General features: G+C 48.5%; 58 protein-coding genes (1 of these 58 cut by a window edge). 35 read left to right on the top strand and 23 right to left on the bottom strand.

Translation table 11 applies throughout. The features are described 5' to 3' along the window. Nucleotides 1-177: 177 nt before the first annotated feature. Nucleotides 178-567, top strand: coding sequence for a hypothetical protein (locus ACOJUO_RS09580; protein ID WP_422139648.1), 390 nt, complete (start codon nt 178-180; stop codon nt 565-567). Nucleotides 568-1,752: 1,185 nt separating this feature from the next. Continuing rightward, entirely contained in the window at nt 1,753-2,055 is a 303-nt protein-coding gene (locus tag ACOJUO_RS09575) for a hypothetical protein (RefSeq protein ID WP_422139647.1), read from the top strand. Here ACOJUO_RS09575 and ACOJUO_RS09570 read toward each other — a convergent pair. Both ACOJUO_RS09570 and ACOJUO_RS09565 read right to left on the bottom strand, forming a co-directional pair. Continuing rightward, nucleotides 2,052-2,306, bottom strand: coding sequence for a Txe/YoeB family addiction module toxin (locus tag ACOJUO_RS09570; protein ID WP_422139646.1), 255 nt, complete (start codon nt 2,304-2,306; stop codon nt 2,052-2,054). The genes ACOJUO_RS09575 and ACOJUO_RS09570 overlap by 4 nt on opposite strands. Next, a complete protein-coding gene (locus ACOJUO_RS09565; protein WP_422136501.1) occupies nt 2,303-2,557 on the bottom strand; it encodes a type II toxin-antitoxin system Phd/YefM family antitoxin in 255 nt (84 codons plus the stop codon). The genes ACOJUO_RS09570 and ACOJUO_RS09565 overlap by 4 nt, the downstream gene beginning before the upstream one ends. A 93-nt stretch (nt 2,558-2,650) precedes the next feature. On the opposite strand from ACOJUO_RS09565, the gene ACOJUO_RS09560 reads away from it, so the two are divergent. The 3 genes from ACOJUO_RS09560 (at nt 2,651) to ACOJUO_RS09550 (ending at nt 4,514) form a co-directional block, all read left to right on the top strand. Next, the gene (locus ACOJUO_RS09560) at nt 2,651-2,941 is read left to right on the top strand and encodes a hypothetical protein (RefSeq protein ID WP_422136500.1); all 291 of its coding nucleotides are present in this window, start codon (nt 2,651-2,653) and stop codon (nt 2,939-2,941) included. Nucleotides 2,942-3,212: 271 nt separating this feature from the next. Continuing rightward, entirely contained in the window at nt 3,213-3,755 is a 543-nt protein-coding gene (locus ACOJUO_RS09555; protein ID WP_422136499.1) for a hypothetical protein, read from the top strand. A gap of 141 nt (nt 3,756-3,896) precedes the next feature. Continuing rightward, nucleotides 3,897-4,514, top strand: a complete 618-nt coding sequence (locus ACOJUO_RS09550; protein WP_422139645.1) for a hypothetical protein — start codon at nt 3,897-3,899, stop codon at nt 4,512-4,514. Nucleotides 4,515-4,711: 197 nt separating this feature from the next. Here ACOJUO_RS09550 and ACOJUO_RS09545 read toward each other — a convergent pair whose 3' ends face one another. From ACOJUO_RS09545 to sfsA, 4 genes are all read right to left on the bottom strand, one after another. Continuing rightward, nucleotides 4,712-5,899 carry an FAD-dependent oxidoreductase gene (locus ACOJUO_RS09545; RefSeq protein ID WP_422136497.1) on the bottom strand — a complete coding sequence of 396 codons (1,188 nt, stop codon included), beginning with the start codon at nt 5,897-5,899 and terminating at the stop codon, nt 4,712-4,714. Nucleotides 5,900-5,925: 26 nt separating this feature from the next. After that, entirely contained in the window at nt 5,926-7,071 is a 1,146-nt protein-coding gene (locus ACOJUO_RS09540) for a DegT/DnrJ/EryC1/StrS family aminotransferase (protein WP_422136496.1), read from the bottom strand. Beyond that, nucleotides 7,068-8,006, bottom strand: a complete 939-nt coding sequence (locus tag ACOJUO_RS09535) for a Gfo/Idh/MocA family protein (protein WP_422136495.1) — start codon at nt 8,004-8,006, stop codon at nt 7,068-7,070. Before ACOJUO_RS09535 ends, ACOJUO_RS09540 begins: the two co-directional genes overlap by 4 nt. Before the next feature lie 153 nt (nt 8,007-8,159). Further along, a complete protein-coding gene (gene sfsA, locus ACOJUO_RS09530) occupies nt 8,160-8,894 on the bottom strand; it encodes a DNA/RNA nuclease SfsA (RefSeq protein WP_422139644.1) in 735 nt (244 codons plus the stop codon). Nucleotides 8,895-9,240: 346 nt separating this feature from the next. Here sfsA and dksA point away from each other — a divergent pair, with 346 nt between their 5' ends. From dksA to ACOJUO_RS09515, 3 genes are all read left to right on the top strand, one after another. Continuing rightward, the gene (dksA, locus tag ACOJUO_RS09525; protein WP_422136493.1) at nt 9,241-9,684 is read left to right on the top strand and encodes an RNA polymerase-binding protein DksA; all 444 of its coding nucleotides are present in this window, start codon (nt 9,241-9,243) and stop codon (nt 9,682-9,684) included. A 134-nt stretch (nt 9,685-9,818) separates the two neighbouring features. Further along, nucleotides 9,819-10,736, top strand: coding sequence for a tRNA glutamyl-Q(34) synthetase GluQRS (gene gluQRS, locus ACOJUO_RS09520; RefSeq protein ID WP_422139643.1), 918 nt, complete (start codon nt 9,819-9,821; stop codon nt 10,734-10,736). 63 nt (nt 10,737-10,799) lie between these two features. Further along, nucleotides 10,800-11,573 (top strand): hypothetical protein, encoded by a 774-nt coding sequence (locus ACOJUO_RS09515; protein ID WP_422136491.1) that lies wholly within the window; start codon nt 10,800-10,802, stop codon nt 11,571-11,573. A gap of 13 nt (nt 11,574-11,586) precedes the next feature. On the opposite strand, the gene ACOJUO_RS09510 is transcribed toward ACOJUO_RS09515, so the two are convergent. After that, on the bottom strand, nt 11,587-11,907 hold the full coding sequence (locus ACOJUO_RS09510; RefSeq protein WP_422136490.1) for a type II toxin-antitoxin system RelE/ParE family toxin: 321 nt from the start codon (nt 11,905-11,907) through the stop codon (nt 11,587-11,589). Continuing rightward, nucleotides 11,904-12,146 carry a type II toxin-antitoxin system ParD family antitoxin gene (locus ACOJUO_RS09505; RefSeq protein WP_422136489.1) on the bottom strand — a complete coding sequence of 81 codons (243 nt, stop codon included), beginning with the start codon at nt 12,144-12,146 and terminating at the stop codon, nt 11,904-11,906. Before ACOJUO_RS09505 ends, ACOJUO_RS09510 begins: the two co-directional genes overlap by 4 nt. A 139-nt stretch (nt 12,147-12,285) precedes the next feature. Between ACOJUO_RS09505 and ACOJUO_RS09500 the strand changes: the two genes are divergently transcribed. From ACOJUO_RS09500 to ACOJUO_RS09485, 4 genes are all read left to right on the top strand, one after another. Continuing rightward, nucleotides 12,286-12,462: a hypothetical protein gene (locus ACOJUO_RS09500; protein WP_317143910.1), complete on the top strand. Its 177-nt coding sequence runs from the start codon at nt 12,286-12,288 to the stop codon at nt 12,460-12,462. Beyond that, nucleotides 12,452-15,463 carry an ATP-binding protein gene (locus ACOJUO_RS09495; protein WP_422139642.1) on the top strand — a complete coding sequence of 1,004 codons (3,012 nt, stop codon included), beginning with the start codon at nt 12,452-12,454 and terminating at the stop codon, nt 15,461-15,463. The genes ACOJUO_RS09500 and ACOJUO_RS09495 overlap by 11 nt, the downstream gene beginning before the upstream one ends. Then, on the top strand, nt 15,460-16,842 hold the full coding sequence (locus ACOJUO_RS09490) for a sigma-54-dependent transcriptional regulator (protein WP_422136487.1): 1,383 nt from the start codon (nt 15,460-15,462) through the stop codon (nt 16,840-16,842). The genes ACOJUO_RS09495 and ACOJUO_RS09490 overlap by 4 nt, the downstream gene beginning before the upstream one ends. A gap of 249 nt (nt 16,843-17,091) precedes the next feature. Continuing rightward, a complete protein-coding gene (locus ACOJUO_RS09485) occupies nt 17,092-17,667 on the top strand; it encodes a hypothetical protein (protein ID WP_422139641.1) in 576 nt (191 codons plus the stop codon). An 8-nt stretch (nt 17,668-17,675) separates the two neighbouring features. Here ACOJUO_RS09485 and ACOJUO_RS09480 read toward each other — a convergent pair whose 3' ends face one another. From ACOJUO_RS09480 to ACOJUO_RS09465, 4 genes are all read right to left on the bottom strand, one after another. Further along, the gene (locus tag ACOJUO_RS09480; protein WP_422139640.1) at nt 17,676-18,026 is read right to left on the bottom strand and encodes a hypothetical protein; all 351 of its coding nucleotides are present in this window, start codon (nt 18,024-18,026) and stop codon (nt 17,676-17,678) included. An 8-nt stretch (nt 18,027-18,034) separates the two neighbouring features. Next, complete coding sequence (locus tag ACOJUO_RS09475) at nt 18,035-19,621, bottom strand: hypothetical protein (protein ID WP_422139639.1); 1,587 nt, start codon at nt 19,619-19,621, stop codon at nt 18,035-18,037. A 238-nt stretch (nt 19,622-19,859) separates the two neighbouring features. Continuing rightward, nucleotides 19,860-21,338, bottom strand: a complete 1,479-nt coding sequence (locus tag ACOJUO_RS09470; protein ID WP_422136483.1) for a dihydrolipoyl dehydrogenase family protein — start codon at nt 21,336-21,338, stop codon at nt 19,860-19,862. Nucleotides 21,339-21,340: 2 nt separating this feature from the next. Beyond that, the gene (locus ACOJUO_RS09465; protein ID WP_422139638.1) at nt 21,341-22,027 is read right to left on the bottom strand and encodes a TVP38/TMEM64 family protein; all 687 of its coding nucleotides are present in this window, start codon (nt 22,025-22,027) and stop codon (nt 21,341-21,343) included. Nucleotides 22,028-22,235: 208 nt separating this feature from the next. On the opposite strand from ACOJUO_RS09465, the gene hemB reads away from it, so the two are divergent. After that, a complete protein-coding gene (gene hemB / locus ACOJUO_RS09460) occupies nt 22,236-23,234 on the top strand; it encodes a porphobilinogen synthase (protein WP_422136481.1) in 999 nt (332 codons plus the stop codon). A gap of 121 nt (nt 23,235-23,355) precedes the next feature. Next, nucleotides 23,356-25,530 (top strand): polyphosphate kinase 1, encoded by a 2,175-nt coding sequence (gene ppk1, locus ACOJUO_RS09455; protein WP_422139637.1) that lies wholly within the window; start codon nt 23,356-23,358, stop codon nt 25,528-25,530. A 76-nt stretch (nt 25,531-25,606) separates the two neighbouring features. Here ppk1 and ACOJUO_RS09450 read toward each other — a convergent pair whose 3' ends face one another. Continuing rightward, entirely contained in the window at nt 25,607-26,407 is an 801-nt protein-coding gene (locus ACOJUO_RS09450; protein ID WP_422139636.1) for a carbon-nitrogen hydrolase family protein, read from the bottom strand. A 365-nt stretch (nt 26,408-26,772) separates the two neighbouring features. On the opposite strand from ACOJUO_RS09450, the gene ACOJUO_RS09445 reads away from it, so the two are divergent. Together ACOJUO_RS09445 and ACOJUO_RS09440 are read left to right on the top strand one after the other, a co-directional pair. Then, nucleotides 26,773-27,546 carry an NRDE family protein gene (locus ACOJUO_RS09445; RefSeq protein WP_422139635.1) on the top strand — a complete coding sequence of 258 codons (774 nt, stop codon included), beginning with the start codon at nt 26,773-26,775 and terminating at the stop codon, nt 27,544-27,546. 205 nt (nt 27,547-27,751) lie between these two features. Continuing rightward, nucleotides 27,752-28,183, top strand: a complete 432-nt coding sequence (locus ACOJUO_RS09440; RefSeq protein ID WP_422136477.1) for a hypothetical protein — start codon at nt 27,752-27,754, stop codon at nt 28,181-28,183. Nucleotides 28,184-28,268: 85 nt separating this feature from the next. On the opposite strand, the gene ptsP is transcribed toward ACOJUO_RS09440, so the two are convergent. Both ptsP and rppH read right to left on the bottom strand, forming a co-directional pair. After that, nucleotides 28,269-30,542, bottom strand: coding sequence for a phosphoenolpyruvate--protein phosphotransferase (ptsP, locus tag ACOJUO_RS09435; RefSeq protein WP_422139634.1), 2,274 nt, complete (start codon nt 30,540-30,542; stop codon nt 28,269-28,271). Nucleotides 30,543-30,762: 220 nt separating this feature from the next. Further along, the gene (gene rppH / locus ACOJUO_RS09430) at nt 30,763-31,263 is read right to left on the bottom strand and encodes an RNA pyrophosphohydrolase (RefSeq protein ID WP_422136475.1); all 501 of its coding nucleotides are present in this window, start codon (nt 31,261-31,263) and stop codon (nt 30,763-30,765) included. Nucleotides 31,264-31,523: 260 nt separating this feature from the next. Here rppH and ACOJUO_RS09425 point away from each other — a divergent pair, with 260 nt between their 5' ends. The 3 genes from ACOJUO_RS09425 (at nt 31,524) to ACOJUO_RS09415 (ending at nt 34,196) form a co-directional block, all read left to right on the top strand. Beyond that, a complete protein-coding gene (locus ACOJUO_RS09425; RefSeq protein ID WP_422139633.1) occupies nt 31,524-32,180 on the top strand; it encodes an HAD family hydrolase in 657 nt (218 codons plus the stop codon). 146 nt (nt 32,181-32,326) lie between these two features. Next, complete coding sequence (locus tag ACOJUO_RS09420; protein ID WP_422139632.1) at nt 32,327-33,085, top strand: tryptophan 2,3-dioxygenase family protein; 759 nt, start codon at nt 32,327-32,329, stop codon at nt 33,083-33,085. Then, nucleotides 33,075-34,196 (top strand): aminotransferase class V-fold PLP-dependent enzyme, encoded by a 1,122-nt coding sequence (locus tag ACOJUO_RS09415; protein WP_422139631.1) that lies wholly within the window; start codon nt 33,075-33,077, stop codon nt 34,194-34,196. The genes ACOJUO_RS09420 and ACOJUO_RS09415 overlap by 11 nt, the downstream gene beginning before the upstream one ends. Here ACOJUO_RS09415 and ACOJUO_RS09410 read toward each other — a convergent pair whose 3' ends face one another. After that, nucleotides 34,197-35,390, bottom strand: coding sequence for a class I SAM-dependent rRNA methyltransferase (locus tag ACOJUO_RS09410; protein ID WP_422139630.1), 1,194 nt, complete (start codon nt 35,388-35,390; stop codon nt 34,197-34,199). It lies immediately after the preceding gene. 333 nt (nt 35,391-35,723) lie between these two features. Here ACOJUO_RS09410 and ACOJUO_RS09405 point away from each other — a divergent pair, with 333 nt between their 5' ends. The 7 genes from ACOJUO_RS09405 to ACOJUO_RS09375 all read left to right on the top strand — a co-directional run bounded on the left by ACOJUO_RS09405 (nt 35,724) and on the right by ACOJUO_RS09375 (nt 40,463). Then, the gene (locus ACOJUO_RS09405) at nt 35,724-36,044 is read left to right on the top strand and encodes a hypothetical protein (protein WP_422136470.1); all 321 of its coding nucleotides are present in this window, start codon (nt 35,724-35,726) and stop codon (nt 36,042-36,044) included. A 100-nt stretch (nt 36,045-36,144) separates the two neighbouring features. Next, entirely contained in the window at nt 36,145-36,957 is an 813-nt protein-coding gene (locus tag ACOJUO_RS09400) for a phytanoyl-CoA dioxygenase family protein (protein ID WP_422139629.1), read from the top strand. Nucleotides 36,958-37,043: 86 nt separating this feature from the next. Then, the gene (locus tag ACOJUO_RS09395) at nt 37,044-38,624 is read left to right on the top strand and encodes a hypothetical protein (protein WP_422139628.1); all 1,581 of its coding nucleotides are present in this window, start codon (nt 37,044-37,046) and stop codon (nt 38,622-38,624) included. A 243-nt stretch (nt 38,625-38,867) separates the two neighbouring features. Beyond that, nucleotides 38,868-39,218: a hypothetical protein gene (locus ACOJUO_RS09390; protein WP_422136467.1), complete on the top strand. Its 351-nt coding sequence runs from the start codon at nt 38,868-38,870 to the stop codon at nt 39,216-39,218. A 27-nt stretch (nt 39,219-39,245) separates the two neighbouring features. Then, nucleotides 39,246-39,458, top strand: coding sequence for a hypothetical protein (locus tag ACOJUO_RS09385; RefSeq protein WP_422139627.1), 213 nt, complete (start codon nt 39,246-39,248; stop codon nt 39,456-39,458). A gap of 106 nt (nt 39,459-39,564) precedes the next feature. Beyond that, nucleotides 39,565-39,747: a HipA family kinase gene (locus ACOJUO_RS09380; RefSeq protein ID WP_422136466.1), complete on the top strand. Its 183-nt coding sequence runs from the start codon at nt 39,565-39,567 to the stop codon at nt 39,745-39,747. Nucleotides 39,748-39,872: 125 nt separating this feature from the next. Beyond that, nucleotides 39,873-40,463 (top strand): DUF3037 domain-containing protein, encoded by a 591-nt coding sequence (locus ACOJUO_RS09375; protein WP_422139626.1) that lies wholly within the window; start codon nt 39,873-39,875, stop codon nt 40,461-40,463. A 125-nt stretch (nt 40,464-40,588) separates the two neighbouring features. Here the strand turns inward: ACOJUO_RS09375 and ACOJUO_RS09370 are convergent, their stop codons facing one another. Beyond that, complete coding sequence (locus ACOJUO_RS09370) at nt 40,589-42,106, bottom strand: IS1182 family transposase (protein ID WP_422137198.1); 1,518 nt, start codon at nt 42,104-42,106, stop codon at nt 40,589-40,591. Between ACOJUO_RS09370 and ACOJUO_RS09365 the strand changes: the two genes are divergently transcribed. After that, complete coding sequence (locus tag ACOJUO_RS09365) at nt 42,091-42,567, top strand: hypothetical protein (protein ID WP_422139625.1); 477 nt, start codon at nt 42,091-42,093, stop codon at nt 42,565-42,567. The two genes, ACOJUO_RS09370 and ACOJUO_RS09365, sit on opposite strands and share 16 nt — an antisense overlap. Then, entirely contained in the window at nt 42,560-42,802 is a 243-nt protein-coding gene (locus ACOJUO_RS09360) for a DUF6364 family protein (protein WP_422139624.1), read from the top strand. Before ACOJUO_RS09365 ends, ACOJUO_RS09360 begins: the two co-directional genes overlap by 8 nt. Before the next feature lie 157 nt (nt 42,803-42,959). Here the strand turns inward: ACOJUO_RS09360 and ACOJUO_RS09355 are convergent, their stop codons facing one another. Both ACOJUO_RS09355 and ACOJUO_RS09350 read right to left on the bottom strand, forming a co-directional pair. Next, nucleotides 42,960-43,628 (bottom strand): N-acetylmuramoyl-L-alanine amidase, encoded by a 669-nt coding sequence (locus ACOJUO_RS09355; protein ID WP_422136463.1) that lies wholly within the window; start codon nt 43,626-43,628, stop codon nt 42,960-42,962. 138 nt (nt 43,629-43,766) lie between these two features. Continuing rightward, nucleotides 43,767-44,078 (bottom strand): hypothetical protein, encoded by a 312-nt coding sequence (locus tag ACOJUO_RS09350; protein WP_422136462.1) that lies wholly within the window; start codon nt 44,076-44,078, stop codon nt 43,767-43,769. A gap of 175 nt (nt 44,079-44,253) precedes the next feature. Here ACOJUO_RS09350 and ACOJUO_RS09345 point away from each other — a divergent pair, with 175 nt between their 5' ends. After that, entirely contained in the window at nt 44,254-44,415 is a 162-nt protein-coding gene (locus ACOJUO_RS09345) for a hypothetical protein (protein ID WP_422136461.1), read from the top strand. Continuing rightward, a complete protein-coding gene (gene fliO, locus ACOJUO_RS09340) occupies nt 44,412-44,876 on the top strand; it encodes a flagellar biosynthetic protein FliO (protein WP_422136460.1) in 465 nt (154 codons plus the stop codon). The genes ACOJUO_RS09345 and fliO overlap by 4 nt, the downstream gene beginning before the upstream one ends. Before the next feature lie 24 nt (nt 44,877-44,900). Here fliO and ACOJUO_RS09335 read toward each other — a convergent pair whose 3' ends face one another. From ACOJUO_RS09335 to ACOJUO_RS09320, 4 genes are all read right to left on the bottom strand, one after another. Then, a complete protein-coding gene (locus ACOJUO_RS09335; protein WP_422139623.1) occupies nt 44,901-46,997 on the bottom strand; it encodes a neutral/alkaline non-lysosomal ceramidase N-terminal domain-containing protein in 2,097 nt (698 codons plus the stop codon). Nucleotides 46,998-47,318: 321 nt separating this feature from the next. Continuing rightward, the gene (locus ACOJUO_RS09330) at nt 47,319-47,663 is read right to left on the bottom strand and encodes a hypothetical protein (protein ID WP_422136458.1); all 345 of its coding nucleotides are present in this window, start codon (nt 47,661-47,663) and stop codon (nt 47,319-47,321) included. A gap of 486 nt (nt 47,664-48,149) precedes the next feature. Beyond that, the gene (locus ACOJUO_RS09325; RefSeq protein ID WP_422139622.1) at nt 48,150-50,636 is read right to left on the bottom strand and encodes an ABC transporter permease; all 2,487 of its coding nucleotides are present in this window, start codon (nt 50,634-50,636) and stop codon (nt 48,150-48,152) included. Next, the gene (locus ACOJUO_RS09320; protein WP_422136456.1) at nt 50,633-51,376 is read right to left on the bottom strand and encodes an ABC transporter ATP-binding protein; all 744 of its coding nucleotides are present in this window, start codon (nt 51,374-51,376) and stop codon (nt 50,633-50,635) included. The genes ACOJUO_RS09325 and ACOJUO_RS09320 overlap by 4 nt, the downstream gene beginning before the upstream one ends. A gap of 139 nt (nt 51,377-51,515) precedes the next feature. Here ACOJUO_RS09320 and ACOJUO_RS09315 point away from each other — a divergent pair, with 139 nt between their 5' ends. The 5 genes from ACOJUO_RS09315 to ACOJUO_RS09295 form a co-directional block, all read left to right on the top strand. Then, on the top strand, nt 51,516-52,112 hold the full coding sequence (locus ACOJUO_RS09315; RefSeq protein WP_422136455.1) for an arylesterase: 597 nt from the start codon (nt 51,516-51,518) through the stop codon (nt 52,110-52,112). 232 nt (nt 52,113-52,344) lie between these two features. Next, complete coding sequence (locus tag ACOJUO_RS09310) at nt 52,345-53,514, top strand: hypothetical protein (protein WP_422136454.1); 1,170 nt, start codon at nt 52,345-52,347, stop codon at nt 53,512-53,514. A gap of 248 nt (nt 53,515-53,762) precedes the next feature. Continuing rightward, nucleotides 53,763-54,851, top strand: coding sequence for a hypothetical protein (locus tag ACOJUO_RS09305; protein WP_422139621.1), 1,089 nt, complete (start codon nt 53,763-53,765; stop codon nt 54,849-54,851). A gap of 329 nt (nt 54,852-55,180) precedes the next feature. Beyond that, entirely contained in the window at nt 55,181-56,314 is a 1,134-nt protein-coding gene (locus tag ACOJUO_RS09300) for a hypothetical protein (protein WP_422139620.1), read from the top strand. Nucleotides 56,315-56,674: 360 nt separating this feature from the next. Continuing rightward, nucleotides 56,675-56,955, top strand: the beginning of a protein-coding gene (locus ACOJUO_RS09295; protein ID WP_422139619.1) for a hypothetical protein. Its footprint extends 880 nt past the window's final position; the window shows 281 of its 1,161 coding nt (coding positions 1-281); it begins with the start codon at nt 56,675-56,677; its stop codon lies beyond the right edge, outside the window.

Genomic DNA, 56,955 nt, shown 5'->3' with positions numbered 1-56,955 from the left:
GACATAAAAGTTCTCGCCCTCCTACGTATTTGGACAGGCAACGGACATAAAAGTTCATATTTCACGTTGTCGATGAGACTGGAGAATCCCGAGGCCCGTCAAGAACCAATTTCAAAGCAGTGTCAGAGGAAACCCGGAGGCAGGCTACCTGGTAAAAGCGCAGGTGAGTGCACTGAGATGTCTGATGCAATCCAATATCTCTGGCTTTATCAATCCGGGGTTGGCTTTGCCAGTCTCGAATATGGCCTCCTTAAAGAACTTGTGGTTCAGGGGAGGCCATTTTTTACCCTGCACGATGGTTTCGCCAGAGTTCTTTCGAGTCACACCGCAGAGGCGGGTTTACCAGGGTTTGGTTCTTTGAGTAACCTTAGTGGCGAGCCCAACCATTCTTATATAGCTCCTTATCTTTGTCTGCCTGGTGGTAAGCTTGGGCTACAGCCCGATCGGCCTATTGCTTTGCGTAGAGCGCGAATGAGCTTTAGTCACGACATCATTTTCCACACGACTACCTGCATCAATAAGACTTTGCACCAGAGTCGCATCATCCTGACTGACTTCTATTGTTAAGCATGTCTCCTGCAGCATAGTGTTAGCCTCGAAGAGAGATGCTGCCCGGTCTGCTTTGAGGCTTTTGCCCGTTTCCGAATGATCTGCAGGTGGAATAGACGTTACAACAGTAACCGTTTTGGTCCTGGACTCTGGTGCGCTATTCTGCGACGGTTGAAATACCGTACTAGCTGCAGGACTGGTTGTTGTGGTTACTCCGTAAGTCATAATGAATCCTCCATGAATAGTTAAGAATGGGCAATGGACATTAAAATCCTTGTCCACCTAAATACTTAGACAGGCAGAGGGGTATAAAAGTTCATATTTCACGTTGTCGATGAGACCGGGGAATTTCGGTGCGAGTTTTTTAAGAACCAATCTTAAAGCAGTGTCAGGCGAAACCAGGAGGCAGGTTGCCTGGTGAGAGCGCAGGTGAGTGCATTGAGATGTCAGTCAGAATATTACTCGCTGAATCAATCCGGATTTGCTTTGCCAGTCTCGATAACGGCCTCCTTAAAGAACTTGTGGTTCAGAGGAGGCCATATTTGCACCCTGTACGATGGTTTCGTCAGAGCTCTTTTTGAGTCGCACCGTCAGAGACGGTGGATTAGGTGGCTTACGCTAGAGAAGATCTATAAAAGTTTTCCAGAGCCTTAGCCAATTGCTCAGCCTCTCTTTGACGCTGCATCTTTGCCTCTACGAGACCTTTCGCAAGAGCCCAATCTGCGTCAGTGATTTCGGAATCACTGACACTATCGGCTTTTGTTTTATTGCTATGCAGAGCCAGCAAAAGACTTTCAGCCTTCCGGTCTGACAGGCTTGTGACTGTTTTCTAATGTTCTGCACGTGGAATAAACGATACAGTGTCAACATCATGCACGAATCCAGCATTGCTAAAGACTGCATGAGGAACAGACTGTACAGTGCCCGTTTTGGCCTTGGACTATGGTGCGCTATTCTGCGGCGGTTGAAATACTGCACCAGTTGCGGTGCTGGTTGTTGTGGTTACTCCGTAAGTCATAATATATCCTCTATGGGAATTAAAAGTTAAGAAAAGGCAACGGACATTATGGCAACTACTTTGGTTTTTATGGCAGCGAAGCCGACGGCGGTGGCTTTATCTTTGATCCAGAGTCTGGCGACTTTAACGAACAGGGTCAGTATGCCAGTGCCTGCTTTCGTGATCTGGAAGATGACAACCTGTATATGGGCACCGGTGCCAGCATCAAAGCCTGGGATAAAGGCACAGCACTGCTACCCTATCAATGGCGCAGCAAGGTCTATCAGGGCAGCCCGGTCAAGTCTAACGCCGCCAGGGTCCAAGCCAGCAGTTACAACAGTCTGACGTTTAAACTCTATCGTGATAATGAACTGGTGATGACACAGGCCGTGACTTCAGATCGGGGCTTTCGTCTGCCTGCCGGTCGGAGTTTACGGTGGCATTTTGAGTTAGAGGGAACCGATACCGTGACCGCTGTGATTATGGCCAGCAGTATGAGGTCACTTTAATAATGAAAACGACACTGAGCTATAAATAAACCGGCATCAGTCACTCTATAAACAAGGCGGTGCTCCCGATCAATACGCCTCGACCAGTAACCCGACTTATCATGTTTAAGTGGTTCTGGGCTACCCAGACCTTCGAACGGCTGCCGCTTAGTGTCTTTTATTAAGGTATTAATACGTTTTAGCATTCTGTTGTCATGAGACTGCCAAAACAGGTAATCTTCCCATGCGGTTTCAGCCCAAGAAAGTATCATTCTTCTATTAATCCATGCTGGACTGCATTACCGGCCTCAATTTCAGCGATGGCTTCATTTAAACGACGAGCATTTTCAGGGCTGGACATTAGATAAGCCGTTTCCTGATAAGCATTGAAATCTTCGACAGACATAAGTACAGCGGGCTTACCATTTTGCCGTGTGACCATTACAGGCTTGTGGTTATCATTCACCCTATCCATGGTACTGGCCAGTTGTGCTCGAAAATCTGAATAACTCATAACATCCATGATGTAAACTCCAGTACTTATTTTAGTGGCTTCATTGTACGTATATACGTACTTATAGGCCAATAATGATTAGAAATAAAGGACTAACGAATTATGAGCTTCCCTGCACTACCCAGCAGTGTTGACCGCTACGTTCGGGAAATCCTGAACCGGCTATTGGGTCGCACCGGGGCCGCCGGTGATGCCGTTGTCTTGCGCCGTGATCTGGTGCAGTTGGGTCTGGCGGGCAGTCAGGGGCAGAACCTGGAGCTGCCAGCATCGTCGGACTATATCACTCAGGTACTGCAACCGGTGGAAGGGTTGAGCATTCCCGACAAGCCCACCACGCCGGAAGGTCTTAAAGTTCACATTAACCTTAATACTTGCACAGGCAACGGACATTAAAGCTCAAGTTTGCCCTTTAAGACCTCGAAGTTTTTCCAGCCCAGCAAATTCATTACTTCGCCATTAGTGGGCTTTACCCTTCTTGCGAAGGCTTCTTAGTAACATCCCCGTTAGCCCTTACAAGAGCCTTTAGCCTGAATTGTGGCAATTCTGGAGGAACTTTTGCGGCATGATTCGATCTAAATATTTAATGCCAGCGATTACAGCCAGCATTAGTGCAATGGAAAATCCTGAGGTGTAAATAACTTAATTTTCTAAGGAGAGAAGAAATATGAATACATTAGATTTCCCACCGGTGATAACACAGCCGCAACTGACGGTTCAGATAGCACCGGATAATAACTGTAAGTGTCCGGATGGCGCTGTTTCAAAGGTTGGCGGCGGTTCCGTGATCGGTGGTGTTGTCGGTATCCTGTGTGGTGCTGCTACAGCCTGCTTGAACCCCGTAAATGCCTACACCAGCTCAAGTAGTGCTGCTGTAGGTGCCTCTGCTGCCTGCTGTCTTGTTATTGGCACTGTTGCTGGAGCCGCTGTTGGCACTTATGTTGCCTGCAAATCCCCCAGCTGCACCGGGCTTCAGGAACGAGCAATTACAGGATTTACGATGACGAACATCCTCACCGGTGAGCAGCAACAGTGTCAGGAGCTAACATCGGCATTGACTTCATTGGCCGCAGGCAATAGTTCTGGCAGTACCGGTCCTGTTCGGTCCCAGCCAACTGCTGCTGGCTGTCCCCGGATAGGAGCTGCTGTTCGTTATCAGCCAAATGCGGGTGATCCTTCCTTATCTCTTAACTTAAAGATCTATCCGTAGAAGCGCTACTCCCGGCGCAACTCCGGAGGAACTTTTGCAGCATGATTCGGTCTTAGAATTTAATCCACCGGGTACAGCCAGCATTAAAACAACGGAAAATCCTGGGGTGTAAATAATTTATTTTCTGAGGAGAAATGAAATATGAATGGAGCAAATTCTGCGTTACCACCGGTGACAAGACAGCCACAACCGTCGGCTGACAGAGCATCGGATTCTACTTTTAAGTGTCCGGATGGCGTTGTTTCAAAATGGGTTTTACCGGTTGGCGGCGCTACCGTGATGAGTGGTGCTGTCTCAGCTCTGGGTTGTTATTGTGTAGCCGGTTTCAAGCCCGTAGGTGCCTACCTCGGCGGTCCTGTTGGCGCTATTGTTGGCGCTGGTATTAGCTGCCTTTGTGTTTCTGGCAATGACTTCAAGGGCACTGATATTCGGGAGCGAGGGATCGCCAACTGTATCAGGATGGACACCTTTTCCCGTGGGCTGCAACCGTCTCAGGAGCGACTATTGACAGTGTCTTCATCAGACACAGGAAATAGTTATGGCTCTTGCAATCCTGTTCAGTCTCAGCCAAGGAGGACCGCTGTTCAGTCCGATTCTGATGATAGCTCTTCGTCCAGTTCATCAGACGACGACCTGTTTGACAGCGCCATTCCTTCTGTTTTCAGAGCCAGGGATGGGGCCGACGTTGCCTCCGGATTACTCACGAATATGGCCCTCAGTGCCGGCAGGCTGGCTGCTGTGCGTTCATCTCTCCGGTAATTGTTCAGGTGACAAAGTTGAGAGTTGGGTTTACCGTTTGGAGGAATTTCCGGGCTCGGAGCGGTTGTCAATTCTTTGGCTGGTTTAGCTGTAGCCATCGGCAGCCCCATAGTTGGTCATTATGCTTCTTTGGCGCTGCTGCTTTTTTTGACTGCGGCTGGGTTCATCTGTCCGTTCTTTGATACCTGCTCAGCGTCTCAATGAGGATTAATTGGATAGCCAAAAAACTGCTTGTTTTCCCTTAGTATTTTTGTAAATAAGGCTTCATTCAGAGCCTTATCCGAGCCGTCATTGTGGTCGACAAAAGTGGCTCCCAGTAACCCTCCCCCTCTGGGCATAAAATAGATGTCCGCTTTATCCGCAGGGCTGGTTCGTTTCGGTGCTCCCGGCGGCTGGTAGCGAGTGTAAATAATGTAGTCGAGCTTTTTCAGGGGTTGATGAGCCAGATCCAGCAACAATCCCATGTTTGGGTAGACCCTGTCATCGTGATTCAGTTTGCCGGCCCCGAGCCCGGAACAGTTAAAAACAACATCGGTTTTAATATCATCCAGACTGTCCACTGTCTTATGGATCACGGGAATCTTTCTGGTTCTGAGTTCACGATCAAAGGCTGCCATAATGACAGCAGTATCCATAAAGTAAGTCCGGAATTTTTGCATCGGGTAACTCACACCGGTCGAAAACTCAACCACGCCTTTCTCTGGTTTGGGTAACAATCCTGCCTCGGCAAAGGGCTCAATACCGGTATAAGTTTCCAGGGGACCTTCCTCGTCTTCTTTGCCCAGACCACTGTAAACATCAATAAGATGAACCCCTTCATTGATGATGGGATGGGTTCCGCTGTCTACCCTTTGGTAACCCTTGAGCGTCTCAATGGCCAGCTGTTCAGCCTCTTTTTTCTCTGTTTCATTTTCTGTTGCCAGAGACACCATGGCCAGATAGCCGGTTGAGTTCAGAGAAGCAATACGGTTGTCTTGCTCGGCGACAATACGAATGCTCCGGTAGCCTGCATGATGGAGTGATAAAGCCAAGGCTTTTCCCATACAGCCCGCGCCAATGACCGTAATGGGGACCTGGTCGTTGAATTTATGCTCTCTGGCCTTCTTCTCAAACAGGGCCATAGCCTTGTCGACACTCCCCCAGAGAAGCGTCCAGCCACTGCCTCCATGACCGTATAAATGGACTCTTAACTGTTCACCCAGACTCTCGGCACTAATCTCTGGCAACCCTTTTCGCATAGGGCGAAGACAGACAACCTTGCGATCAATATTGCCGATCATCACCACTCGCCCCTGAGCATCAAAGTGGGCATCGTCCAGCTGAACCGCCTCAAGCTGATCATAAAACGGGGCTGAATGGACCACTTGAGAGGAAAAAAGGGCCATTACCAATACCGCACAGTGCCAGTTATTCAGGGTGCGACTCCGGCGAACCAGTACGCAAATTCTGCACTGTCATCCGAGAAGAAACGGGAAACCGACTCAGCGACCCGATTCACTTGTGTCTCCGTCATCCCCGGAAAAACAGGCAGGGAAAGACAATGCCGGGACACCTGCTCGGCAACAAAAAGATCCTGTGTCATTGGCAAACCCTCAAACACCGGCTGCTGATGCAGTGGCATCGGATAATACAGGGCTGATGCAACGCCCTGGCTGGCCAGATGCTCCCTCAGTTGATCTCGCTGATCGGTCAATACCGTAAACTGGTGGTAAACATGCTCCTGTCCTGTCGGCAACAGAACATCCATCCCCTGCAGACAGGAGCGGTAGTCTTCTGCTATTTTTTTTCGCTCTTCGTTATAACGTGCAATATGCTTTAGCTTGACCCTGAGCAGCGCCGCCTGCATTTCATCCAGTCGACTGTTGAAACCCATGCGTTCATGTCGGTATTGGGCGCTACTGCCGTGGTTTCTCAATAGCTTAAGCTGCTCCGCCACAGACTCCGTCTTTGCGGTGATTAGACCGCCATCACCAAAACCACCGAGGTTCTTGCTGGGGAAAAAACTGAAACAACCAAGGTCACCCCAGGTTCCCATCATTCTGCCGTTGACTGAAGCACCAAAAGACTGGGCGCAATCCTCAATCAGCAGCAGAGATCGCTCCTCACAGAGCCTCTGAATTTCCTGAATACGGGCAGGCAAACCAAACAGATGAACCACCAGCACTGCACGAGTGTGTTCAGTAATCGCTTCCTTTACCCGAAGTGGATCAATATTAAACGTCTCTGGTTCTATATCCGCAAACACTGGTGTTGCTCCCACCCGAACGATGGCCTCAGCGGTGGCAAAAAAAGTAAAGGGCGTCGTGATGACTTCGTCACCAGGCCCCAGACCCGCTGCTGAGAGTGCAAGCACCAGGGCATCGGTGCCATTAGCGCAGCTGACTGTATGATTAGCCTGGAGAAAGGTTCCGACTTCCTGCTCAAAAGCCATCACCTCCTCTCCCATCAGAAAACGACCTGAGTCGAGTACCCGTGTGGCCGCCGACCTGAGTTCCTGCTGAACAGGCTTGTGCCAGGCGAGTGTATCCACCATCGGGATCAGTGGTTCCGAGCTCACTGGATGCCTCCTTCAATGATGTCGGAAATCCGGGTAGCTAACTCCAGGGCACGCTGGCCATCTTCACCGCTGACCCTGGGTGCTTTTGAGTGACGAACACAGTTTAGGAAATCTTCTATTTCCCTGCGCAGGGAGTCGCTGTCTTTATAATTCAGTGCATCACACTCAATATTTGGAATGCCGGGAAACATCTCACCTTTGCCTTTGTAAAAGTGCGACAGATTCAGAGACTGAAAGTCGATACAAATGCACGACTTCTCCTGAAAGATGTGCATTTTTCGCTTGGCTTTCTGACTGATCCGGCTTGCGGTCACATTGGCTACGCAGCCACCGCTGAATGTCAGCCGTGCCTGGGCAATATCCACCGAGTCAGACAGAACAGCGGTACCGTTGGCAGCGACATCCACCAGTGGTTGGTTGACCATGCTGAGAATAATATCCAGGTCATGGATCATAAGATCCATAACCACATTGATATCCATGGAACGTGGCTTGAATCCGGCCAGCCGGTGGGACTCAATAAAGCGGGGTCTGTTCAACAGCGGGCCTACCCCGGAAAGTGCTTCGTTAAAGCGCTCCAGGCAACCTACCTGCAGAACCAGCTTCTGGTGTCTGGCTATCTGAACCAGCTCATGGGCCTCATTCAGGCTGGAGGTTATGGGCTTTTCGACCAGTACATGCACACCAGCCCTGAGAAAATCCCTGGAAATCTTATGATGAAGCAACGTAGGTACCGCAATACTGACAGCATCCACCTTATCTAACAGTTGTTGGTAATCAGCGAAGAACTCTGTAGCACAGTCTCTGGCAACAAGACGACCACTGTCTTCATCAATGTCTGCCACCCCGACCAGCTGAGATCCAGGTAACATGGCGTACTTATGGGCGTGAAACTTTCCCAGATATCCCGTCCCGACTACTGCGGTTCTGAGCATTAAAAGGTTCCATAACGTAATGATGTCACGCCCTTAAAAATAGACGTAATTTCGCAGGCTACACGAACCATCATGCAAAAAGAGGAATGAAATATAGCCACTGGATCTGCAAATCAGGGCAGGCGACTTATCAATGGTTGTTGAATCAGCCGATTATTGAATATCAAAAACGGGCAATGTCCGGGTCAGAGTAATTTCCTGCGTCGATATATCAGCGCCCAGAGCCATAATTTCAACCCCTGCTGCTGCAGCTTCTTTAATGGCCCGACCGTATTCCGGGTCAATATCATGAGCCGGAGCGACACGTTCAATTCCCGTGTGTTGAACACAAAACAGCAGCACCGCCCTATAGCCTGACTCAACCACGGCCATCAACTCCCTGAGATGCTTTGTCCCTCGTGTGGTGACAGCATCAGGAAACAAGCCCAGACCATCACCCACTGCCAGAGTGACACTTTTCACTTCAACATAACAATCTGGCAAACCTTCTTGCTGCAGCAAAAAGTCGATACGGCTTTTTTCTTCACCGTAAGGTACCTCTCTGCGAACCTTATCGTATTCTGTCAGCCCGGAAATCTGTTTCAGGTTCAGCGCTTCTGCCACCAGTTTGTTGGCTCTGCCGGTATTCAATCCGGCCAGGGTGTTTTTCTCCTCTGATCCGAACATAACGGGGATCTCGGCCAACTCCCAGGTGCAGGGATATTTCCGTTTGGGATTGCCGGAATCGAGATACCAGACCTGTTTACCCGGATAGAGACAATTTTTCATGGAACCGGTATTCGGACAGTGAAGGGTAATGCTACTGCCATCCTCCAGCTCAACATCTGCCATGAACCGTTTATAGCGACGAAGCAGGCGGGCTGACTGAAGATTTTTTTCAAATTTCATATCAATATTTTATTAAATCGGACGTTAATATTCTAAATCTGAATTCTATGATACTCAGTTGACGGTTTCCTCCGACAGTATTTTGTGATTACTATGTAATATGTGGATGATCACTTGTCGACAGCGGCAGAAGCATTTTTTTATGGCGCATTGCCATAGGTTTTGGTAGTTTCATCGCTTCTGTGAGGAAGGCAAGAGGCATAGGGGCCAGATTTAGCAGCTGATTCTGGCAACCCGTAGTGTTGACCTCAGCTTTCAAGGAAGCCGGTCTTATCCGGCGTTCGGATGGAAAGCTTGGCAAGAAGTATGTCGAGCTACTTAATGAGAAGGTGATGAGGCTGTAATCATGTCAGCACAGAAAAAAGCCGATCAAGGTAATTTGCTTCGCTCTTTCACTCCGTATGTGGAGAAAGAAGGCGAAGAATACATGAATGAAAAGCAGGTCGAACATTTCACCAACATCCTAAGGCAATGGAAGCAGGAGTTGATGGAAGAAGTGGATCGCACCGTAAACCATATGCAGGATGAAGCAGCTAACTTCCCTGACCCGGCTGACCGTGCCAGTCAGGAAGAAGAGTTCAGCCTGGAGCTACGCACCCGGGATCGCGAGCGCAAACTGATCAGAAAAATCGATAAAACTCTGACTCGTATTGAGGAAGAAGATTACGGTTTCTGCGACTCTTGCGGTGTCGAGATTGGTGTGCGCCGTCTGGAAGCTCGACCTACAGCCACTCTTTGCATCGATTGCAAAACCCTGGCTGAAATCAAGGAGAAGCAGCTGGGTCAATAATACCCGGTCATTGCTGACTTCACACAAAGCCGCGAATCATATCGCGGCTTTGCTGTTTTTGCGTTTATCAAACTGTATTGCCGAAGCATCGACAATACTCCCTTTCATCTGCTTATGGTCTGATGAGCCTGAACATGCCGACAGCAAAAAAACCTGCTCTCAGTCAAGAAAAGTCAAACTACATTGGCCGCTTCGCACCTTCTCCTTCCGGTCCACTACACTTTGGCTCACTGGTCGCCGCGCTGGCCAGTTTTCTTGATGCCCGCTCGCAAAACGGAATCTGGCGGGTCCGCATGGAAGATATTGATCCTCCCAGAGAACAACCTGGCGCAGCCCATCAGATTCTGAAGTCGCTGGAAGTCTATGGCTTGCTCTGGGATGACCAGGTGCTCTACCAAAGCGAGCGTTACGAGGCGTACCAGGACATCATCAGTGACCTGAAGGTCAGAGGTTTCGTATACCCCTGCACCTGTACACGCAAAGATCTTCATGGAACAGGAGGCGTCTATCCGGGTATCTGTCGAGACAAAACAGTCAACACAAAATCCCCACACTCCCTGAGGGTCAGATGCCCTGACACAATCATTGCGTTTCAGGATCAGATTCAGGGAACGATCGAATATGCGCTGCCAGATCTGGGTGACTTTATCATTCAACGCAAGGATGGTCTCTTTGCCTATCAACTGGCCGTCTGTGCAGACGACGCTTACCAGGGAATCACACACATCGTCAGGGGTCATGATCTTCTCAATGCCACGCCCTGGCAGATCCATCTGTTGTCTCTGCTTAACACTGCTGCGCCTGTTTATGCTCACGTTCCTGTTATCACCCTTGCAAACGGCGACAAGCTCAGCAAGCAGAACCATGCTCCCGGGATTCCTCTTGATCGACCTGAACAACAGTTAATTAAAGCGCTGAGGGCATTGGGACAAAATCCGGATGCCGAACTGGATGGCAGCAGTGTTTCCGAGATTCTGCAGTGGGGTATAGCGCACTGGCAGATAGAAAAGGTCGCAAAACAGCCTATTGTGCCACTGGCGACTTTATCCTGAAGATCGGGAGTGGTATACATAGACTATTAACCTTGTCGAGAAAGATGTGTCTAAGGAGTGGATATGTCCGTCATCAACACCGTTATTAAAAAAATTGTACGTCGTTGGCTGCCTGCTGCCACATTGCTTGTTATCCCCCATTCTCTGGCGTTTACCTCTCAGGAAATCGAGCCCGTCCCGGGAGCTACATTCGATGTTACCGACTCTGAGTTCTGTCAAAAAGCTCGTTTTGAACGCGAAAAGGCTGTTGGCAAAGAGCCGGATCTTTCGAAAATTGAGGTGGTCACCGCACAGGATGCTGCACTCTGCTTTACCCCGGATGAAAACCTGTTTTTCGTTGCTAACCAGGAAGCACAGAACATCCTTGGTCCTCACGCTCCCTGGTATTTGCAGATCAGCCGTGAGTTTCGTGAACGGGTGAAAGAAGCCTGCAAGATTATGGGCTACCAGAACGACGATGTCAGCCGGGCTTACGATCACTGCCTGGAGGACCGCTATGAAGAGCTGATGGGCCCTTACGAAGATAAGTATCGCAGAGAAGCAGGAAACTACCTCAGCAAAAGAAGACAGGTGGCAGAGAGTCTGGTGGTTCGTTGCGATGCCGCGTTGAGTATCAAACGCTCTCGCCTGCCAAGAGACCTCAAATTCCCTCTGGCTTATTACGATAAGCACATCAACGCCCTGCCCAGCTGGTTTCTGGAAGAAAAACTGGACGACACTGACTGGATCAGGAAAATGGCTGACCTGAAAGCCAACGAACTAATGAGCGACGTACTGGGCGACGACTGCCCGGGCAATATGGTTTACTGGGTGACCTACGATCCACCGGGTGTTTGATGTGGACATTTCCTCAGGGTAGAAACTTTTCTTTCGGGCTTCCAACTCTACTTGAAATGTCTGCTTTTTGATGTATGACACTTACAATGTCTGGCTGATGACGGGTCAATTTATAAAAAATAAGATGAGATCCCGCTAGAGCGCTTAGATATCCTGATTTGATCTCATGCCTTGGTTGACCCGCCTTGGGATTTTCAGCCAACCATTCAAATTTATCCGTTATCAAGCGTACGTAGTCGTCGGCTTGTTCCACACCCCAATGATTGAATGTATAAAGCCAGATTTTCTCAAGATCCATCAGAGCTTTTTTACGAATTTTATATTTACTACTCACAAATGTTTCCTGTGCAGTTCAGCCAATAAACCATCCGTACTGAAGTCTTCTGCAACCTGGCTATTTTCTCCCTCTTCCAACTCTTTTCTGAGAGCCTCAAGTTTTACTTCATCCTCTTCTAACTTCCGCAATCCTGCCCTGACCACTTCACTGACCGACTGATAACGGCCTTCCTTGATTTTTGCAGCCACAAACTGCTCAAAGTGATGCCCAAGTGTCACAGATGTATTTCTGCCCATTAACAAGCTCCTGTATTAGTTTGTCGTTACATATTAATACAAACTTCAGCACCTCCCGAGATAAATTCACCCTCTTTTGCGGTTTATCTCAACACTGGTTAACATGGACAGTCCGATTTAAAGCTCGTACTGAAGTTTCATGTACATCTATCGTCTGGTTCTGCTTCTGGTTATCAGTATCTACCTTTTCTCTCCCGCCATCATGGGATGGTGGATTACGACTGGCGATAGCTGGTACCAACCCTGGATTCTCTGGTTTTTCGTGATTCTGGCAGGCTTCCTGCTCCAGCCGAGAGGGAAGTCCGATGAGTTTTGAGCTCGAAGAACTCCTGCTGGTCAGTGTCGCCTATTTGCTGGCCTTGTTCTTTTGTGCCTGGGCGACCGAGAAAGGTCTGATTCCCAGGAAAATCACCCGCCACCCTGCTGTCTATGTGCTGTCTCTGGGTGTCTACGCCTCCAGCTGGGCCTACTTCGGCAGTCTGGGTTTCGCGAATGAGCATGGTTATGTTTTTCTTGCTTTCTATCTGGGTGTGAGTGGTGCTTTCCTGCTGTCTCCGGTTTTGCTCCATCCGATTCTTAAGATTACCCGAACTTACCAGCTCAGCTCACTGGCAGACCTTTTTGCGTTCCGGTTCCGTAGCCCTGTCGCCGGAACCCTGGCCACTGTATTGATGCTGACCGCAACCATGCCTCTGCTATCACTGCAAATTCAGGCGGTATCCGACAGTATTCACCTGATCAGCAAGGAGTACTCTCCGGAACGACTGGCCATCGTTTTCTGTGTCATGGTAGCCCTGTTTGCGGCTCTGTTCGGGACTCGTAATCCCTCAACCCGTGACAGACATCAGGGTCTGGTCATGGCAATAGCGGTTGAGTCAGTGGTCAAACTGGTGGTTATGGCAACCCTGGGCCTGGTAATTTTGTTTGAAGTTTTTCATGGTCTTGATGGCGTGGAAGTCTGGCTTGCTGTCCATCAGGATTCACTGATAGAAATGCAAACACCGCTTGAGGACGGTCCCTGGCGCAGCATGCTGCTGATGTTTTTTGCTTCAGCGATTGTCATGCCACATATGTTCCATATGACTTTTGCCGAGAATCGTAGCCAGCGTTCTCTTCATATTGCCAGTTGGGCACTTCCCCTTTTTCTGCTGATACTGAGTCTGCCCACACTGCTGATTCTCTGGGCCGGTATCAAGCTGGACAGCCCGGTAGCGGCTGACTACTTCACGCTGTTCATTGGTCAGGCTCTGGATATGCCATGGCTAACCATTGTCGCCTACATAGGAGGGCTGGCGGCTGCCAGTGGCTTGACGATTGTCACAATACTGGCCCTGTCTTCAATGATCATGAACCATATAGTGTTACCCTATCACCCGCCTCGCCTTCAGATTGAGGTGAACATCTATCGCTGGCTGATCTGGTTCAAGCGATGCATTATTGTGGCACTGATTGTCAGTTCCTACGGCTTCTATCGCATGCTCGAAGCCGAGCGCGCACTCTATAATCTGGGGGTTATTGCCTACGTAGGCGCCCTGCAACTTCTGCCGGGAGCGCTCTGCGTACTCTATTGGCCCAAAGCCAATCATAAAGGATTTATTGTCGGCCTGATCGGCGGTACCACCTTCTGGTTCTTCACTATGATGTTGCCCCAGATGGTCGATTTCAGCCTCTTCAGTTCGACCATGAATGAAGTTTCGACCTATCTTTACCAACAGTGGCATCTGTTGGGTATGACTGCCTTGTCGGTCAATGCAGTACTTATCTATCTGGTCTCGAAGTTTACCCGTATGTCCCCCGAAGAGCGTTCAGCCGCCAGTGCCTGTCTGGTGGAAAGCGATAGCCGAAACGAGCAGAAAGTACCTGAAGCCAAGTCCGCCCATGATTTCCATGAAATGCTGAGCAAACCTCTGGGGGAACTGGTAGCCCAAAAGGAAGTATCCAGAGCACTCAGCGATCTCAACATGAGCGAAGAGGAAAATCGCCCCCATGCGCTTCGTCGGCTAAGGGAGCGGATCGAGAAAAACCTTTCGGGCCTGATGGGACCGACTGTGGCCCACGATATCGTTGACACTTTCTTGCCCTGGGATGAAAACAAGGGTTACGTTACCCGGGACATTCATTTCATGGAATCCCGACTGGAGGCCTATCACAGCCGATTGAGCGGACTGGCCGGAGAGCTTGACGATCTGAGGCGATATCATCGGGACACTCTGAATAATCTTCCCATGGCTCTTTGCTCCGTGGATGCGGCAGGAGAGATTATGCTCTGGAACCAGGCTATGAGTCATATGACCGATATTCCCGCCTCGGATGTCCTGGGCAGCCCTATGAACCAGATTCCAGAGCCCTGGAATAAGATTCTCGGCAACTTTGCCCGGATAGACAGTCACCACCTTCCTAAACATGGTGTAGAAATTAATGGGCAGTTGCGTTATTTCAATCTTCATAAGGCTAACCTTGAAGCACCATTATCCGGTGTCAGTGGCAACAAAGTGATGCTGCTGGAAGATCATACTGAAAACCAGATGCTGGAAGATCAACTGTTTCATAGTGAACGACTGGCTTCCATTGGACAGCTGGCGGCCGGTGTTGCCCACGAGATTGGCAACCCGGTCACGGCTATTGATTGTCTGGCCCAAGAGCTGAAAGCCCTTTCAGAAGAAGACGATACCCGGCAAGTGGCGGGTCAGGTACTGGAACAAACCAAAAGAGTTTCCAGAATTGTGCAAATGCTCATGAGCTACTCCCATAACGGTAAGAATCGATCAGAAACGAGCACTCATGAACCCGTCGATCTTTTTACCAGCGTTCAGGAGTCTATCAGCCTGTTGCAACTTGGACGAAAGAGCAGCAATATCAGCTTTCTTAACTTATGTGATCCAGATCACAGGGTGGCGGGTGACCCACAAAAACTGCAACAGGTTTTCATCAACCTGCTGAATAATGCTGTGGATGCTTCCGATGAGAACAGCACAATCACTATAAGAACATCGGCCTCTGACCATACCATCAAAGTCGACGTCGAAGACCAGGGTCATGGCATTCCTGCCAGCATTCAGGAGCGTCTGTTTGAACCCTTCTTCACCACCAAAGAGACGGGTAAAGGTACCGGCCTCGGTCTGGCACTGACCTGGAATATCATTGAAGAGCACTTTGGTACCATCAGAGTCATCAGCCCAACCGATAAAAATCTGGATAAAGGTACACGTTTTGAAATTTCCCTGCCGCGTCATGAGCCGCAGAGCATCAGGCAGCAGCATGGTTATATGACTTATCGGCCCCATGATTCATGGGAGCAGGAGGGGGAAACCGTATGAACCCGGGTAATATTCTCATTGTTGAGGACGAAGAGATTATTCGTGCCTCCCTGAGAAGATTGTTGGAAAGAAACGACTACAGCGTCAGCGAAGCGGGTTCTGTCCACGAAGCTGAGTTGTCCTACAGATTAAAAGACTTTGACCTGATCATCAGTGATTTGCGCCTGCCTGACTCACCCGGTACCGAGATGATCAACCTTGCTGAGGACGTACCGGTCCTGATTATGACCAGTTATGCCAGCTTGAACTCAGCCGTGAACACCATGAAAATGGGCGCTGTTGACTATATTGCCAAACCCTTTGATCACTCTGAAATGCTGGAACGTGTTGCCGCTATTATGGCAAACAAACCGGCTTTACCTGACAGATCAACTGAAGACGTGCTTAGTGACACACATACAGGATACAGCGGTATTCTGGGGCATTGTGACGCCATGAAGCTGCTCTTCAAACGCATCCGAAAAGTTGCCCCGACCGATGCCACTGTTCTGATTCAGGGTGAGTCAGGTACGGGTAAAGAACTGGTCGCCAGAGCCCTCCATGAGAACAGCCGCCGTGCCAATGGCCCAATGATCTCGGTTAATTGTGCGGCCATTCCGGAGACCCTCATTGAATCAGAACTATTTGGTCACGAGAAGGGTTCCTTTACCGGAGCCACTGCTGCCCGGACGGGCCTGATTGAAGCAGCCAATACCGGCACCCTTTTCCTTGATGAAATCGGTGAACTTCCCCTGGAGGCCCAGGCTCGATTGCTTCGGGTTCTGCAAGAAGGAGAAATCAGAAGAGTGGGCTCCGTGCAATCCCAGAAAGTCGATGTACGACTGATTGCTGCTACCCACAGAAATCTGCGCCAGCTCTCTGCAAGTGGTGACTTCCGTGAAGATCTCTATTATCGATTGAAAGTGGTAGAACTGAGAATTCCGGCTCTGCGTGAGCGAGGCAACGATGTCCTGATGCTTGCAGAGAAGCTGCTGGAAAAAGTCTGCAGCAAGATGGAGCTGGAAGTGTATTCTTACTCTCCTGAAGCCATGGCAGCTATCTGTCAACATCAGTGGCCGGGGAATGTGCGAGAGCTGGAACATGCCATTGAGCGGGCTGTCATTCTCTGTGACGATGACATCATTACGCCTGAAACTCTGGATCTGGATGTTCACGTCAAATCGACTTTCTTCAGGACTGACATCGGCAATACTGACAATAACAACGTGGTTGAGACTCAGGATGGTTTGTCACTGGAAGATTACTTCCAACGCTTCGTGCTTGAACACCAGAATCAAATGACCGAAACCGAGCTGGCTCAGAAACTCGGCATTAGTCGTAAAACACTTTGGGAGAGACGACAACGACTGGGGATTCCCAGGAAAAAAACCACAGCCTGAAACTGTCTGAAGATTAATCAATCTGATCAGGTCATCTTTCTGATTGCTCATCAAGACCCCCAGTTCGATGGGGGCTTCTTAAGGAATTAAGGATAAATTATTTTTAAAACTAAATAACGGCTCTTTCATAATGGATCGAGCTATCAAATCAATGGGAAGATACCTGAACACTGCCTATAATTTTCCTGTTGCTTTCGCAACACTTCAGCATCTCTATTTTCATTTTCATTTTCATTGAGAATATCTATTATGAATCTGCTACAACCAGACGGCTTATGTCGCAGGGCTTCCCTTGTTGCTTTGTCAGGCCTGTTCATCGGCTTCACTCCTCTCAGCCATGCGGAGTTTGCAGACAATGCAACGAAACAGGTCGAAGCTGTTTATAATGAGGGCATCGGCTTGAATGGAAACGTTGATCTCGGCAAATGCGTAATGCGAGTTAATCCCGACAGTCAGGCAGAAACCAAAAATCCAGCACAAGCCATTTTTAATCATCCGGGCAGTATCAAGGATGTGGGTATCAGCCTCAATAAATCTCACCTTGTAAAAGTAACATTTGATGACATGCAAGATCCTACCTATCTGGTACGCTCTGAAGACCTCATAATCGCGTCAGACACCGGCAACAAGCCGGGTTGGGTAATCAGAGAGTTCAGGTTTACCAAGGGGAAGGCTATGGAAGCAAGAGTGCAGCTCAATGATAGCATAGCGTGGACCTGGGACTGCAGTGACGCCGCTGTTAACATAACTAATGTACGGTTTCAGGACGACCTTCAACATGCTCACCCCGATCAACCTGACAAAAAGCCACCTGCAGAGCTGTAAGGGTGTCTTCATGAGCCGTACTTGAGCTGGGCAATTTTCAGCTCATTTCTGGCCACCTTGAGATGGCTGATGGCGTCCAGGCCCATTTTCTTTAATCTTGACTCCTGGGCAGTCTGTTCACGATAGGCTGCCTCGGCGTCATCCCGCTGGGATTTGAGCACATCCATTTTCTTCGCCAGTTCTTCATCGGCTTCATGACTGGCCTCCAGCAACGCCATCTGCCCATTAAGCCGGGTCAGTTTTTCGGAGCACTCTCCAACCCGGTGCCGGGTTTCTTCAAGATTTCTCAAAATAGAAGTTTCAAAGGCTTCTGCATCACTTACCCGCTGCTGGAGCTGCTGAAGATGTTCAGATTCCATGAATGCTGTTATTTCCTCGCTGCTTCTTTATCAATTCTTTCCAGGTCTTTTTTCATTGACACAGGATATTGCTGCTGGATTTCATCCATACTATCGCCAAACATAATATGTTCAATAAACTCCCTATTAAAGAGCTTGAATTTTTCGGGATCTTTCATGGCTCCCAACAGGCAAGCGCTGAGATTGGACCTGAGCCTGACTTTTTCACCAAAAACCAGTCCTGAAGCCAAAATATCGGCCAACACCTGTCGATAATCACTGGGGTTGCGCAGGTTATCCATGGACTTCTCCAATGCCTGGATACTCATTGCTTTGTGAGGCGTTATACCTTTGAGAAAAGCTCTCATCTCGGTTCCGGAAGGCTTCAAAGGAGGTTGTTCTGACGACTTGAAACTGACCTTGTCGGACAGTATTCTGGTAACCGTTTGCTTCTGCTCTCCAATTATTGGCTCTGCAACTTTTGATGCTTCATGTTTCTTTAGCGGCTCTTCTCGACTTTGCGTTTTCTCAGGCGGTCCGGTTTTCTTCCGGGAAGCCTGTTTTTCTGCTTTCTTCTGTTGCCTGAGACTTCTATCGATTTCTCTTTGCTCTTGCTTCTTTGCTTTTTCGGATTCTCGCGCTGACTTCACTTTTTCTTTTAACAAGGCCACTTCGAGCTGCAACTGTTTTGCTTCAGCCCTGGCGTCCGAAATGTGTTGCTTGATCAAGGTTTTTACGGCCTCTGCATCAATGCCATGCTTAACCTGCTTTTCATCGGCTTTGGCCAGTAACTTCTCGCCATGGACCGTCAGAGCGTTCGCTTTCTTCTGAGCCCTTTGCAAAGACTTGAGCGCTTCTCCCAATCTTTTGCTGGACTGATCTTTGGCTGCTATCACCTTACTGCGAATTTTAGGTACCGACTTCCCCAGGGATAGTAACTCTTTTTGCAATCTTTCAAGCGCCTGACGCGCTTTCTTACCAGCCTTTGCAGCCTTCTTTTGCTCTGCTTTCAGATCCTTCTGTGCCCGCTCCAGATCCTTCACTTCGTGCTTTCGTGTACTCACCAACTGGTCAGACTCCCGGGCTGCGTAAAATGCCTCACTTTCAGCCCCGGTCATTCTCTTACCGCCCAGTCCTAATTCCAGCAAGTTCTCCTCCAGTACTCCCTGTCTGGCCAGACTGTGAGCCTCGGACTTAAGTTTCCTGGCTTCTTTCAATGATTCATTGGCCTCTTTCAGAGCCGCTGTCAGGGCATCTTTGCTGCTTCTGTCGACTTTGGGTCTTGCTTTCGAGCCTTCCCAAGAAATTTTTTCCCGAACATTACTGACTTTGGATAAAAGTTGCTCTTCGCGGGAAGGTCCTGAAGGCAATTTCTTCTTCACATCATCGGGCGAAGCCGCCTGAATATCGAATTCTGACAGGCTTTTGCCAGACAGTCCGGAAGGCTCAAGGCTGCCATTATTCAGACTGACACTCAGATCAACCCCGATGATAGAGTCACGACTAAGACGAGCAGGATTTTCAGCTTCTTGCCGGATGAGAGGCGCTGAGTCCGTTCCTGAAGTTTTGGGGAGGGTTGGGGATATCCCTGCCTGTGAAATGCTGGATTGAGACATCGGGTTCCTGATCATTTTGTAAACAGGCCTCGGAGAAGAGACCCTTTATTTTTAATCTAGCAGCCTGTCGGAATTGAGCGTCCGTAGCGAGGATTGCGAGAAATTGAGGATAAAAATTTCTGATTCCGAGGAGAATAGCGAGCTATTTGACGAGGGAGCAGGAATTTTTAGACCAATTTATCGCAACCGCAGTAGGACAGTCTTAAATCCGACAGGCTGCTAGCAGCCAGGATCTGAGTCAGCGTCTCATCCAGTCATGATACTTCTTGACCCACTTCAACAAACCTTCCGGCGCATGGGCCCGTTTCCACTCACCTGCAGCAAACTTGTTGGATTCGCTGAGCGTAGGGTAAATGTGAATAGTGCCAAGAATCTTGTTCATTCCCAGACCGTGTTTCATGGCGGTTATGTATTCGGTGATCAGTTCACCGGCATGGTAACCCACGATAGTGCACCCCAGAATCTTGTCACTGCCCGGCCTGGTAAGAACCTTGATAAACCCTCTGGCTTCCTCATCGGCAATAGCCCTGTCCAGATCATCAATACCGTAGCGGGTGATTTCGTAGGGAACTCCCTGTTCTTTGGCTTCCGTTTCATTAAGGCCTACTCTGGCCACTTCCGGATCAGTAAACGTACACCAGGGCATGACCGAGTAATCCACTTTGAACTTCCTGAAGCGTCCGAAGAGTGCGTTCACAGAGGCATACCAGGCCTGGTGCGCTGCTGCATGTGTGAATTGATAAGGTCCCGCCACATCACCGCAGGCGTAGATATTCGGGAATCGTGTCTGCAAATATTCGTTCACAGCAATGGTTCCACGCTCTGTGGTTTCTAGCCCGAGCGCTTCCAGCCCCAGGCTGCCGGTGTTGGCTTTGCGACCTGTGGCAAACAGGACAGCATCGAAATCAATGTCAACGGTTTGGCCTTCATGCTCAGCTACCAGCCATTGTTTATCACCGTCTTTGTGAAAGGATCGGGTTTCGTGCTTCAGCTTAAGATCAACCCCGTCTTTGCGAAACTGGGACATCACCTCCAAAGAAACATCCGGATCTTCCCGGTGCAGCAGGCGGGGACCATGATCGAGCAGAGTCACATTGACACCCAGTCGGGTAAAAGCCTGAGTCAATTCACAACCGATCGGTCCGCCGCCGACGACCAGCAGCTTTTGTGGTTTTTCACGAATATCCCAGAGAGTATCTGATGTGTAATGGGTAATCTGATCAACACCGGGCAAAGGCGGCACAAAGGGTCTGCCGCCACTGGCGATAATAATATTTCGGCTGGAAATCCGCTGACCGTCCACCTCAATTTCCCAGGGACTGACCAGCCTGGCTTCACCCGTAACGCAGTTTACGCCCAGACCGGTATAACGTTCGACCGAATCATGGGGCTCAACCTGCTTAATGACCGATTGCACTCGTTCCATTACAGCGGTGAAATTGACATCAGCCTGCACATTCTCCAGGCCAAATTCGTCGGCTCGCTTCATGTAATGGGCCATCTTGGCAGATCGAATCAAAGCCTTGCTGGGAACACAGCCGGTATTAAGACAATCGCCACCCATTCTATGCTTTTCAATCAAAGTGACTCTGGCTTTCACGGCCGCTGCAATGTAGCTGCTTACCAGTCCGGCAGAACCCGCTCCTATCACAGTCAGGTTATTATCGAACCTGCGGGGTTTTCTGAAGCCCTTGTAAACACCGGAATGACCCAACATGCTTACTCCTCCTTATTTTCTTCACTGATTGAAGGCTTTTTGATCAGGCTGATAGCTTTACGTGCCAGCCATGGGAAAATCCCCAATAATACAAAGGAACCAATAAGCCCCGGTGTTAAAATACCACTGACGGATAATTCCTGAACCTGTCCCAGCTGAGCACCGGCATTCACATACACAGCCGTTCCCGGCAGCATGCCAAGCTGACTGACCCAGTAAAACGTTCTGGCTTTCATGGGCGTCAGCCCCATAACCAGGTTAATCACAAAGAAAGGAACTGCAGGAATCAATCTCAAGGTCAGAAGATAAAACAGACCGTCTTTCTCAATACCCTTGTTAATGGTTGCCAGATATTGGCCAAACTTACCCTGGACCCATTCCCGCAACAGCGTTCTGGAAATGAGGAAAGCCAGAGTGGCCCCTATCGTGCTGGCAAAAGAGATCACTATCAGGCCCGTCGTAAACCCGAAAATAGCACCACCAACCAGAGTAAGAATAACAGCGCCCGGAAGCGAAAGCGCCGTTAGAGCCACATAAATGGCAAAGAATACGGCAATGGTAAGTGCAGGATTATCGCTGTAAAGCGACTGAAAATAATCACGAGTCAGATATTGTTGTGCATCCAGTGCAAAAAATGCAGTAATGGCTGCCATGACAGCCACCAGTAGAATGATTTTACTTTTATTCATACAAGGAATCTTCCTGCGGAACGGTTGCAACATCCTGTCGGGAAAGCGCATAACGCATCTTTTTCGTATAATGCCTGTCAGACTATACGTTAGCTACACCCATAAGGTTTCACACGTCATGAACCGGACATTTCGCTCTATCCCCTCATAACGAACAGGGTTGACGAGCGAAACAAATACTTTTAACCACCCTCTTCAGAGTGTAATTATGATCCAGCGACCCTTCCCGGCAAGCCGTCCCAGACGCATGCGTTTTGACGATTTTTCCCGCCGTCTGATGAGAGAAAACCGCCTCACTGCGGATGATCTGATCTACCCGGTATTCATTCTTGAAGGCTCTCGTCACCGGGAAGCTATTCCTTCAATGCCGGGCATAGAACGAATGACGGTCGATGAGCTGATTCGTGAAGGTGAAGAGCTTCTGGAGCTGGGTATTCCGGCCATTGCCCTGTTTCCAGTCACACCGGCTGAGAAAAAGTCTGATGATGCCGCCGAAGCCTGGAATCCGGAAGGCCTGGTTCAGCGGGCCGTTCGTGAGTTAAAACAAAAACTGCCGGAGCTGGGCATTATTACTGATGTGGCCCTGGACCCATTCACCAGTCATGGACTGGACGGTCTGATTGATGAATCAGGTTATGTCGTAAACGACCCAACCGTTGATGTCCTGGTTAAACAAGCTCTGTCTCATGCCGAAGCAGGAGCTGATATTGTCGCACCCTCCGACATGATGGATGGCCGAATTTCTGCCATTCGCACCCGACTCGAAGAGACCGGTCACCTGAACACCCGGATTCTCGCCTACTCTGCCAAATACGCATCCAGCTACTACGGCCCATTTCGCGATGCTGTCGGCTCTGCGGGCAATCTGGGCAAAAGCAACAAGCATAACTTCCAGATGGATGTAGCCAATATTGATGAAGCTCTGCATGAGATCGCAGCTGACCTCAATGAAGGAGCCGACATGATTATGGTTAAACCCGGTATGCCTTATCTGGATGTTGTCAGAAGAGCCAAGGATGAATTCAAGGCACCCACCTTTGTTTACCAGGTCAGTGGCGAGTACGCCATGCATCAGGCGGCCATTGCCAACGGCTGGCTGGACCGAAATGCCATCATGATGGAGTCTCTGCTCTGTTTCAAACGAGCCGGAGCCGATGCCATTCTGACCTACTATGCCAGAGAAGCGGCTCGCCTGATCAGGCAATAACGCCTTAGCACTCAACTCAGTCATCAAAACGTCGTACAATTACGTTATAACAAGAGCCCATTGTCAGTCCGGCTTATACATGAATTCGTATACTGCCACTACCGATGCTGTAAGAGGTCCCATGGATAATTCAAAAGACCGGGAACTCCCTGAACCCGGAGTCAGCACAAAAGAGAGCCAGGAGCCTGTTGCTCCAACGCCTCGTATTACAGACCTTAGCAACCCGGACTACTACATCAACAGGGAGCTGAGCCATTTACAGTTCAACCGCCGTGTGCTTGAGCAGGCGATGAACGACGACCACCCCCTGATTGAACGTCTGCGGTTTCTGTTGATTTATAGCTCAAACATGGATGAGTTTTTTGAAATCCGAGTTGCCGGCCTGATGCAGCAGGTAGAATTTGCCCGTGAACAAGTGGGTTTGGATGGCCTGGGTCCTCAGGCGGTGCTGAAAGAGATCAGCCATCAGGCCAAGCAAAATGTTCAGCTTCAATACGAAATCCTGAACGACAAACTGCTGCCTCGTCTGGCCAGGCAAGGCATTCGATTTATTCGGCGTCATCAGCTGAACGACAAACAGAAAGCCTGGATCAAGCGCTTCTTCTATAACGAAGTCATGCCCATCATCAGTCCCATTGGACTGGATCCGGCTCACCCCTTCCCGAGACTGGCCAACAAACTGCTCTGTTTTATTGTGGCAATGGAAGGCAAAGACGCATTTGGCCGTGAAACGGGTATGGCTGTTATTCCTGCGCCAAGATCGTTACCTCGGGTCGTTGAACTGCCCGATGACGTCTGTGACAAGGGCGGTAGAAATTATGTCTTTCTGTCATCTATCATCCACTTGCATATGCAGGACCTGTTCCCGGGTATGACCATCAAAGGGTGTTACCAGTTCCGATTGACCCGAAACAGTGATCTGGACCTTGAAGACGAAGTAGAAGATCTGGCCAAGGCCCTGCAGGGTGAGTTGCTCTCCCGCCGCTACGGAGAGGCAGTGCGCCTTGAAGTGGTCGATAACTGCCCAGCGCCACTGGTTGACTTCCTGCTGAAAGAATTTGGCCTGACGGAGGATGAGCTCTACCGGGTCAATGGTCCGGTGAACCTGATCCGAATGATGTCGGTATGCAACGAGGCATCACCCGAGTTTGAGCACATGACCTTCCCCAGCTTTACACCCAGTTACCCCAAGGCGTTGCAAGCCCGAAGCTCACGGTCTGTTAATATGCTGGATGCCATTCGCAAGTCCGATATTCTGCTGCATCATCCCTTCGAGTCCTTCACTCCGGTTGTAGATATGCTGCGCCAGGCGGCTACTGATCCTAATGTTCTGGCAATACGTCAGACGTTATATCGTACCGGAGCTCGCTCCGAGATGGTCGATGCTCTTGTGGAAGCGGCCAGGAAAGGTAAAGAAGTCACGGTTATCGTGGAAATCCGGGCACGTTTTGACGAAGAAGAAAATCTGGCACTGGCAAGAAGACTTCAGGAAGCCGGAGCGGTTGTCGTGTATGGAGTGGTTGCCTACAAAACCCACGCCAAACTGATTCTGATTGTTCGTCGGGAAGGAAAAAAGATTCAGCGTTACGCACACCTGGGTACCGGAAACTATCACGCGGGTAACGCACGACTCTATACCGACTATAGCTTGCTGACCTGCGACAAGGATATCACCAACGATGTGCGCAAAATCTTTCAACAGCTGACGGGGATGGGTAAAGCGGTGCGCGTGCGTAAGCTTTTCCATGCGCCCTTCACACTCAAGAAAAGCCTGATCGAACTGATCAATCAGGAAGCCGTTAATGCCAGAGAAGGTAAACCGGCTCGTGTGATCATCAAGGTAAACTCACTGACTGAAAGCCATTTGATAAAGGCTCTTTTCCGGGCTTCACAGGCCGGTGTCGAGATTCACCTGATCATTCGGGGTATTTGCTGCCTGAGGCCCGGTATTGCCGGATTGTCAGAAAATATTCAGGTGCGCTCTATTGTCGGCCGTTTTCTTGAACACACCCGGGTTTTCTACTTTGAGAACGATGGGAAATTCAGAGTCTACTGCTCCAGTGCTGATGGTATGGTTCGTAATCTGGATATGCGTGTTGAGACCTGCTTTCCCATTGAAGAGCCGAAGCTGGCTGCACGAGTGAAGAAAGAGCTGGAACTGTATCTGTCAGATAATACCCTTAGCTGGCAACTACAAAGTGATGGTCAGTATCTGCAGAACAAGCCATCACGGGGCCATCGTCGCAGGAATGCCCAGAGAAGGTTGCTGGAAACACTTGCAAACTACACTCACTGATTTGCAGAGAGGGATTCAGGACAAAGTTGATTTTTTGCCTGAATCCATCGACCGCACAATTACAGGAACAGTTCTTTCAGAGTACGCGATGTTCAAAGCAAGGCATTTGCTTTCTGATCTCCTGCAGTGCTTTTATGTTCAGCTCGGTGGTCAGTACACAGGGAGTGTTATCGGCCTCTGCAAGCACTTCACCCCAGGGCGAAACAATCATGCTGTGTCCCCAGGTTTCTCTCTTGTTGGGATGAGTCCCGCCCTGGTTAGCCGCCAGAACATAGCAATGGTTCTCGATAGCGCGGGCTCTTAATAACGGCTCCCAGTGGGCCTGACCAGTCACCCTGGTAAATGCGGAAGGTACAGTAATGATTTCTGACTCCCTGACTCTCAGTTCTCGATAGAGCTCCGGAAAACGAACGTCATAGCAGATGGTCAGGCCTGTTCTGGCAAATTCCATATCCACTACATTCAGATCATTCCCCGGCGAATAGTCATCGGATTCCCTGTAACGGCGAGTGCCGTCCGATATATCGGCATTAAAGAGATGGATCTTGTCGTAGCGGGTGACTTCATTACCCTTGGGGTCATAAACAAAGCAGGACGCCCTGCTGTTCTCTCCTTCATTGACGACACAGGGTATAGACCCCCCTACCAGCCAGGCCCCGAATTGTCGGGCAATGCGGGACATCCAGTTTCTGACCACGCTGGTATTGTTGCCCAGAGCGGGAATATCCCCCCCCAACTGAGCAAAACATTCAGGCAGCACAATTATGTCAGCTGAAGACTCCATGCTTGAAAAAAGATCTTCTGCCTGCTTAAGATTGGCTTGAACATCAGGTCCGGAACACATCTGGACCACAGCAGCGGTTACCGCTTTACTCATAGGCTTTCCCCTCTGCCATAGGTTAACCTCTCCAGTTTAATAGATCTGATAATACCAATCGAACTTTCTAACTCGCTATTGCGCTGAAGATTTGAGCCTTAATCCTGCGTTGGCGACCGTCGCCATAGCCAAGGCGCAAATCTCCATGCTCATCACGGGAGTTAGAGAGCACAATTGGTATTAGACCCGTCTCTCAAGAAGCCGATTTACACCAGCATTCAGATCAGATTGAGCAAAGTTTACTTTAGATAATGTTGTTACTTGTTAACCGAATCTCGTTTATTGTTATCGTCAGACAACATCCCGACTCGCAGCGGTTTGTTGAATTTCAGCAATGTTTATAAAAAAAGAGATGATCTCAATCTATGTGTCTGATTACCCTGCACTGGCAACCAGAGGCTCAGTACCCGCTGATTCTGGCTGCCAACCGCGATGAGTTCTATGAGCGGCCAGCAAGAACCATTCACTTCTGGGAAGACAATCCGGAGATTTTTGGTGGCCGGGATTTAGAAGCTGGAGGCAGCTGGCTGGCCCTGAGTCGCAAAGGCAGAATGGCCGCAGTCACCAACTATCGGGAATCGCCTGTTTACCCGGGAACCCTGTCCCGTGGTCACCTGGTAAGTGATTTTTTAAATAGTGATCTGTCACCCAAAGAATTCCTGAACCAGATTCATCTTAAAGCGGATCATTACTCCGGCTTTAACCTGTTGGTCGGTGATTCCAGCGGTCTTTACTACTACTCCAATCGTATGGGTCGTGTTGTTTCACTGAGGCCTGGCTTCCATGCCCTTAGCAATCACCTCTTGAACAGCCCCTGGCCCAAGCTGGAGAAAGTCAGGCAGGGACTGGCGCTGCATGTCAAGCATCATCAGAAACCCGAACCTGAAGGCTTGATTTTTATGATGCACGACAGTTCAAAAGCGCCCGATGACCAACTTCCCGATACCGGTGTAAGCCAGGAGCAGGAAAAGTTTCTATCCAGCTGCTTTATGGCCAGTGAACATTATGGAACCCGAAACACCAGTGTCCTGATTCTCGACAAACAGGGTTCTCTCAGCTGGACCGAGCAAATCTATCTGCCCTACGGAGAAACTGGAAAAAAACTCCGGTTCTCAATGTCATTTCCAGTGTCATGGTAGCCAGCCACCTGATTGGTCGACCTAAAAAAAGACCACAAAGCAGCCAAAAGCAGCTAACTTTCATAGCATGTAGTTTGTCTCTATTCCTATTAGAAGGTCTGAAACATCGCTTTCAGCATCTTCCGAAAAGTGCACGTTTTCGCAGTCAATACGAAGTCACCGAACCCCGCACTAGAAATACGGGGTATCCTGTTGAGGTAAAACGATGAGATCACAAGCTCTGATCCGACTTTATCAGTCCCTGCTGGCCGCGCTGGTGCTGTTGTTCTCCATGACCCTGCAAGCCGCTGGAGGTTGGCAGCAAATTGGCGAAAAGCATATAATCCCTTCTCAAGACACGGCAACCATCAAAATATCTTCTGCAGACGAAGATACTTCCTACAAAACCATCAAATTTCATATCACTCAGGGCAGCTTGAAGATTCGTTCTGCCAAGGTGCATATGAGTGACGGACAAGTGATTGACCTGAGTGTCCAGAAGTTAGTGCTGCCAGGACTGGAAACACGCGGATTCCCGATTCCTGACCATGGCCGCTCTATTAAAAAAATTGTACTTTATATTCAGGCTCCCCTCGATCACTCATCCAATGTGGTGGTCTATGGAATCAAAGCTGACACTTCCGAGAAGAAATCCTAGCTCTGATACAAAGTTTCTGTCGTGTTATCCTTTTCAAAGCTCAGGATCTTCTGTCAGCGACTCAGACCATGGAAGGTCTGCACTACTAGCTGGAGAAGCGCTTGCTTTTGATACCCATGACTTTACCAAGTCCCTCACGACAAAGAGCCAACTCCAGCGAACTCCTGATCAAATGAGAATTGTCCAGCATCATCACGTCATCAAGAATCTCTCTGGCTCTTTCCAGAGTGATTTTCCTAAGCGCCCATTTCACCTTGAGCAAGTTGGTGGCACTCATGGAAAGCATGTCAAACCCCATGGCCATAAGAAGAACAGAAGCGACTGGATCACCGGCCATTTCACCACAAATACCGACGGTTCGGCCTTCTTTATGACAATCTTCGACCACTTTTCGAAGCGCCTGCAAAACAGCCGGATGGAAAGAGTGATATAAGTCAGCCACCCTGGGATTATTTCGATCCACTGCCAGAAGATATTGCGTGAGATCATTGGAACCGATCGACATGAAGTCTACACTCTGCGCCAGTTCACGGACCTGATAGACCGCAGCAGGAACCTCAATCATAACTCCGACGGGAGGCATCACAACCGATAAACCTTCAGCTGACACTTCGCCATGCGCTCTGTGGATAAGATGCAGTGCATCTTCTACTTCATAAACACTGGTCACCATTGGCAACATGATTCGAAGATTATCCAGTCCAACACTGGCTTTAAGCATCGCCCGGATTTGAACCAGAAATATTTCCGGATGATCCAGGGTTACACGGATACCTCGCCACCCCAGGAAGGGGTTGTCTTCCTGAATGGGAAAGTAAGACAGAGCCTTGTCCCCGCCCACATCCAGCGTACGCATGGTGACTGGTCTGGGGGCAAAGGCTTCAAGCTGCTGACGATAAATTTTTTCCTGCTCTGCTTCACTGGGGAATCGTTCCTTGAGCATAAAAGGAACTTCGGTACGATAAAGACCGACACCTTCTGCTCCACGATCCAGTGAACGAACCGTGTCAGTCATAAGACCGGTATTAACCCACAGTGGTAAACGGTGATTGTCCGGGGTAACACAGGGCAGGTCACTGATTGCTTCAAGCCCTTCGCTGAATTCTTTTTCTTCTTCGACAACGGCCTGATAGTGTTCCAGCAGTTCTCTGGAAGGCGAGGCATAAACCAGCCCAAGGTTGCCATCGACAATCAGTTGCTTGCTGGACATCTTGTGATAGGGCAGATCGACTGCCCCCATTACGGTAGGAATGCCCAGAGCCCTGGCCAGAATGGCCGCGTGGGAATTGCTCGAACCCTGAATAGAGACAAGGCCCACCAGCTTCTCCTGGGGAACATCTGCCAGCATACTGGCCGTCAGTTCTTCACTAATCAGTATGGTTTGATCGGGGTAGGTTATGCATTCATGATCGTGTTGCTGGATACTGGCAAGAACCCGACGACCCAAGTCTTTTACATCAACCGCACGCTCACGCATGTAGGGATCGTCCATCATTTCAAAAGTACGTACGTGCTCGTCTATTACCTGCCTGAGCGCTCCCGGTGCCCAGTTACCCTGCTTCACCCGGTTCCTGATTTCCAACCCCAGAGCATTGTCGTCCAGCATCCGAAGATAGACATCAAATAATGCTTGCTCTTCTGCCGGCAGATGGCCAGAAAGTTTTTCGGCTGTGGCCTTCATTTCCGAACGAACCGACTCCAGAGCCAGATCCAGAGAGTCCAGTTCTCTTTTGATGTCGTGACAGGTACGATCAGGAACGGCCCCCAAATCCGCCACCGGAGAAGCGACAACGGCTTCACCAATGGAAACACCGCTCGCGCCAGGCGTCCCCTGAAAGCGAGCTGTCTTGCGGGTATTGACCGTAACATGCAGGGAACCTGTGGCCTCAGCATGGGCAATGACACCTGCAAGCTGGGCAGACATGGTGACCAGAAAAGCCTCTTCATGCTCGTCAAACCGGCGTTGTTCTTTTTGTTGAACCACCAGCACACCCAGAATCATCCGATGATGAATGATGGGAACCCCAAGAAAAGCATGAAACTTTTCTTCACCGGTTTCTTTAATGTAACGATATTTAGGATGAGAGGAAGCTGCTTTCAGATTAATGGGCTCTTCTCTGAGACCGACCTGACCGATAAGACCTTCAGACTGGAATAAACGAGCGACACCGACAGCCTTTTTATTGAGGCCCTCTGTCGCCATAAGCGTATAGGTAGCCTGTTCAGCATCGTAGAGATAGACTGAGCAGACTTCGGTATTCATCGCATCCCGAACCCGCCGCACGATAATATTTAGCGCAGCCTGCAAATCCGAGGCGGCACTGACTTCCTGTACAATCGTACGCAGGGTGTTCAGCATGGTGACTTAGTCCAGTCTGCTTATCTGTCTCCTGTGTCTGCTATCTAAAAATAACAGACGCCCGTCTCTGTTGTTTACCATGAAATGGTTTCTGTGTGATGACTGTCAGAAACAGGCTTTCATCACGCAAGTGCAAGGATAGCACCTCAGTGAATATTATCTGTGCCTTTCAGGCTGATGTCAGCATTGGCAACAGTCTCAGTGTCAAAAGTCATGACAATTACACATTGTTAGCTTGATTAGCTTGCAGGCGTCCTATTCGGGGAACCAGCTCGCGCAAAGCACGGCGATAGACCTCCCTTTTAAATGAAACGACCTGCCCCAGGGGATACCAGTAGCTGACCCATCGCCAGCCATCAAACTCCGGTGATCCCGTATGATCCACACTAACCCGGTCATCACTGCTTAGCAGCTCCAGCAAAAACCATTTCTGTTTCTGCCCAATGCAAAGCGGATGCTGATCCCTTCGAACCAGTCTTCTGGGCAGGCGATAACGCAGCCAGCCACGAGTGCACGCCAGAACGTTTACGTCGTCCGGCTGAAGCCCAATTTCTTCATACAGCTCGCGATACATGGCATCTTCGGGGGTTTCATCATCGTTTATGCCCCCCTGGGGAAACTGCCATGCTTCCTGTCTGATTCGCCTGGCCCACAGGACCTGTCCGTGATGATTAGCGAGGATTATGCCCACATTGGGCCTGAATCCATCTGTGTCAATCACGTAAGCGACTACCTTAAACTATCTATTGCTTTGCATTGTTTCATAAACCGCTGCACAACGGCAATCAAGATCTTTGCAATCAGGATGCCACTTTTGATAATTAATCAATTATTACTCTTCAAAACTGTGACAAGAGTATTAACATGAGAAACAATTTCTCGCCGTTTTCGCTTTCCTAAGAAATCATGAACAGCCTCTCAGAAGATTTTCATAGTACAATCAGCAAACATTTATAGCAGCGCAGTCTGGCAGGAGGATTTGTGGCTCTGGCAATCTTTGATCTTGATAACACCCTGATAGCCGGTGACAGTGACTATCTCTGGGGACAATTCATGTCCCATGAAGGCATGGTGGATGCAGCCAGCTTTCATGATGGCAATGAATATTTCTATCGTCAGTATGAAGCGGGTACGTTGGTACTTAGCGAATACCTCGACTTTTGCCTTGAACCACTGACCCGTTACACTCTGGACGAACTTAAAGTCCGACATGACCAGTTCATGGAACAGACCATTCGCCCCATCATGCTGGAAAAAGCTGCGAACCTCCTGAAAAAACACCGCCAACAGGGTGATCACCTGATGATCATAACCGCCACCAGCCGATTTGTTACCGAGCCCATTGCCAAAGCCTTTGATGTCGATACGCTACTGGCCATTGAGCTTGAGATTAAAGATAACCGCTATACAGGCAAAGTGGTCGGCACACCGACTTTTCAGGAGGGAAAGGTGATCCGCCTTAAGCAATGGTTGCAGGAAAATCCGGCATATTCTCTGGAAGGCAGTTACTTCTACAGTGATTCAAAAAATGACCTGCCCTTGCTGGGTCAGGTAGATCACCCGTTCGCGGTTGATCCTGACCCTGAATTGACCACAGTTGCTCATGAGAAAGGATGGCCCGTCATCAGCCTCAGATAAATCTATTTTACTCTTTAAGAACCGTCCGTTTCTGTGCTTTATTTATGAGGTACCAGCGAATTCTCTATTCATTGCTGGTACCTCCATTGCAGCAGATTGGCCTTACCCGGACCTCTGCTCACAATCATCAAAAAAGCGGAGAAACAATGGACAGATCCCACTTCTACGCATTAATGGAAGGTGAAGGTAAGCTGGACTACGAAGTCTATCTCAATACCTCACAGATTCTGAAAGCCCAGAAGCCCATGGCTGATCTTTGTAATAAAGATGAACTGATGTTTCAGGTCGTTCACCAGATCGAGGAACTCTGGATGAAACTGATCGGTTACACACTTCTGGACATCGATGATTACATTCAAGAAACCAATACTCACCGAATCATCAGCCTGTTCCAGAGAGTACAGCAAACACTTACCCTGATGACCAGCCAGCTGCGTCTGCTGGAAAGCATGTCGCCAAAAGAATATCAGGAAATCCGGTTGCAACTGGGTAATGGCAGCGGGCAGGAATCCCCCGGATTCAGAACCTTGCTGAAAATGCCCCCCTTCCTCTGGGAGAGTTATCAAAAGCATTACCTCGACCAGAAAGGGCTGACGGTAGAAAAGATCTATAACTCACAATACAGTCACTGCGAGGCCTATGTTGTGGCAGAAGCCCTCACCGAATTTGATGAACAGTTTCAGGCTTTCCGTATTCATCATCTCAAGCTGATCTACAGAACCATTGGCATAGGTGCAAAATCCTTAAAAGGCCGCTCTGTTGAACTTCTGCAAAAAGGCATTCAACAGCGTTTTTTTCCCGAACTCTGGGATATCCGTGGCGCAATGACCGATGCCTGGGGCGGAGAATACGGCGTAAAAAGAGACGCCCTGGGCAACACCAAAAATGCCGCTCATGACAACTGATATTCAAGCGCGTTTCCATCGGCCCGAACGAAGCGTCTATCTTCTGAATCACTCGGTTGGCTGTCTGCCCGCTTCCGCCAGTGATGCCTTTCAGAGTCATTTTCTGGAACTCTGGAAACAACAGGGCAGTCACGCATGGGGACAATGGCTCGAAAACCTGACCCGATTCAATGCTGCTCTGGCCAATCTGCTTAACGCTAAAACCCAACAGTTCTGCCCGCAGACCAACCTGTCCAGTGCACTGACCAAAATAGTGGGTTCGCTGCCACCGGCTGCTGCTGGCCAGCATATTTTGATGTCAGAACGAGACTTTCCTTCCATGGGGTTTGTGATCCAGACCCTGTGTAAACGTTTTGGACTGAAGCCCCGCTTCATACCTCACGAAACGAACCTTACAGACCTGAACTGCTGGGATGACATGCTGTCCGACGATGTCTGGCTGGCTTTTATCACTCACGTTCAGTCCAATGACAGTCTGCGCTTGCCCGTAGCTGACATCACAGGACTGACCAAAAAGAAGTCGATAATTTCTATCGTGGATATCGCCCAGTCAGCCGGAGTTGTCCCCATTGACCTTAATACCTGGCAAGCCGATTTCGTCATTGGTTCCAGTGTTAAATGGTTGTGTGGCGGTCCCGGCAGCGGCTATCTCTGGGCCAGTGATGACATCATCGAATGCTGTCAGCCCATGGATGTCGGTTGGTTCTCTCATCAGAACCCCATGGCGTTTGATATTCATCACTTTGACTATGCGGCTGACGCAGGGCGTTTTATGGGAGGAACCCCTTCCATTATGCCTTTTACCGTCTCCGCAGAGAGTATCCGGACTCTGGATCGTATCGGTACGGAAAATATTTTTCAGCATAACCAGAAGCTGATTAATCATATTATCGCTCAAATTAATCAGGGAGAGATTCGTTCTCCAATGCAGGAAAACCGTCGAGGAGGCACTCTGGCCATCTCATTCAAGGATAACCAGAAAGCGATGCAAGCCATGGATCATGCTGGCATATTCTGCGATCAAAGATCCGAAGGTCTGCGTTTTTCACCTCATATTTATAATACGGAAGAAGACGCAGACCAACTGGTTCAGGTTATTAACCGGCTCTGATCAGGCCCGGGTCACTCGAGCAATAATGGCCTTGATGTATTCTGTCTCCGGTATGGCAGGCAGAACGGGATGATCGGGGCCCTGATGACCCTGCTCGATAATTTGCAAATTACGGTCAATATGGCGGCTGCCCGCTCTCAGGGCATCGAACAGTGAATCTTTCTGAAGATGCATGGAGCAGGAACAGGACACCAGAATGCCATCCTTTTCCAGCAACCTCATGGCCAGCTCATTAATCCGGCGATAGGCCTGTTCACCCGCTTTGGTGTCCTTGCGTTTCTTGATAAAGGCCGGTGGATCAACAATCACAACATCGAACTTTTCACCTTCATCCCTGAGAGCTTTCAGGACTGTGAAAGCATCCCCCCGGATAGACTCAACACGATCCCCAAGGCCGTTAAGCCCGGCATTCTCATGGACCAGCTCCACCGCCTGCTCAGAAGCATCAACACAAGTCACCTGACTCGCACCAAAGGCCGCGCATTGAACGCCCCAGCCACCGACATAACTGAAAACATCCAGTACTTTCTTACCGCTGACGTAGTGACGCAAACGCTCGCGGTTCAGGCGATGATCGTAGAACCAGCCTGTTTTCTGGCCTTTAATGACCGGCGCCCTGAAGGTTACACCGTTCTCTTCCAGCTCCACTTTTTCCGGCACTTCGCCATAAGCGACTTCTACATACTCAGGCAGCTTTTCCAGCTGGCGGCCAGTTCCATCATTTTTTAAAAGAATGCCTGAAGGCCTGATCACCTTGACCAGAGCATCAACAATGTCATCCCTGACCGCTTCCATACCGGCAGTGGACATCTGAGCAACAACAATATCGCCAAAACGATCAACCACCAGTCCCGGCAAACCATCGCTGTCGCCAAAGACCAGACGGTAGAAAGGTTTGTCGAATATCCTCTCCCTGAGACTCAGGGCTACCTGAATACGATGCACCAGCAGTGAACGATCCAGGACATATTTGCTGTCCCGACTGACCAGCCGGGCACAGATCAGACTATTCGGGTTGATATAACCTGTCCCCAGAGGTTTACCTTCAGCACTTTCGATATTGATCAATTCCCCTGTTTTGAAATCTCTCAGGGGAGAAGTCCGGGTATCGACTTCGTTGTTGTAGATCCAGAGGTGGCCAGCTTTCAATCGACGATCAGCCCGATTCTTCAGGCGGAGAGTTTTTAACGTCATGGAGTTACTACCAGAGCGGCAAGGAGGAAACAGGAAAAGAGCCATTATAAGGGTTCAGGGCGCTTCGGTCATGCCGGGATGTTTATCACTCTGTGCTGACCCTTATCAGTGATTGACCTACCAGTGCTTTTCGACACCTGAAAAAAAGAGGCTCTCGTTAAGTGTTTTTCTCTGAAAAAGCACTAAAAAGCTAACCAACATTCTGGTAAGTCGCAAAAAATCGACAGACATACGAATTGGTTACAAGATAATCCGTCTTTACTCTGCAAGTTATTAACTTGCCTGGAGCCTGACGGGTCATAATTCCGGCGGACTCCTGTAGGAGTAATGACTATGAGAGCGCGTCTTCAAGAGAGTCTGGCTGAAATGCTTCTGGGATTTAATGACCTGGAAGATCTTGAGCAGATTATGTCTCTGGTAGAATCTGCCAATAAAGGGTCAGCCTCCGGTGCCAATCACTTTGTCGAGAATGCCGGCCAGGCTATTCAGCCACACGATTTGAAAAACTTCCTTCGTCTCTATCCGATGGCGCAGGCCATGGTGGCCATGGTTCGCCATTATGAACTCAACAAAGAAACCGATACCCTCAAGATCGTTCTCGAATCCCTGCTGGAAGGTTTGGAAGAAAGAGAAGCCGACGAAACAATCCACTGAAAAGAGTCTCAAAGGCTGCTTATTCAGCTCAGGGCTGTTTATTCAGTTCAGGACTGTTTATTCTGAAAGAACACCTGAACTGAATCAGTGAGGCATAAGCATGTTGACTCTGTCAAAGGAAAACAGGCGCCAACTCAACGAGAACGGATACACAGTCATTCCTGATGCCATCCCCCTGCCCCTCTGTGATGACGCAATTGATTTAATCACACAGTTTCTTGAAATTGACCTCGGCGAGCCGGAAAGCTGGTACAAAAAAGACCTGGGTTACAACGGACTTGTTCCCGTTCACCAGCACCAGAGCCTCTGGAATATAAGACAACATCCCAATATTCACACACTCTTCTCTCAGTTCCTCGGCACTGAAAAACTCTGGGTTCGAATGGATAGACTGTCTTTCAAGCCTCCCTCTCTTGACCCCGAAGCAGATCAGCTAAAACGTCATATCCATCTCGACTTTCCGGCTGAAAAACTGACATCGTTGCGCTTGCAGGGCATTCTCTATCTGACCGACACCAAAAAAGACCAGGGGGCATTCTGCTGTGTACCCAGCCTTTTCAAAAAAGATGAGGTTCTTAAGCACCGTGAAAGTCTCTGGTTCTCTGAAGAGGAACTCAGTCAATATCCGATAGAACCTATAGAAGGCGAGGCCGGTTCACTGGTTATCTGGGACTCAGGACTCCCCCATTCTGGCATGCTGAATGTTTCGGACAGACCCAGACTGGCCGTCTACATCTCAATGTTTCCGGTAGGCCTGGAAGAAACGGCTGAAGAACGCATACAACTCTGGCAGGAAAAAAGAGCACCAGAAAAGTGGCGGGGCCTAAACTATCAACAAGATCCGGAACCGGGAGAGCCCGCCCGGCTCACTGAGCTGGGTAAAAAACTGTTGGGGCTGGAGGAATATAACTGACACCCTCTGAACGACCCGGCTTTCAGGTGGCTAAACATAAACGCAACGTCCAGGCTTCCTATTCACTTTTCTATGGAATCCAGAACATGAGTAGCCTGCAGCTTTATCTGGCACTGTTTGTCGGCCCGCTATTCTTGTTGCACGCTCTGTGTTTACAGGCTCAGTCGGCGACTATGCCTGCCCCGGTGTCGTGCGACTCTCTCACAGGACAAACGGCGGGTGTTCAGCGACGGCTAAACCAGTATAGAGAGCTTGTTCACGGACGACAGTGTCTTGTTCTCAGTGCCAACCAGAAAGAAAATTTAGATGAATTGATCCATCAGGCTCCTGAAAATACGGTGATACTGCTCTCTTCCAAAACGGTTCCTGTCAGAGGTAGAAACCCGGTTGAGTACCTTTTGAAAGATCCGATAGTTTTAAAGGATGGCCAGAGCATTATTGGAGCCGCTGATGACGGTTTTGAAATCGTTATCAAGTTCAGAGGTCACGGAGACTTCTACATGGTCAAGGTAGGAACCACTAAAAATTTCCGGTTTGGAGAAAAAAGAGACAGCCATATCAGACACCTTACTTTCCGGCCACTTGGATACACAGCTGGTCACCCAGACGCTGCCCACCCCATACCTGACTCTATTGTTTTCGCAGAATGTTACAACCGGAGACTGATTGTAGAAGACAACATATTCCATCTTCCCAAGAGGTCCGCAATTAATCTTGATTGCAAAGAACCACTGGATGCAACGGCCGATCTTGATCGTCCTGGCCCGGGCCTGCAGTTTGCCAATAACACGGTCAGGGGTTACCTCATCAAGACCTGGTACCTGAACTATATGCCCGAAGATGGGATATTTGTAAATCTTCCTGCTATCAGGAACCAGTTACAGAGAATCACTGTTACTGATAATAGATTCCGGGGCAGAATGGCAGAGGCAGGTGAATTTACTCTCGGGTCCGGAACCCATCTGGATATCTTCAGAAATACCGTAGACATTATCAATGATGGCGTTACTAACACACTTCGCGACGCTCGTGCCCAACGATCGCCCCGGGTGGGAGGCTTTACTCTTATAGGTCATACCGATGCCAATGCAGAGCCTCCTCTCTTTAACCTGGCAGGCAACCGGATCCGGGTAACAGCGCCCGCTATAAACGTCAGCCCCCCTCTTAAGCTGGCCCTGGCCTGTAACCAACTGCAAGCCACCAGTCCATGGCAACAACTGCAACAACACTTCAGCCTGAAAGCTGATGATCCATTACGACTGGGAAGTAAGTGCAAAAAACCGACGACTCCACCCAATGACATGTCAACACCAAGTTCAACGGTTGCCATGCCATCGGCTGGCTCAAGCGTTTCCGTGCCAACAACCATTCCCTATACCATCAGCCAGATTCTAAATACCTGGACGGCCATTAACTCGTCTGCCACGGCCTGTGACGGACTGACCAACTTCGAAGGTCGTTTCTTCTTTGAATCAGCAGTCTGCCCGACAGTCGCTACGACCTCTGCTTTTATTACCGATAGGGCTTTTAGAAGCAACACGATATCTAATAACAGCTTGACCTCCACTTCATCTGGCAGCTTGGCCACCACTTCATCAGCGGATTCAAAAAGAATGACTTGGGGTTTAGGTTTTATAACCATTCTGGCCATATTGCTGGCTCTATAATTGGATGAGGCTCTGATATAAAACAAACTTGGCTCGTCCCAAGCTTGTTAAAGGCAAGGTGACAGCGCACTTAAAAAAACTGCGTGCGTAGGACAGGGAGTATTTCCATAGAATTCTTCAGCATCTCGAAATGACGTATGCTTTTTAGCAAGTATCTCTTTGGTACACCTTGGTTTTCCATCAACCATCGAATAAACTCCCGCATCGGCCTTAAATTACTTTATAAAAAGTACTTTACCAACCATGAAAACCCGCGACCTGCTCAAACTCCCTGACCTCAAACTAGCTCAGGCCATCAACACCATGAAAGGCAAAGAGTGCGAGAAGCACGCCAGAAACTACACCAGAATTCTGGGCGTAGAGTTTGATAAAGCGGTTATGCACGCCACTTACGCCGCCATGTTCAGTCAGAGTGACGAGCCAGTCGATCTGCGTACTTATAAAGCCATAGTGGATCTGGTGGACAGTGATACTGAATATGGCGAAAAGGAAGCAACAATTCTTACAGCACTGCTGTTAGCTCATATCAACCAAAAAATGAAACGGGTTCAATCCGTTGTTTCGCAAACACCTCCAACATTACCCCTGTCGTAAGAAACTACGGGGAAAAGGAAACCGACGATGCTAATGCAGCTATCGGAGTTTACCAGCACCTTACAAAGGCAAGGAGAGGAAGAGCAAGAATCTTCACAGAAATTCTGGGTAGAGAGTCCGAAAAAGCGACTGTGCAAGCCAACCACGCCACCCTGTTCAGTGAGAACGACAAACCTGCCAAGCCATGCAGCTAAAACCACCTTAGATAGAGTGGTTTTCAACACCGATAGATACGATTAAAAGATAGCCAGAACCGGTTCTTTTGAATTTTAAGTGGGTAAGCAGGCTTCATTCACTCCACTGAAGTCGAGCTTTCCTGTCAGCAAGTACACCATCATCTTGAAGTGTGGCTTCTTATATCCTCTTGCCTATTGACCACAATCTTGCATTTGACCCTGACTTCACCAGGGAATCTTTTTTCAAATATCATGTCTTTAATTCAGAACAGGGCCGAATTTTCAGTGATCTGGCAACCATCGCTGAGTGTAAAGAAAGGATGGAGGTCGCATTAACTGACTTTCATAAATGAGCTGAAACGGCTCAAAATGAGTGGCCTTGGCGGGATTTTGAGGAAAGCATGGTGTTTGACCTAGACTCCAAAGCCCTGTTTGCCATACTGGACGAATATACCACCGAACAATTCTGGAGCATGAGATGACTAAATACGCTTGCCGTTATGCCATTGTGCAGTTCATGCCCTACCCTGAGACCGGCGAGTTTGCCAATGTCGGGGTGGTCGCGGTAGTGCCTGGTCAAAATCACTTTGCATTCCAGTTGGAGCTGACCAGTTACGCCCGGCTGACCCAATTTTTCAAACACCTTGACCCCAGGGTTTTTACTCACTCAGTCAAGCACTTGCATGAAGAGTTACTTTACCTGGAAGAATCGGTCAGCAATGGTCAGATGACGGCAGTGCAGGCCTTTGAACTTATTGTTCGTCCTCTTGAAGCTATTCTCAGGTTCAATAAAGAGCGGGTCAAAATGACTCAAAAGCCTCTGGCAATTGCCAATGAGTTGTTTGATCGTTTTGTGCTTCATGATTTTGCCCAGAAGAACAATTATGAGCATGAATTGCAAACTAGCAGCCTGTCGGACTTAAGCGTCCGTAGCGAGGATTGCAAGAAATTGAGGATAAAAGTCTCTGTTTCTGAGGAGAATAGCGAGCTATTTGACGAAGAAACAGAGATTTTTAGACCAATTTATTGCAACCGCAGTAGGACAGTCTTAAGTCCGACAGGCTGCTAGGAGCCTGACCGAGAATAGCGCAACCAGACCAACAGAAGTTTTCCCAAATCTTAAAATGAGCAAAAAATATCCAATTATTAGTGGGATTTTGCTCATTTTTGCATATTTATGCCTTCTCACAGCCTCTATGCTGCCTTTTTAGCCTCTTTCAAATCTTCAAGACGGATTGACCTCGTGGAAGCCGCTTTTACAAATTTTTTGATATTATGCGCAGTGCATACCAGTGAAAATTCCGCTGAAACTTTTTCTTTGCCGCGGAGACTGAACCCTCGGAAACCAGATTCTTTTATCTGTCCAAATGGTGGCTCAGCAATAACTTTACGACGCTCATATATGGCTTTCGCACCGGCTGTCTCCATTTTCTTATTCATAGCCTGACGTGCTTTTTCAAACTTATCGGTACGGATAACCCTGCCAGCCTCTTTCTTTGAATCACTGCAATTCCGACGATAAGGGCATTCCCTGCATACCGTCTTGTTTGCCCGGTAGCTTTTTCTTTTGCTTTTGCTGGCCGGGTTCGTTACCAGCTTTTCCCCTGCCGGACAGATAAATACATCAGCTTCGGAATCATACGCAAAATCCGCTTTGACAAACTTCCTGTCAGAGCTTTCAAGGTCGTCAGCGGCAGGCTTCTCCGCCTTGTCGGTTGCGATATAGGCATCAATCTCATGTCGCTCGACTGTATGTAAGTTTGACCCTGAAAAGTAACCATTATCCATACTCCACTTATCTACAGCCGCGCCATCAGTGGCTCCTGATAATGCCCTCAGCGCCGGCTCCACTTCCTGTACATCGTTGGCGTGTTGGCTGACATGCTGGCCAACAATGATCTGGTTATCGGAATCAACTGTAATTTGAGCATTGTAGCTGTACTCACAATACCCCTTCTTGCTCATCATGCGGGCATCGTGATCTGCAAAACTGATCTGCTTTTTGTCGTCTATTGGTTTGTCTGGATTTAAAGCTTTTTCACGTTCTTCAAGTGCTTTCTTGGCCTCTTTGATTTTTTTCAGGCGCTCTTCTTTAAACTGGAGGTCTTCAGGAATGCTGTAACCATTGGTTGCTTTGTAGGCGTCATCTTCTTCCTGATCACACTGACTGGCTTTTTTGATCAGCTCATCCACTTCGGCACTGAGTTCTGCCTCTTTCGCTTTGAGCCTCCCGTAGCTCATGGCCTTGTGTTTTGAGCTGTTGGCTTTGAACTTGGAGCCGTCCAGGCTGATATGACCCAGTGATGCCATTTTGAGTTCAATGGCCAGTTTGACTGACTGTTTGAAGCAGTCATGGAAAAACGACAGATTATCCTTACGAAAGTCACCAAGAACCCTGAAATTCGGGCAGTTCATTTGTGAGATATACATGAACGCCAAGTCTTGTCGACACCGTCGCTCAATCTCACGGGAACTGAAAACACCATGGCTGTATGCGTAGATCAGAATAGCGACAATGAGCTTTGGAGGGTATGCGTGCTGACCAAGGTGGTGATATTTTTTTTCGACTTCAGACGTATTAATGTTCTGAAAAATGCTTTCATAAATAAAACAATCATGATCTTTGGGAAGCAAATCGAAAACGTTGGTTGGGAACAGCAGATGCTGATCAAACTCAACAGGACTGTCCTTAAACTTTGGTGGTGGTGACATTTGGCATAATCAGAGTTGGTTTAAGGCTTATCATAACAGATAAGCCTATTCTCGGTCAGGCTCCTAGGGTGGGACACTTTCTCCGCAGCTTAAATCTGCGCCATCAATTCAAGAAGGAAAAAATCGGTACTCTGTACCCTGTTACTATGCCGTTAGTGCAGATTACGGAAGAGAATCGGTTAAGAGCGATTCAGCCTCTGCATTTTGACCGTACTGAGCCGGAAAAAATTATTGAGCACGGAAACCTCTGGATTGGCAAACTGAGCACTTTACAAGAGCTTAATGAACTGCCGGAAGACATTCTGATTCCAGTAGAAAAGCCCGTGCATAAAGGCGATGTTCAAAAAGCCTGGACAATGGTTCAGAAAAGGTTAAAAGATTTTGGTGATATTGCTGATGCCAGCAATGAGACAGCAATAGAAAAATTTGCCAAAGGTACGTCAAGAAACCATTATGCATAAACTTACCTTATGGATGAAAGCCAAGCTTGTTGAGCCAGCCGAAGAATATGCTGCCAACCAGGGTAAATCTCTGTCTCAACGGGTAGCTGATTATTTTAATGCGCTAATCCTTGGGGAATCTGATGCCACCAAAAAGCTCACCCCTCTCACACAGAGTCTCAGGGGTGTTATGGCGGATTCTGAAGTATCAAACGAGGAGGATCACAAAAAATACCTTGAGGATAAGTATCTGTAAACATTCTGGTCGAGACCAATATTATCCTGAACGTACTTCTTGACCGCTCTCCCTTTTTAGCCAGCTCTTTTAGCGATTACGAAGACAGTGTGCTTCATGCTTCTGCAATTCAGGCTGGCGCAGAAGCTATTATCACTCGTAATGCCAAAGACTTTACTTATGAACGAGACCCGGCCTCCTTCTGAATCAGTCTGACCGACGTTTCTGTTAACTCGTTAATACTTTGCCAGAAGAGCACTCGCTGCTCTCTATCGTCAGGTTCCAGTGGCTGAAGTCTTTTAAGCGAAGCCTGAAGCTCCTTCGGGCAAACTGATTCGCGTACGGGTCGGGGTTGGTCAGGATAGCTATCGCTAAAAAAACGATCCCAATCAAAGTAACAACCCGGATCAGCCTTTCCCCTGAAACCGGCTATCTGTTCATGGCCAAGAATCCGTTGTGGATCATTCAAACTCGGGTAGTGCTTCTGCAAGTGTTGAATCACATCTTTCAGAGCAGAATATTGTGCATCGGTGAAAGGGAAAACATTCCCATTGAAGTTAACCAACTCTATTCCAATGGCAAAATCGTTGAATGTTTCTTTTTCCTGCCAGCGGCTGACGCCTGCATGCCAGGCTCTGTGAGCCGTACCATTCAGGCAACTGACCAGCTCGTAGACGGTACCGTCCAGATCAATTACCAGGTGAGCTGAAACCTCACACCCCTTACTCGAGACGATGTCCAGCGTACCCTGGAGATCCACAGCCGTATAATGCAAGATCAGAAACTCTACTGGAATTTCCCGGTCATCAAAGTTAGGGCTGGGATGTGAAGTGAAACTTAGAACCATTAATTTGCCTGTAAAAAACCTGGAGTCCGTTGAATTTATAGACTAACCAGCCCACTGCTCTGAGATCAAGGGCGCATTTTAATTGAGCCATGGCCAGTTTTTCAAATGAATGTTTGCAGGATTCAGAACCGATCAACTTCATCTCTTGTTACTTTTCTGATAGCCCTCAATGGCTTCCTGACGACGTTTGCTGACCGCCAGCTGTTCCTGTACACGATCTCGTTCCAGCTGGCAGGCCAATATCATTTCCCGGTAGAGCGCTTGGAGCTCTTTGAGAAGCGCCTTCACCTCTTCGGAGGGGGCTGAGCCACTTTCCAGAGCTTCTTCAATTACCTGACGGGCTTCAGTATCCAGAGCTTCCAGCGTTGTCCAGTCCCGGTTACGGATAGCCTCCCCGAGATTAAAAATGGACTCCCGGAGTTTCCCTTTGGTAATGTCAGGTTTTTTCATCGGTAACCTCTTTACCATCAGCGATGCCAGCCTGAGCCTGAGTGTAGACAGTCATGCTAACGCCATCTGTCATGTGGATTATCCAGAACGATGATCACTCCCATTTATATCGTTGAGTTACTACTATTGTTTATCTTCGGCACATTATTGGTCAACAAGACTTAATACAGTAGACATGACAGCATTACCCTTCAATGATGTGCCTGCACACAAAGCTGTACTGCTTTGGATTATGCAGGCTCTCTCCTGGAATTTTCGCTTCATGCTTTCCCGTGAATATGATAAGAATGGAATGAAGGTGCGTGGACCATTCAAGCGCGAGCAGGAGGCTGCGTGAAAAAACTGTTTTTTTATCTGAAAAGTCTTTCTTTGCTCTCAGGATTTAAAAAATATCCTTATGGGCTCAATCTGCTTTTACTGTCCGGTTTTTCAGCGATTGCTTTTGCAGAAGTAACAACAGACAAGCCAGCCGACCTGAGTCTCACTCAGGTTATTGCGCCTCTGTTTTTTGTCATTGTGCTGATATTTGCCCTGGCCTGGATCGTAAAGAAATTGAACATAGGCACACCCGCCGTTGGCCAGGGAATAAAAGTAGTCTCAAGCGTTCCGGTTTCCAGCCAGGCCAGGGTCTGTCTGATTCGTATAGGCGAAAAAGATATATTGCTGGGAGTCACCAACCAGCAAGTCAATTTGATTCACAGGTTTGATGAATCCCCCCTGCCGCCTGATAACAGGCAAAACCAGCAGGATTTTGCCGTTCAGTTCAAAAACCTGCTAAAAGGTGGAAACTCAAAGTAAGCCGCTACCTTTTTCCTGTTCATTTTATCTTTCACAGGAACGACCTCTTTCCAATCCTGAAAAAGTATTGAGTAAAGATCTCGAGTGGGCGTCAGGATCATGAGCAGAATAATAGAATTCCCCTGATATCGACTCATAGTGTTTTTTCAGTAAACGCCCTCTGGGAATGACCGTGTAATATTCACCGCGAATGACAATGCGATATAAACCTTCTTTGTCGTACATATCGGGTGTCCATTCGACGGTAGCCACTCCCGCCTGCCATTGGAACCGGGTAGTCCAGTCACCATCTGTGGCAACTGTATCCCATGATCCTGTGCAGTCATTCTTCCTCTGCACATAAAAAAAACTATCGAGATCCATGCCTGATCTTGGGTGTGATGCAATATATTGAAGCTTCACTGACTGGCCTGAGTGAATATTATCCTGACTGTCAGTTATTATACTTCCGTATTGGCTATGTTCTTTTTCCGGGATGTTATCCATACGAACACCGTCGTACAGATAACTCAAATCCAACGGCATTGCTTCATCCGAAGGAGGCTGCTCCTCTTTACTCAATTGCCTGGAAAGACTTGAAAAAGCCTGAATCATGGCACTGAGCTCCCATGGACCGAATAAGGTGGATGCTCCCTCATAGTGCTGTTTGTAGAACTCCTCTGCTGTGGTCAGATAGCTGGCATAATCGTTGGAATACCCGGCGATGACAATATGCCTGTCAGGAATCCCTGAAAGTTTTGACAATCTTTTTCGAAGCCGTCTTCCAGCCATAACTGTCGGCTCAACAGGCAAGGCAGCAATCTGAAAATTGCCCAGCCGAGCCAGCATCAATGGCAGGACTTCGGGGACCCAGGGCTGGTTAATGACTTCCCGGTGCATATTGCCTGAGGGAAACACATCATTGAAATAGTGAAAGTTTTTCCGACTTCCCAATGACAGCATGACCGGCTTGGGCTTCTGACATATCAGTTCTTGTTCGGACGGCGAGGTCAGAAAATCGGTTACCATTCTGATCCACCATTGCTCATTCTTGCGGCCTTCATAGGCTCCAAGTAACAACCTCACAAAATAGGGCGGCCGACCATCTTCCGTGCCTGCGGCAAAACTGTATCCCATAGCTGGATTGCAGGTTGTTACTTGCTTCTGCTGCCCTGAATATTCTTGCCGGACTTCGTAGTTGGAAAAGTCCACCCAGTTATGCACCGACTCAATGGGTCCATAAACTCTGTTGCCTCTGGCATTAAAAAGTTCCAGGGCTTTTTTAAACTGTCTTTGACCGATCTCCCTGACATTTTCTTCGGGCGTTTTGCCGGGCCCGGTGCCATCAAGATTCAGGTTAGGTGTCATGTCCCCGGCATTGGTTTGTGGAAAGGCTGCAATGAAAGAATCCACTCCCCAGTTGTACTTTGCATAGCGTTCAAAAGCCCAGCTGGCATAGCCTTTGTTGTCACTGCTCAACAGGAGATTACTGCGGGGATAGGAGACTGCATGGGTTGCAAACCAGGTGATAGCACCTAATGGCCTACCGCCCCGGGCAAACCTGAGTTGCTGAACAAACCGGTCAATAGAACCTCGCCGGCTGGCATCTACATTGTTTTCATAGGCAGACAGGGACCGATTGCGGCTGGCATTGTCCAATAACCCCGTTTTCATCCGGATCTCAGAAGGAGCAAGGTCTTCATGGGCCATCCTGATGGCCTGGATAATGCCCGACACCATCTTTTCAAAAGCCCGGTCATCGAATACGCCATAGGGCATATTGTATAGAAAATGGTGAGACTGACCGGCTGCGGCACTGTGGGTATGAGTCGCTGACAGGATGACGTTGTGGCGGTTATAAAGAGAACCAAACTCTTGTTCCAACCGAGTTAGAACCGCCTGATAAACACTGGCAAAAACCGCTCCCGCATCAATGACCACAATAGCAAGACGATGGCTCTCTCTTCCCTGACTCACTATAAAGGCTCTGGCCCACTGCCGATCATTGATTCCAGCACTTATCTGACTGCTGTCGGCATATCCCATCATGCCACTGCCTACTGCCGAGCCTGTGATGTCTGCTTTACTGACCCCGACCCAATAGGAAGCATTGACCCAGGTTGCCAAAAAGAGAAGTATCAAAAAAAGACTGCCGGAAGAAAAAGTAAACCGGTTCATAAAATTCCCTATCCGTTCAGAAGAGCGGAGTATAGCTAGCTCTCAGATCAGACAAAGCCCATGGGACAGTCAATTGGGGAAAACTACCATAAAAAACCACAACAAAGACACAGTTATCCAACAAGTTATCCACAGGTTGCAGGTAAAACTCTGGTACCCATCCGCTATCTCAAACTCTAGAGGCCGGTTTTCGGGGGGATGCGTTCCCACGCCTGGCGGGAACGAGTTGCAGGAGCTTTGCGAAACGCTCTTTAAGGTGGGAAGAATATCAATTCCACTGGATCGCTATTGCTTCATCATCATGCCGACCAGTTGCAGCATCTGCATTTCTGTCTGGCAAATTCTCTGAAGATCTTCCTGGGTCTCCCGGCTCATATCACCCAATCGATCATTCATTTCATCCTGTCCATGCCATTTTTCAACGGCCATATCTTCCGGGTAAGCCGCCAGCAGTCTGTTATGGAGTCCCTGCTGCTTTTCCCAGAGGACACTCAGCATAATGATAAGAATGGGAGGAGCCTGCCCCGTCAGGGAACGAAGCTTGATATAGGTCCAATACAACTGAGCAATCCGAAAAGTGCTGTTGCGCAGACACAAAAGGGATAGATAAGCTTCTTCCTGATCAGTCATGGAGTGTCTCCTCAGTCCATATAGAACACCCGGAACTCGTTATCAGAAGACTTACGGCTGTCTTCAGGCTTGAGCAATACTGCGGATGAAGATCACTTCGACAGCGTTCAGAAAGTGATCCGTAAAATCACTGTAACATGGACATCATAAATGCCCATAGAGAAAATCGACCCGTTTTCCAGCATCTGAACAGAAGGCACAGATGACCGGAAAAACCACTGCTTCAAAAAAGTTATCCACTTTTCCACAAAAACCCTGATCAAACCCCTGAATGAACTGTGGATAAGTGAGAAACTTCCTCTGAATCTGGCTTCATTGAAGAACTGATCAAAAAACAACCAGCTCATCAATGAATCACTCCCTGCCAACCAGTGGGTGTCGCAAAACTCTAACAGCAAAACTCTAACAACTCGTTCTCACGCTCTGAGGGTGTCGCGAAACTCTCTTCGCCGTGGGAACGAGCTGTTGAAGTTTTGCAACATAAAACTACTTGAGAACAACGCCAGGCGACTGCCTTAGCACACGTCTGATGCCAAGCCAGCCCGATAGGCCAATCAGCAAGGCACTGACAATGGGAAGCGTAAACCAGAGCCAGATAGCTGGCTGCCAGGATAGCTCAAAGACCTGCACATTCAACCACCCGCTACAGATTTCTGTGCCCACCACAGCCATCATGCCGGAGAATGCCCCCAGAATGAAAAACTCGCCTACCTGCATGATCACAAGTTGCTTTCTGCTGCCACCCAGAGATCGAATCAGAGCCCCTTCACGCAGTCGGGTATCAAGACTGGCTTCTATGGCCGATGCCAGAACCAGTAAACCCGCCAGTAATAGCGCCAGAAGCATGGCTTCCACCGCAAGAATGGATTGCTCAAGCATCACCTGCACCTGACTGATAACAGCGTCCATATCCAGCAGACTGATGGTTGGAAACTGTCGAACCAGTTCATTCAACACCAGCCGATCCTGCTGTGGCAGATAAAAACTGTTCAGCCAGGTCGCTGGCAAACCTTTCAGCGAGGCTTCTGGCAAAATCATGTAAAAGTTGGGTTGGAAAGACTCCCACTGAACTTCCCTGATACTGGTGACTTTGGCAGTCACTTTAGTACCTGCAATCATAAACGTCAGTTCATCACCCAACCCAACCCCCAGATGCTCAACAATAGACCTCTCAATGGAAATCTCACCGGTATCACCCGGTTGCCACCACTCCCCTGCCACTACCTCGACTTCAGATGAGGGCTGGTCTGACCAGGTCATGTTCAGCTCACGATGCAGGGAGTTATGATTCCTCTGCTCTTCTGAAACAGCCTCTTTGGCCGAGAGTCCATTGATTTCAATCAGTCGACCCCGAACCATAGGATAGAGAGTGGTTCCGTTTATATCATTGCTCTGCAAGAAGTTCTGAAAGGATTTCACTTCTGCTGGCTGAATATTGATCGCAAAGTAGTTGGGGGTTTTCTCAGGTAATTGTTGTTGCCAGCGTTCCAGCAAATCCGTTCTTACCAAAAGCACCAGAGCCATAGCCATGAACGTCAGGGTGAAAGCTGTTAACTGGGCAGACGTTTGTCCCTGTTCCTGAAGCAGACGTTTCAGACCAAGCCGCCAGGGCATGGGTACGGGTTGCCCAGACAAGCGACGATGAACGCTTGTTAGTCCGGCTTTGATCGCCAGCGTGATGAGTAATATGACGGCGCTGACTCCAAGAATCATTCCCACTGTCATCAACAACTGGCCTGTGTGATACCAGAGCAGCATCAGCATGGTAATCAGAGACAACCCATACACCGACCAGACGCTTGCGGCGGCTGGTGTCAGCTCACGCCTGAGTACCCTCAGTGGCGTAACGTCCCTCAGTCTCAGTAATGGCGCCAGGCCAAATCCGACCAGTGTAATAATGCCGGTCAAACCACCCACTATCATGGGCACAGGACCGGCCTCAGGGAGCCATGGGGGCAAAACATTCGCCAGCAGTTTGACCACCCCCGCCTGTAACAGCCAGCCAATGATGACACCGGGTATTGAAACCAGAACAGCCATCCAGAGCAGTTCTCCGACAAAAATCTGCATAAGCTGATTCTGCTGTGCGCCCATGCACCGCATCACTGCGATACCATCAAAGCGTCGTTCAGCAAATCGACGGCTGGACATAGCAACCGCAATACCGGCCAGAAGCATGGCCGCAATACTGCCCAGTCCCAGAAACTGCTTTAACAGGACGACAGAACCGCGCAGGTCTTCACGATCGTCTTCTGCCAGATTCAGTTTTTCGCTGTCGGATAAAAGGGGCTCAACCTTACTTTTAAATATGGCCAGCTGTTCTGCTTCACCTGCAATCAATGTTTTCCAGTGAACCCGACTTCCCGGCTGGATAATTCCAGTCGCATCCAGATCGTTGATGTTAAACATCAGACGGGGTGACAGACTGTAAAAGCCACTGCCACGATCGGTTTCCAGAGTGATCGCTCGCGCGACTTTGAACTCTGCTTTCCCTAGCAGAAGGGTGTCGCCCACTTCCACTTCCAATAGTGGAAACAGTCTGGGTTCCAACCAGACTTCTCCTTCTCCGGGCGTATCCTCAGTCACTTCATCCGCTACAAAAGGCTGATCAGCCGTTCGCATGTGTCCACGCAGAGGATAATTAAGGGTGACTGCTTTTGCTGACACCAGCTGCATCTGGTCTCCAGCCATAACCACCGACGGAAATTCCAGAACAGTGGCTTGTTCAACAGGTTCGTTCTCTATGGCCTGACTGACCTGTTCAGACAGCTTTTTGGAACTGCTGATGACCAGATCCGCACCCATCACTTCGGCTACCTGTCGACCCAATGAAAGCTGAAGCCTGTCACTGAAAATCGCAATAGAGGTGCTGACGCTCACGGCCATCAGAAGGGATAACATCAACAGCCAGAGTTCACCAGATCGCCAGTCCCTCAGCAGAAAACGCCACGAAAGCAAAAGACTTTGACTCATTTCAGTGCTCCGGGATGTTCAACTTGCTTTTCTTCAGCCTTCGCTTTGGCTATCTCTTCTTCCAGATGCCCCCGGGTCAACTTTAAAACTCGTTGACAGCGGTGGGCCAACTGCAAATCGTGAGTCACCAGAACCAGTGTCGTTTTGTTCTCACGGTTCACCTCGAAGAGCAAGTCGATAATGCTTTCCCCGGTTTTCTCATCCAAGTTGCCCGTCGGTTCGTCAGCAAACAATATCTCCGGCTGCCCGGCAAAAGCTCTGGCAATGGCAACCCGCTGCTGCTCTCCGCCGGATAGCTGTTTTGGGTAGTGGCTCAGCCTTTCAGATAAACCCACCCTGTCGAGTAACGTTCTGGCATCTGCCTCTGCGTTCTCTTTTCCTGCCAGTTCCAGGGGTAACATGACGTTTTCCAGAGCCGTCAGATTAGGCAGAAGATGGAAAGACTGAAAAACAAAACCGGTGTGATCGGCCCTGACCCGGGCTCTGCCGTCTTCATCGAGATGATCAATCCGGTTACCAGCCAGAGCCACCTCGCCTTCAGTAGGCCGATCAAGACCGGCAAGAATGCCCAACAGAGTGGATTTTCCGGACCCTGAAGTCCCGATGATGGCGACAGACTCTCCGGACTTGATCTTGAGATCGAGTCCGGACAAGATGGTGAGCGAACCACTCTGGGCTGTCACTGTTTTACTCAGGGATTGTGCCGAAACGGCAATGGAGGATTCTGTGCTAATGGTCATACGCAGTTGTTTGCCGATGTTTAAATTAATTGTTATTGGGCGGTTGTGTTCCGTGAAAAATAGTTTTCGTTGCCCGCGTTCATATTCGAAGATGACACAACATAGTTTTCTTCGCTTGTGCCTTTTAATACGTTCATGGTTGCTTATCGGATGTTTTGCACTGAGCTGGAGCGCATCCGCTGCCACTGAGAAAACACTGCTGGTTTATGGCGACAGTCTCAGTGCGGCTTACGGTATTGAAATTAATCAAGGCTGGGTTTATTTATTACAGCAAAAAATGCAACAAACCAACCCCGACTGGAAAGTGGTCAATGTCAGTATCAGTGGTGAGACAACAGCAGGAGGCTTGAGTCGGATAAAAACGACACTGGATAAATATAAGCCTGACCTCGTGCTATTGGAATTAGGGGCAAACGACGGACTGCGGGGTACTTCTCTAAAGAGTACGAAACAGAATCTTGAAAAAATGATTAAAATGGCTCAGGCCAAGAAAGTCAGAACCGTCCTTTTTGAGATGCAGATCCCTCCCAATTATGGTCCGCTCTATACCCGTAAATTTACAAATATTTTTCAGGAACTGGGCAAAACCTATAACCTGACTGTTGTGCCTTTCTTTCTGGCAGGAGTAGCGGGTAACAGTGACTTGAATCAGCCCGATGGAATTCACCCAACTGCCGAAGCACAGCCAAAACTGCTCGAAAATGTCTGGACTAGTCTCCAGCCACTCCTGGAGTAAAATTAAATCGCCCGATCTTCTGCCAGCAGGCCTGGGAAAAAGCTGACGCCGACAAACTCCGATCCTGGACGAGCTCTTCATATCACCGGGTTGGGCGGGACTTAACTTTATTTGAACAAATTTACGGGCTGACAGTTCAAATTTTTAGTCTATGCTCACATTCGTTTTTTTATTAAAGACGGATTCAGACGTGTGTCGTTATTTTATTCATCAATCGAGATGGCTTCTTTCATTGGTTTTGTTATTTAGCCTGCAAGTGCTGGCTGCACCCTGTAAAAATTGCGGCAAAGAGAGCGAGCCCGGTAAGGAAGGGCAAATGTTGTGCCAAACCTGTGACTCCGGAAAACTTACTGCTCCTCCTCCCAGTCCGTCATCCCCCGCTAATGAAGCTTTGCAGGGCTCGGCTGCTATAAAGAACGCCATTGAGCCAACGACCGATGAGATACCTGCGCCCCCGTCATCACCCTTCAGGATTTTGTTGGTGAATGATGAAAATGAAGATGTGTTGAATGCCCGGATTCAACTCAGCGACGAGACTTTCGATGCTTTTGATCACAAAGATGACAATGCATATACAACACTTTCCAAATTGCTTGCTCGGTATATGACAAAGATTGCCGGGAAAATGAATCTGAATGAACTGGAAATGACTTTCCAGGAAGAGCATCACAATCGTAAGAAAAAGGAGGGGCTGGATTATCAACACCGGCATGATTGTCTGGTATTTTTCATCCGTCAATTTCATAAGCAAATAAGGGGGCGGTTTAAGGAAGAGCAAACGGGGATGATGCAAAAACTGCATCAGGCAGCGCTTGGTGCAGGAGCTGCAGAAACAGAAAAGAGGCCAATCCATGAAAAGGCAAGAGCTTTGACTCGTGAGAGCGCCACGAAAATAGAACCACCTGAATGGCCTGACCTGTCAGGTATGGGAATGACTCTCCTGCTAAGTACTGAATTTCAGAACGAGCAACTGATGATGGATCTTACTTCTGTTTTTCAGGCTATTCAGGAAGGAAATATGATACAGCTGATTATTACTCTAACGGTGGCAGCAGATGGGGGTAATCAGGCTGCCGCAGGCATACCTACCTGGTTGATGCTTGGTGCTATTATTCCCGACCCTGCTATGAACGGTGATACAGAGTCTGCGGACATGCACCTGTTAATCGGAACCCAGCAGCCACTGCATGTTAATCAACAAAATTTAATGAACGTACTCATAGCTACAATAGAGATAGTGGGTCAAAACGAGCAAAATGCTGATTTATCTTTACACTTTTTTCAGAGCCTTCAAATGAATATTCAAGATAACGAAGATCCTCTATCATCAATCCCCAATATCGAGAATTCGATTAATCCTAATCTTCCCGTTAGCGGATTTGCCACCAAGCAAGGCCTTTAGAAGAGTCCCTCACATCATCGAGTCGGACGGGACTCAACTTTATTTGAACAAATTTTCGGGCTGGCAGTTCAAAATTTTAGTCTATGCTCACATTCGTTTCTTTATTAAGGAAGGGTTTAGATGTGCATCATTATTTTATTCATCAATTGAGATGGCTTCTTTCATTTATTTTGTTATTTAGCATACAAGTGTCGGCTAACCCCTGTAAAAATTGTGGCGAAGAGAGCGAGCCCGGTAAGGATGGGCAAATGTTTTGCCAAACCTGTGATTCCGGAAAACTTACTTATCCAGCCCTCAGTCGGTCATCCCACACTAATAAACGTTTGAAACGCTCCGCAGCTAAAAAGAGCGCCACCATGACAACGAACGATGAGATACCTGCCCCCTCATGTTTAGATCCGTTACCCTTCAGGATCTTGTTAGCGAAAGATGAAAATGAAGACGTGTTGATGGCTCGAGTTCAAGTCACTGATAAGACTATGGACGCTTTTGAGCGGAAAGATGGCAAAGCATATACTAAGGCTCTTGCCAAGTTGCTCGCTATGATTATGGACAAGATTGCCAGAAACATGAAGGTGGATCAACTGGACATGAGTTTCGAGGATGAGCATCACGGTCATAAGAGAAAGGAGCAGTGGGATCATCGACACTGGCATAAGTCCCTGGCATATTTTATCTATCAATGTGAAAAGCAAATGAAGCGTCGGGGTGAGGAAGAGCAAACAGGGATGATGCAAAAGCTGCATCAGGCAGCGCTTGGTGCAGGAGCTGCAGAGACAGAAAAGAGACCAATCCATGAAAAGGCAAGAGCTTTGACTCGTGAGAGCGTCATGAAAATAGAACCACCTCAATGGCCTGACCTGTCAGCTATGGGAATGACTCTCTTGCTTAGTACTGAGTTTCAGAACGACCAACTGATGATGGATCTCAGTTCTGTTTTTCAGGCTATTCAGGAAGGAAATATGATACAGCTGATTATTACTCAAAACGTGGCAGCAGATGAGGGCAATCAGGCTGCCGCAGTCATACCTACCTGGTTGATGCTTGGCGCTATTATTCCCGACCCTGCTATGAACGTTGATACAGAGTCTGCGGATATGCACCTGTTAATCGGAACCCAGCAGCCACTGCTTGTTAATCAACAAAATTTAATGAACGTACTCGTAGCCACAATAGAGATAGCGGGTCAAAACGAGCAAAATGCTGATTTATCTTTACACTTTTTTCAGAGCCCTCAAATCAATATTCAGGTTAACGAAGATCCTCTATCATCAATCCCCAACATCGAGAATTCGATTAATCCTAATCTTCCCGTTAGCGGATTTACCACCAAGTAAAGCCTTTTGACGTCGGAATAAGACAATAACGGCAATCATCAGACACTTAGGAGTCAGAAGACGTTTGTTCTGCTGACTCTTCTCTACGCTGACAGCGATTAAACCGTCTGCCAGACTGACGCGCAACCTCTGGTCAGTTACAGAGTCTTCAAAGCAATTTTTTTTTCGCCGTTCGCCGGTAATGGTTTCTGCGGAAGTTTCCTGCTTTTTCAAATTGGAAATCGGGTTCACCTCCAAGCTCATTTCATATTGGAGGAGACTTTTTGGCTGGCAGTGCAAAATTTTAATCTAAGCTCAAGTTCGGTCTTTCATTAAGAGCGAATTGAGATATGCATTATTATTTTATTCATCAATCGAGATGGCTTTCTTTATTCGTTTTGTTATCCAGCCTGCAAGTGCTGGCTACACCCTGTAAAAATTGCGGCAAAGAAATTGAGCACGGGAAGGACAAACAAATGTTCTGCCTAACCTGTGATTCCGGCAAGTCTGCTTCTCCGCCTCTTGATCCGTCATCCTCCGCTGATCAAAGTTTGAAAAGCTCTGCAGCTAAAAACGCCACCGGAGCAACGAACTCCGAGAAACCTTTTCCCGAGTTTTTACCTTTCAGGATCTTGTCGTTTGACGCGGATGAAAATGATGATGTGCTTGTTGTTGAAGCTCAATTGAGTGGCTTGGCTATCGATGCTTTTGAGCGAGGAAATGGCGATGCATTGGCTGAGTATATTGCTCAAAGTCAGATAAATCTTGCTGGTCATATGAAGGTGGATCATCTGAAAATCAAGTTTGTGGAGGGGACTCGACTGCAACAAATATCGAAGATGGTGGAGCAAAAGCAAAAGCAGTTGGAGCTCGCGCAAAAAATTCACCAGGCAGTGCTCAGTGCAGGAGCTGCTGAAGGAACAAAAATAGTAAAGATGCCAATCCATGAAAGGGTAGAAAATCTGACTAGTGAAAGAGCCGCGAAAATAGACCCATCTCAATGGCCGGACCTGTCAGATATGGGAATGGTCCACCTGCTCACTGCTGAGTTTCAGAATTCCCCACTGATGATGGATCTTACTTCTGTTTTTCAAGCTATTCAGCAAGGAAACATGATACAGCTGATCATTACTCGAATGGCGGTAGCAGATGAGGGCAATAAGACTGCCGAAGGCACAGTTACGCCTCTGATATTCGCCGCTATTATTCCAAACCCTTTTATGGCAGGTCAAACAAAGTCTGCAGATATGCATCTGTTATTGGGAAGCCCGCCAGTGCATGTTAATCAAGATAATTTAATGAACGCACTCACAGCCGTTATGAATGTAGTCAGTGAACACGAGCACAATGCTGATTTATCTTTACACTTTTTTCTTAGCCCTCAAATCAACATTCAGGATAACGGAGATCCACTGTCATCAATCCCCAATATTGAGAATTCTATTAATCCTAATTTTCCTGTTAGCGGATTTGCCACTAAGTAAGGCCTTTTGACGTCGGAATAAGACAATAACTGCCATCATCACACATTTAGGAGTCAGAAGACGTTTGTTCTGATGACTCTGTTCTATGCTGACGGGATGGTTGGGCGGGACTGGCCTTTCTGCAAGTTGCAACGTAGTCAGAGTGCCTGAACAATAATTCAGAAAATATGATTTCGTATGGTTGAATACTTAGTCTATGCTCACATTCGTTTCTTATTAAGGGCTGATTGAGATATGCATCCTTATTTTATTCATCAATCGAGATGGCTCTTTTTATCTGTTTTATTATTTAGCCTGCAAGTGCTGGCTACCCCCTGCAGGAATTGCGGCAAAGAGAGTGAACCCGGTAAGGATGGGCAAATGTTCTGCCGAACCTGTGATTCCGGGAAACTTACTTCTCCACCTCCCAGTCCGTTATCCACTATTGATAAAGGTTTGAAAAGATCCGCAGCCAGAATGAATGCCACTGAGGCGACGAACGATGAGTTATCTGCTCACTCAGAGTCAGATTCGTCACCCTTCGGGATCTGGGTAATGAGTGATGAAAATGAAGATCTGTTGAATGTTCAAGTTGAAGTCAGTGACAGGACTGTAGATGCTTTTGAGCGAAAAGATGGCAATGCATATGCCAAGTCACTTGC

The organism is Endozoicomonas sp. ALC020, assembly GCF_049275935.1.
GTDB lineage: Bacteria > Pseudomonadota > Gammaproteobacteria > Pseudomonadales > Endozoicomonadaceae > Endozoicomonas_A.
Note: the sequence above shows the minus strand (reverse complement) of the source record. Positions and strands in the feature narration are given on the sequence as shown.

Excerpts from the sequence above, each read along its gene's own strand:
- ACOJUO_RS09545 (WP_422136497.1), bottom strand. The coding sequence starts at position 5,899 with ATGGCCCTTTTTTCCTCTCAAGTGGTCCATTCAGCCCCGTTTTATGAT.
- ACOJUO_RS09515 (WP_422136491.1), top strand. The coding sequence starts at position 10,800 with ATGTCCGTCATCAACACCGTTATTAAAAAAATTGTACGTCGTTGGCTG.
- ACOJUO_RS09500 (WP_317143910.1), top strand. The coding sequence starts at position 12,286 with ATGTACATCTATCGTCTGGTTCTGCTTCTGGTTATCAGTATCTACCTT.
- ACOJUO_RS09505 (WP_422136489.1), bottom strand. The coding sequence starts at position 12,146 with ATGGGCAGAAATACATCTGTGACACTTGGGCATCACTTTGAGCAGTTT.
- ACOJUO_RS09415 (WP_422139631.1), top strand. The coding sequence starts at position 33,075 with ATGACAACTGATATTCAAGCGCGTTTCCATCGGCCCGAACGAAGCGTC.
- ACOJUO_RS09470 (WP_422136483.1), bottom strand. The coding sequence starts at position 21,338 with ATGTTGGGTCATTCCGGTGTTTACAAGGGCTTCAGAAAACCCCGCAGG.
- ACOJUO_RS09320 (WP_422136456.1), bottom strand. The coding sequence starts at position 51,376 with ATGACCATTAGCACAGAATCCTCCATTGCCGTTTCGGCACAATCCCTG.
- ACOJUO_RS09360 (WP_422139624.1), top strand. The coding sequence starts at position 42,560 with ATGCATAAACTTACCTTATGGATGAAAGCCAAGCTTGTTGAGCCAGCC.
- ACOJUO_RS09575 (WP_422139647.1), top strand. The coding sequence starts at position 1,753 with ATGGGCACCGGTGCCAGCATCAAAGCCTGGGATAAAGGCACAGCACTG.
- ACOJUO_RS09480 (WP_422139640.1), bottom strand. The coding sequence starts at position 18,026 with ATGGAATCTGAACATCTTCAGCAGCTCCAGCAGCGGGTAAGTGATGCA.
- ACOJUO_RS09400 (WP_422139629.1), top strand. The coding sequence starts at position 36,145 with ATGTTGACTCTGTCAAAGGAAAACAGGCGCCAACTCAACGAGAACGGA.
- ACOJUO_RS09410 (WP_422139630.1), bottom strand. The coding sequence starts at position 35,390 with ATGACGTTAAAAACTCTCCGCCTGAAGAATCGGGCTGATCGTCGATTG.
- ACOJUO_RS09420 (WP_422139632.1), top strand. The coding sequence starts at position 32,327 with ATGGACAGATCCCACTTCTACGCATTAATGGAAGGTGAAGGTAAGCTG.
- ACOJUO_RS09475 (WP_422139639.1), bottom strand. The coding sequence starts at position 19,621 with ATGTCTCAATCCAGCATTTCACAGGCAGGGATATCCCCAACCCTCCCC.
- ACOJUO_RS09550 (WP_422139645.1), top strand. The coding sequence starts at position 3,897 with ATGAATGGAGCAAATTCTGCGTTACCACCGGTGACAAGACAGCCACAA.
- ACOJUO_RS09565 (WP_422136501.1), bottom strand. The coding sequence starts at position 2,557 with ATGGATGTTATGAGTTATTCAGATTTTCGAGCACAACTGGCCAGTACC.
- ACOJUO_RS09330 (WP_422136458.1), bottom strand. The coding sequence starts at position 47,663 with ATGACTGATCAGGAAGAAGCTTATCTATCCCTTTTGTGTCTGCGCAAC.
- ACOJUO_RS09385 (WP_422139627.1), top strand. The coding sequence starts at position 39,246 with ATGCTAATGCAGCTATCGGAGTTTACCAGCACCTTACAAAGGCAAGGA.
- ACOJUO_RS09390 (WP_422136467.1), top strand. The coding sequence starts at position 38,868 with ATGAAAACCCGCGACCTGCTCAAACTCCCTGACCTCAAACTAGCTCAG.
- dksA (WP_422136493.1), top strand. The coding sequence starts at position 9,241 with ATGTCAGCACAGAAAAAAGCCGATCAAGGTAATTTGCTTCGCTCTTTC.
- ACOJUO_RS09450 (WP_422139636.1), bottom strand. The coding sequence starts at position 26,407 with ATGAGTAAAGCGGTAACCGCTGCTGTGGTCCAGATGTGTTCCGGACCT.
- ACOJUO_RS09375 (WP_422139626.1), top strand. The coding sequence starts at position 39,873 with ATGACTAAATACGCTTGCCGTTATGCCATTGTGCAGTTCATGCCCTAC.
- hemB (WP_422136481.1), top strand. The coding sequence starts at position 22,236 with ATGATCCAGCGACCCTTCCCGGCAAGCCGTCCCAGACGCATGCGTTTT.
- ACOJUO_RS09345 (WP_422136461.1), top strand. The coding sequence starts at position 44,254 with ATGACAGCATTACCCTTCAATGATGTGCCTGCACACAAAGCTGTACTG.
- ACOJUO_RS09570 (WP_422139646.1), bottom strand. The coding sequence starts at position 2,306 with ATGATACTTTCTTGGGCTGAAACCGCATGGGAAGATTACCTGTTTTGG.
- ACOJUO_RS09355 (WP_422136463.1), bottom strand. The coding sequence starts at position 43,628 with ATGGTTCTAAGTTTCACTTCACATCCCAGCCCTAACTTTGATGACCGG.
- ACOJUO_RS09485 (WP_422139641.1), top strand. The coding sequence starts at position 17,092 with ATGAATCTGCTACAACCAGACGGCTTATGTCGCAGGGCTTCCCTTGTT.
- ACOJUO_RS09370 (WP_422137198.1), bottom strand. The coding sequence starts at position 42,106 with ATGTCACCACCACCAAAGTTTAAGGACAGTCCTGTTGAGTTTGATCAG.
- ptsP (WP_422139634.1), bottom strand. The coding sequence starts at position 30,542 with ATGCTGAACACCCTGCGTACGATTGTACAGGAAGTCAGTGCCGCCTCG.
- ACOJUO_RS09490 (WP_422136487.1), top strand. The coding sequence starts at position 15,460 with ATGAACCCGGGTAATATTCTCATTGTTGAGGACGAAGAGATTATTCGT.
- ACOJUO_RS09445 (WP_422139635.1), top strand. The coding sequence starts at position 26,773 with ATGTGTCTGATTACCCTGCACTGGCAACCAGAGGCTCAGTACCCGCTG.
- ACOJUO_RS09300 (WP_422139620.1), top strand. The coding sequence starts at position 55,181 with ATGCATTATTATTTTATTCATCAATCGAGATGGCTTTCTTTATTCGTT.
- ACOJUO_RS09305 (WP_422139621.1), top strand. The coding sequence starts at position 53,763 with ATGTTTTGCCAAACCTGTGATTCCGGAAAACTTACTTATCCAGCCCTC.
- ACOJUO_RS09560 (WP_422136500.1), top strand. The coding sequence starts at position 2,651 with ATGAGCTTCCCTGCACTACCCAGCAGTGTTGACCGCTACGTTCGGGAA.
- gluQRS (WP_422139643.1), top strand. The coding sequence starts at position 9,819 with ATGCCGACAGCAAAAAAACCTGCTCTCAGTCAAGAAAAGTCAAACTAC.
- ACOJUO_RS09495 (WP_422139642.1), top strand. The coding sequence starts at position 12,452 with ATGAGTTTTGAGCTCGAAGAACTCCTGCTGGTCAGTGTCGCCTATTTG.
- ACOJUO_RS09465 (WP_422139638.1), bottom strand. The coding sequence starts at position 22,027 with ATGAATAAAAGTAAAATCATTCTACTGGTGGCTGTCATGGCAGCCATT.
- sfsA (WP_422139644.1), bottom strand. The coding sequence starts at position 8,894 with ATGAAATTTGAAAAAAATCTTCAGTCAGCCCGCCTGCTTCGTCGCTAT.
- ACOJUO_RS09350 (WP_422136462.1), bottom strand. The coding sequence starts at position 44,078 with ATGAAAAAACCTGACATTACCAAAGGGAAACTCCGGGAGTCCATTTTT.
- ACOJUO_RS09555 (WP_422136499.1), top strand. The coding sequence starts at position 3,213 with ATGAATACATTAGATTTCCCACCGGTGATAACACAGCCGCAACTGACG.
- ACOJUO_RS09325 (WP_422139622.1), bottom strand. The coding sequence starts at position 50,636 with ATGAGTCAAAGTCTTTTGCTTTCGTGGCGTTTTCTGCTGAGGGACTGG.
- ACOJUO_RS09535 (WP_422136495.1), bottom strand. The coding sequence starts at position 8,006 with ATGCTCAGAACCGCAGTAGTCGGGACGGGATATCTGGGAAAGTTTCAC.
- ACOJUO_RS09395 (WP_422139628.1), top strand. The coding sequence starts at position 37,044 with ATGAGTAGCCTGCAGCTTTATCTGGCACTGTTTGTCGGCCCGCTATTC.
- ppk1 (WP_422139637.1), top strand. The coding sequence starts at position 23,356 with ATGGATAATTCAAAAGACCGGGAACTCCCTGAACCCGGAGTCAGCACA.
- ACOJUO_RS09405 (WP_422136470.1), top strand. The coding sequence starts at position 35,724 with ATGAGAGCGCGTCTTCAAGAGAGTCTGGCTGAAATGCTTCTGGGATTT.
- ACOJUO_RS09440 (WP_422136477.1), top strand. The coding sequence starts at position 27,752 with ATGAGATCACAAGCTCTGATCCGACTTTATCAGTCCCTGCTGGCCGCG.
- ACOJUO_RS09580 (WP_422139648.1), top strand. The coding sequence starts at position 178 with ATGTCTGATGCAATCCAATATCTCTGGCTTTATCAATCCGGGGTTGGC.